We start from the raw sequence: 57,671 nt of genomic DNA, 5'->3' as shown, positions 1-57,671 counted from the left end.
TGAATCCAAGGGGGAAGACAATGAGCGCGAAGAGACAAAAATGGCTGCCGCTCCTGGGAATGAGCGTGCTGCTGGCTGGCAGTATCGCAGGCTGCTCGGGCAACAATAACACAGCGAAGGACAACAAGGCTTCCGGCAAAGCCGCGAATGCATCGGAAGAAACTGTAAACGCCTACAAGGATAAATATGATCCCGAAGTGACTATCACAACCGTATGGGGCGTGGACCCTGAGCTAAAATTCAAGAACGGCGAATCTATCGAAAATAACGTAGCCACGAAGTGGGCCAAGGAACAATTTGGCATCAATATCAAGTCACTGTGGTCGATCACAGATACGAACGGCGCTTTCGGTACGAAGCTGCGTCTCGCAATGTCCTCCGGCCAGGAAATGCCGGATGTGGTGACTATCGGTACAGGAGATGCTACCGTTGCCCAGGATTTGATTGATTCCGGCATGTATGCCGAAGTGGGCCCGCTGTTCGACAAATACGCTTCTGACACTTGGAAGGAAGCGATGGCGCAGGACCCTAACGTCTGGAACCAATACAGCCGTGACGGCAAAAAAATGGGTATCCCGGTACTTGATTACGCGTACAACCATGATTACATTCTGTGGATCCGCCAAGACTGGCTGGATAAACTGAAACTGAAAGCACCAACAACCATTGATGAGATGGAGAAGGTGATGGATGCCTTCAAGAATCAGAATCCGGACGGCTTGGCACCGGATAAAGTGACACCGCTCAGCATCGGCTTCAAGACTTCCATGAACACCTGGATGGGTGATCCTTCATGGATCTTCGGTGCCTATGGAACCCTTCCGCAGCAGTGGAACATGGGAGCAGACGGCAAGCTGGAATACGGCTCTGTAAATGAAGGCATGAAGCAAGGGCTGGCGAAGCTGAAAGACTGGCATGACAAAGGCTACATTCCGCAGGAGGCTGCGCTTTGGGATGAGAACAAGACTTCCGAGCCTGCTGTTGCGGGAACCGCCGGTATGATCCCAGGACCTTACTGGATGAGCGGCTGGCCGCTCTTGGATACCATTAAGAATGCGCCGCAAGCCGTTTGGACGCCAATCGCACTTCCGGCAGGTCCGGATGGAACGGTGATGCGCCACGGCACACAATTCACCAACGGGGTAACCCTGATCAGCACGAAGATGAAGAATCCGGAAGCCATATTTACTTATCAGAACTATCTGTACGACAATTACGCTAACCCTAAGCCGGGCAGTAAGCTGGACAACGGTTTGTTCGCAGGTTATGACTATGAACTGGATGCTAGCGGCAAGATGATCCCGAATGAACAGATCAACGGGGGTTATGTGAACAGTGTACGCTACCTGCTGGTGCGTGACGGAGCGCGGATTCCCAATGCCCAGATGAAGGCGCTGCAGAATCTGGCGGGCGGTGCTGAGCCGACAACCCGTCTGGAAAAGGATGTATCGGTCAACTACGGGAAGGATACTCCGGCAGCAGCTAAAGTATTGCTGACGCAAGAGGACAAATCCTTCAAAAATATGTTCACCGGACCGACTACAGAAACAATGAAATCGAAGATGGACTATTTGAACAAGATCGAAAACCAGGCCTTCAATGAAATCATCTACGGCAAACAGCCGCTGGATTCCTTCGATAGCTTTGTGGCGAACTGGAAATCAGGCGGCGGCGACAAAATTACTGCAGAAGTCAACGAGTGGTATGACAGTGTAAAATAACCGGCTGAAGCTCTTAAGCTGAAGTTTGGTGTGATGGGCAGGGCTGTTTCCCCGGCGGAAGATTCCGCCGGAGGAGACGGTCCTGTTTGTTTTTCATTGCTGAAAGCTTCCGCTCCCGGTATATCAGGATGTGGCTTTCGTCACGCATCAGCGAAGGCTGATTGGCTCCTGTGCCGCCTGTGGTAAAGACATTGCTTTTGTACCATTTATATTGCTTTTGCTCTCTACTTGGTCCATTTCTCCGTTGCTATAATTTAATTATGAATACAGAAGAACTTGACTATATGGGGGATCAAGGATGAGAACACTAAGAAAAAACTGGCAATTCCACGTCATGCTGGTACCTGCACTGATACTGCTGATTCTATTCAGTTTTCTGCCAATGGGCGGGATCGTCATGGCTTTTCAGGATTACAAGCCGTGGCTGCATATCTCCGGATCGGAGTGGGTGGGCCTCGATAATTTCCGCTATTTGTTCGAACGGGAAGACAGTATGCAGGTCATTTGGAACACACTCATTATTGCCGTGCTGAAAATGATCTTCAACCTGCTCGTTCCATTTATATTTGCAATCCTGCTGAATGAGGTCCGCAAGATCGCCGTACAGCGCACGATCCAGACACTGGTCTATCTGCCGCATTTCCTTTCTTGGGTCATTCTCGGCGGAATCCTGCTGGATCTGCTGGCAACAGACGGCTTCGTCAACCAGATTCTCGGCAGTCTCGGCATCAAACCCATCTTTTTCCTGGGCGATAACAACTGGTTCCGCTTCACGGTCATTCTGACCGATGTCTGGAAGGAATTCGGGTACAACACAATTGTCTTCCTGGCGGCGCTTGCGGGCATCAACCCTTCGCTCTACGAAGCTGCTGAAATCGACGGAGCGAACCGCTGGAAGCAGACACGCTTCATCACCATGCCTTCACTGATTCCAATGGTAGTGGTGGTAGGAACGCTGGCCTTGGGGAATGTGCTGAACGCAGGCTTTGACCAGATCTTCAACTTGTACAACCCTCTGGTTTATCAGAAGGGCGATATTATCGACACCTTTGTATACCGTACGGCGATTCAGAATGGCGAGATGGGCTTCGGCACGGCGATTGGATTGTTCAAGTCGGCCATCAGTATGGTTCTTATCCTGCTCTCGTATCAGCTGGCCAAAAAATGGGCGGGGTATCGCATTTTCTAAACCTATTCAAACCGGGAAAGAGGGAAACTTATGTATTACAAAACAAAAGGGTACCGCATCTTTAACATATTCAATACCTGTTTATTAATCTTTCTTGCCATTATGTGTATTGTGCCGCTTGTTCATGTCCTGGCCGTATCCTTCAGTGCTAAATCGGCAGCAGACGCCAATCTTGTTGGCTTATGGCCGAAGCAGTTTTCCCTGGAAGCCTACAAAAAAACGATCAACAATCCGGTATTCCTGCATTCCATTTGGATTTCTGTGCAGCGTACGGTGATCGGTACAGGGCTTACGCTGCTCATTACGTTCCTTGCAGCCTATCCGCTGTCCAAAGAAAATTCGGTCTTCAAGGGCCGCAGCATTTATTCCTGGCTGTTCGTGTTCACGATGGTATTTAACGGCGGCATGATCCCCTTTTATATTGTGGTCCAAAAGCTCGGCCTGATGAATTCCTTCTGGGTGCTGGTGCTACCGGGAGCAGTCAATACCTTCCTGATTATTCTAATGCTCAATTTCTTCCGCGGCGTTCCCAAGGAGCTGGAGGAAGCAGCGCTGATGGACGGGGCGAATCATTTCCGCACCCTATTCAGCATCTACTTGCCAATCTCACTGCCTTCCATAGCTACAATTGCTTTGTTCAGCATGGTATTCCACTGGAATTCCTGGTTTGATGGATTGCTCTACATGAACAATTCGAGCAAGTTTCCGCTGGCGACCTTCCTGCAGACCGTAATTATTCAGCGGGATATGAGCTCAATGAGCATGAATCCGAAGGAGATGGAGCTGATCTCGCAAACTACGGTCCGAGCGGCGCAAATCTTCATCGGGGCAGCACCGATCCTGCTTGTTTATCCTTTCCTGCAAAAGTATTTTGTCAAAGGGATGACACTTGGATCAGTGAAGGAGTAGGCAAATGGAAAATGTATATAGCACCGGAATGACATCTCGTTTCTGGAGCTCGCTGCTATTCTAGATCGAGCGGGAGAAATGAACACAGCTCCAATAAACAAAGGATAAGGCAGACAAGGGGAATCGCCCGGTCTGCTTTTTGTGCGTCTGTCCAGCTCGCTATCCAGTCAACAATGTAAAGGATTTGGTAGTTGATACGTTGCTTTTCCGATACCGATAAACAATCGGAACTTATGCACTTTTTGGATACTAATCCGCAGGAACAGATCAATGGAAAGTGTTTCTGGACGCTGAAGAGGCGATGTCTTACCTTGAATTCTGCTGGTCTGGAGTAAAAATAAGCCTTTTCTCCCATACTACCGTTATTCTTACGTCTCATCCTGCTTTTCACGACAACAATAGGAGGTGTACGGATGAACACTTATTCGGCTCCCGCCATTTACATACAGCTTAAGAATCGGGTAATGGTGCCCAAAGGGAAAGGGGTCACGCTGCGGGATATCGCTTATTTAATCACCGAGCCGGAGTGGAGGGAGCCGCTGTATTCAATTCTGCTGCTGAAGCCGGCACAAAGTGACGGGAACCTCATTCTGATCGACCTGTTGACGGTTATCCCGCATATTCACGAATTGATACCGGGTGCTGACATCCAACCGATTGGCGAGGGGCGGACGATAGTGCAGATCGAAGGGCCGGTCGAAGCACGCAAACCTTCGGTTGCGCTGTTTGTGCTGGTGTGGCTGCTGCTTTTCTTCGGATCGGCGCTGACGATTATGAATTTTCATGCCGATGTCAGCATGCAGGAAGTACATGTCCGTATCGTGGAGATGCTGACCGGACGGCGGGATGACCATCCCTATGTGTTCCAGATTGCCTATTCGCTGGGCATCGGGTTTGGCATGGTGATTTTTTTCAACCACCTCTTTAAGAAGAAATGGAATGAGGAGCCCACTCCGCTCGAAGTGGAAATGTTCCTCTATCAGAAAAATATCGACCATTATGTAGTCCACGAGGAGTATAGCAAAATGGACCTCAGCGGAAACGATCCATCAGGACCTAATGAGGATGGAGCATGACCGCGCCGATTACACTTGGACTGAATTTACTGCTCGGAATCGCCGGGGGGATTGCCGTAGGCGGAGGGGTGATCGCTCTGTTTATCGTGCTTGATATGGTGCCCCGGCTGGCTCAGCTGACTTCCTCCTACGACAAAGTTCATTGGTATGAAGGGGCGATGATCGGGGGTTCTCTGCTTGGCACTATGAGTGATTTCTGGAACTGGCGGATTAGCTCAGGTCCTGTGGTCGAACTGGGAGTTGGGCTGTTTGACGGGATATTTGTCGGCATGCTGGCCGCTGCTTTGACAGAGGTCTTGAATGTGCTGCCGATCTTGGCAAAACGTCTGCAAATGACGCATTATCTGTTTGGGCTGCTGATGGCCATGGTATGCGGCAAGGTTGCAGGCTCTTTGTTCGACTTCTTTGTATATCAACAGTAGAAGGGGGTTATGGAGTGGTAAGGTATATTCATAGCGGTGATCAGGTAGATGATAAAAAAGCAAAAAATCAGACAGCTGGCCCGGCTGCGCCGCAGGCTGGCAATGTTGGTGGCGGGACAACTGGATCGGCTCCGGCAGACGGAGCTGAGAGCTATGCAATCCAGTCAGCGGATAATCTTGGGGAAGCTCATACGGGGAATGCCGGGGAACAAGAGGCACCACAGTCAGGCACAGCCGGTAATATCGCCGCAGACGGAAGAGGTACCATTAGTGCAGCGATTGTTAGTGCAGCGGCAGCCGCACAAGCTCACAGCAAGCAGGTAAATGACACGAAGGCCGGCGCAGAGGCGGATAGCCGCGCGGAAACTGGCGGAGCGGAAGCTGGCGGTGCGGAACCGGCAGGGGGGACGGATGCGAATGCTGGAGGTGGTGCGGTAGACAGTAAGGATAATGGTGAGACGGCTGAAGGCAGCAACGCGGTTACTGGTGAGGCACAACCGCAAGACACAGAGAACTCTGGAAGCGGTGTGCGGGAGTTTTACAACACATTATTCAGTAAAGATACAGAGGCAGAAGTTACATCCGGCACCGATGCCGGCAATCAGGACGTTGAAGCTTCAACTGAGCTTGGCACGGGGAACCAGAGCAACGGAGATTCCGCTGCGCCGGGCGCAGGTGCCGATAAGGGAACAAACAACAGTGTGGACATTGGTGTGGACGCCGGAGCAACCGGGTATGGCGACCATGATCTGCAAGCCTCGGATGGAGCAGGAACACCGGATCAGGAGGGGAACGACCCGCAACAAGCAGCCGTGCCTTTGGCAGAGGGAAGTTCAGATACGGAAGCAAGCAGCGCAGCGGAAAGTGCAAAGGGAGCTGCAGGACAAGGGGCGGAGGCACAGGCTGGAAGCGGCCAGGCCTGTGCCTCCGATACCGGCAATGCAGCAGCAGGCTCAGCCTCTACACCCGAAGCCGATAATAGAGCAGCTGAAGCGGAATCGGAAAAACCGGAGGATGACAGTGCAGTGTCCCCCGGCACAGCTGATCCCGGGGATGAGACCGGCAGCCAGCCGCAGGATATGGAAGCATCAGATGAGCTGGGTGCAGAGGAGCCGGAGAGCGGCAAGAAGGGTTTTTTCGCCAGACTGTTTAGTGAAGAGCCGGATACTGAGGAAGATGCTGAGTCAGACGATGAATCAGGAATGGGGAGTCAGGCTGGAGCCGGAACTACGGCTGAGGCCGGGAGCGGGAAGCAGTCACAAGCGCAGACCCAGCAGCCGCAGAAGTCCAAAAAAGACAAGAAACAAGCTAAGCAGGAGGATGCTCCACCCCAGGGAAAAATAGACCCGCTGCAATTAAAACGGGACAACGAGCGCTCTGATTCGCTAGAGGAATCGGTTAAATACTGGCAGGGTAATGACAAGGTTTCACCGAACCTGGAGCATACCAAAAATACACTGACTGAGGTCATGGGACTGGGTTCATCTTTTGATATCGTGTTCAGGGAGATGTCCTTTGGCGGCCGGAGAGCGGCGCTCCTGTGCATCAGCGGATTTGCCAAGGATACGATTATTGACGAGATTCTGAAGCGGCTTACCTATCTGACACCGGAAAATGTCTCTACTGATGTGCTGGCCAGCTTCATGACTGAATACATCCCCCACGTGCAGGTAGAAAAAGGTGAGCTGCTGAGCGAAAGTATCAATAAGGTTTTGTCGGGAATGAGTGTGTTCTTCATTGAAGGCGAGACCCAGGTTATTATTATGGATACACGCTCGTATCCTTCACGGAATCCTGATGAGCCCTCTATTGAACGGGTGGTTCGCGGGTCACGGGACGGGTTCACGGAGACGCTGCTTAGCAACGTCGCACTGGTACGCAGACGAATCCGCGACCCCGGGCTGAAATACGAGATGCACCAGGTCGGCCGCCGGACGCGGACGGATGTCTGTGTAGCGTATATTGACGACATCGTCGACAAAACCCAGGTGAAGGCTGTCACCGACAAAATTAAAAGTGTGGATATCGACGGAATTCCACTGGCAGACAAGCAGCTGGAGGAGGCAATCGTCGGCAGAGGCTGGAATCCTTATCCGTTGGTCCGCTATTCAGAGCGCCCGGATATCGTAGCTTCTCATCTGCTGGAAGGCCGGGTGGTCATCTTTGTAGATACATCACCAAGTGTCATCGTCCTGCCGACCACGTTTTTTGATCTCTGCCAGCATGCCGAGGAGAACCGCCAGACTCCCTTTATGGGGACTTACCTGCGCTGGGTCCGGTTCATCGGGATCTTTGCTTCTATGTTTCTGCTGCCGCTGTGGATGCTGATGGTCATTCATCCTGAGCTTTTGCCGAAGATGTTGGACTTTATCGGACCGCAGAAGACAGCTAAAATCCCGCTCCTGGCCCAGTTCCTGATTGTCGAGCTTGGGGTCGACCTGCTGAGAATGGCGGCGGTGCATACACCGACACCCCTTGGCTCAGCCATGGGTCTGATTGCCGCTATTCTGGTGGGAGACATCGCCGTACAGACCGGACTGTTCGTGAATGAAGTGGTGCTGTATATGGCGGTAGCCTCCATCGGGATGTTCGCAACGCCGAGTTATGAGCTTGGACTGGCCAACCGGATTGTCAGGCTTGTGCTGCTGGTCGCCGTTGCTGCGTTCCAAGTACAGGGCTTTATGATCGGAACCACACTGATCATCGTACTGCTGACCCTGCACCGGTCCTACAATTCATCTTATTTGTGGCCGTTTATACCATTTAATGCAAAAGCAATGGGTGAGATCATCCTGCGCCAGCCTGTGCTCAGCTCCAAAACAAGGCCATCCTTCAACAAAACAAGGGATAATACACGAATGCCGACTGTCCAGGAGAACGAGAAACAATCGTAGGAAAATACAAATCAACTGCAAATTAGTCCATTCTATGGTGTTCCCTCTGTCTGCTATACTGAATACACTAAACAGCCCCTTAAAAAGCGGAGTTTCTGCTCAATAGCTATCTTTCAGGAACTCTGTAGGGCATAATAACATACAATAGACAGGGTGGAACAAGACATTCCACAGAAATTGGAGGACTGAGTAATGTTTTTACACGGGACGAGCCGAATTAATGATGCCGGACATTTGGAGATCGGCGGATGTGATGTGACGGAATTGAAAGCGGAATATGGAACCCCGCTATATATAATGGACGAGCAACTGGTCCGGCGCCGCTGCCGCGAGTACATGGATGCGTTTACGGCCTCCGGTCTTGAGTTTCAGGTGGCCTATGCCAGCAAAGCCTTCTCCGTGATGGCGATGTGCCGGTTGGTGGATGAAGAAGGGTTGTCACTTGATGTGGTGTCGGACGGGGAGCTGTACACAGCGCTGCAAGCGGGTTTTCCTGCAGAGCGTATCCACTTCCACGGCAACAACAAAACGCCTGATGAAATTGAGATGGCGATTGATGCCGGGATCGGCTGCTTCGTAGTGGATAATCTGGTTGAACTCACTCTGCTGCAGAGCATTGCCTCACGCAAGGAAGTGAAGGTGAACATCCTGCTTCGCGTTACGCCAGGGGTAGAAGCTCATGCCCATCATGCGTATGCTTCTACAGGCCAGACTGATTCGAAGTTCGGTTTTGACATTGGCAATGGTTCCGCTCAAGAAGCGGTAAGTCAGGCTTCAGATAAGGCCAATTTGCAGCTGTTGGGTGTGCATTCACATATCGGCTCGCAAATTTTTGAAACGGAAGGTTTCCAGCTTGCGGTGGAGCGGATCGCTGATTTCACCCGCAAGGTGAAGGAAGAGCTTGCCATTGATTTCCCTGTCGTCAATCTCGGCGGCGGCTTCGGCATCCGTTATGTGGAAGGTGATACACCACTGTTGGTATCCGAATATGTAGCGGCAATTACAGATGCGGTGAAGACGCATTTCGCAGGAATTGGCGGCAAACTGCCGCAAATCTGGGTAGAGCCGGGCCGCAGCATTGTTGGGGATGCAGGTACGACGTTGTACACGGTAGGAACCAACAAGGAAATTCCGGGGGTCCGCAAATATGTCGCCGTTGACGGCGGGATGACCGATAACCCGCGTCCTGCACTGTATGAATCCAAATACGAGGCGTTGCTTGCCAACCGTGCCACGGAATCCAATGAAGAAACAGTCTCGATCGCGGGCAAATGCTGCGAGAGCGGCGATATGCTGATCTGGGACGTGGAGCTTCCGAAGGTAGAGAGCGGTGATCTGCTTGCCGTAGCCTGCACCGGTGCGTATAACTATTCCATGGCCAGCAACTATAACCGGATTCGCCGTCCGGCCGTCGTTTTTGTACAGAACGGACAGAGCGATCTAGTGGTACGCCGCGAGAGTCATCAGGACATTACCGCCAATGATATTGTGCCGGAGCGCATCGCCAAGCAGGCTGTTGCGAAGTAGGACCTCATCACCGCAAGGCTTAGTGTCTGAAATAATTGGAGCAAGCGGGAGTGACTCCCGCTTGCTTTGCTTTGTGCGTGGTTTCATAGTAAACTAAGAAAAGTGTTCTACATCTGTTATTTCGAAAGGGGTCATTTACATATGGCAAAGCAAGCGAAAATTACACTTGAAAACGGCGGCGTAGTGCTGATCGACTTGTTCGATCAGGATGCTCCAAACACTGTAGCCAACTTTGAGAAGCTGGCAAAAGACGGTTTCTACAACGGTCTGGTCTTCCACCGCGTTATCCCTGGTTTCGTAGCACAAGGCGGCTGTCCTAACGGTTCAGGCTCCGGTGGTCCAGGCTATACGATCAACTGCGAAATCAACCCGAACAAGCATGAGCGCGGAACGCTGGCTATGGCGCATGCCGGCAAGAACACTGGCGGAAGCCAGTTCTACATCTGCTATGCACCGCAGCCTCACCTCGACGGAGTACACACTGTATTCGGTAAAGTCATCGAAGGCATGGACTATGTTGACTCTTTCCAGGGCCGCGACAAAATGACTTCGGTGGAAATTATCGAAGCTTAATTCAAATGAACTAAGGCGCGTCATACGCCCTTTACGGCTATTCATAAAGCACCCGGCTGGGATCCCAGCCGGGTGCTTTTGTGCAAATATAACAATTTATAAGCTTCACGCGATGAATTATCCTTCTATTTCTCGCGGAAACGGATACCGTCCTTATGAGGATGGTATCCGTTTCCACTTGGTGCACCGCTTCAAAGGGTCCGGCTTCTGCGGCGGTCCCGGAGAGCGGAACGCTGCGGCAGTCTGAAAAAGATCAGATACATCAGCAGAAAAAGAATAAAGGCAAACCCTTCTTCCACCAGCAGGTAGTAAGGGTAAGGGCCGAAATAATCCAGTATGGAAAAGGTGCCGGGTTTATGCGCCAGGAACATATAGTTCGATCCCAGCAATGAATTTGCGGCATAGACACAGGCAGCGACCACATTCAGGCAGAGCATGGTGAAGAAAAGCGAGCGCCAGGTTGGCCTATACCCTTCGACCCAGGTCATGTAGAGAGAGGCCAGGATAATCGCGCCATGGGCCGTAAAAAACAGCAGAAAGCGGAAATGGGGATAAGGATACACCAGATTAGGCGTCAGCAGGGCGATGAAAGCTCCGCCAATGCCGGCAAAGTAGAGAAAGGAATAGAGCCTCCGGCTGCGGGTAAGCAGCATAATGACGGACAAGAGCAATGTAATCCCGCATAACTCCAGCGGCAGCGAGGACTCCTTCTTCCAGATCCCCTGCGAAAAGTACCATACATGCAGTCCGGCTTCAGAAAAAAGCAGGATAAATACTAGCAGCAGTTTCACAAACCGGCGGAGTGATGGACGGGTACGGAGCGCAAAACGCGACCAGAACAGCAGCAGGCAAGCTAAGGTCACAACAGCCAGTGCAACCCAGTGTGACGGTGAAAACATACTGAAATCAGTCTCATGCTGCCGTGTAAAAAATGAGCCGAAGTTCACAGAATTCTCTCCTTGGAACCCGCGGGTTATTTTAACAAAAATAAATATTCGGAATTTTAACATTTTCTGATTCTAGAGATCTATACTTAGGTGATATAAGTATATAATGCTCAAGCCGCACAGAAAAGGAAGAGATTTCTGCGATGTCACATAAGATGGATGCAGGAAAACCGGAATACATAACTGGCTTGAGGCTTTTGAGTGTCATGGTGTAGGTCGGCTGCCATTTTTTTGTACCGGGTTTTAGAGGCTGTTCCGAAAATCAAGCATGAATAGACAGAGAAGGAATATGCTGCAAGAGGGATAATTATCCCAATATCAAATCAGAAACGGGGGCTTCCAGGGAATGTTGAAGAAGAAATTTAGTTTGTCCATTATGATCATTATGCTTTTTGTGCAGTATGCCTATGGTATTGGATTCACCTCGCAGGCTACGGCAGCTGGGATTGAGACTGAAAGGAATATTATTACCAGCGTCTCTATGGCTGTGTATGGACCTGACGGCCAGACCGTTACGGACAATGTGTATGATGTCAATTCCACGGTCAGTCTGGATTACACCTGGGCGCTTCCGAACGGACATGGGTACGCAGCAGGTGACACCTTTACGTTCCTGCTTCCTGAGCAATTCCAGCTGTTTAACGACATCAGCGGCGCATTGGTCTCGGATGACGGGGAAGTAGGCAGCTTCACGGTCAGAAAGTCCACGCATCAGGTAGTGATGACCTTTAACAGCTATATTGAGAGTCATGACAATGTGCAGGGAACACTCCGGGTCAATACGAAGTTTGATAAACAGAAAATTCCCGGCACTGGGATAGAGGAAATCCTATTCCCTATAAATGGCGGGACGCAGAAGGTTATCGTGAACTTCAAGCCTGAGATCGGCTCGACCATCGACAAGCACGGCAGCTCCAGCGGCTACAATGCGACCAGCATTCAGTGGACAGTTGATGTGAACAAGAAGCTGGAAAAGGTAGCAAACGCTACAGTAACCGACCCTATTCCGGCAGGGTTGTCCTTGGACAGCACGGCCACACTTGCAGTTTACGGGCTGGCGGTCCAGCTTGACGGCACAGTGTCACAAGGGGCACTGCTTGACAGCAGCAAATATTCTGCGGAAATACTGGACGGCAAGCTTATCGTTCACTTCACCGATCCTGTAATCGGCAGTGCCTACCGCATTGCATACACCACACCTATAGCTGTGGAGAATAAAAGAATTTTCACCAATACAGCGACGTTTACTGGGGATGGGCGCGATCCGGTCAGCTCCTCGGCAACGGTAACTGTTGAGCGCGGTGGAACACTTAAAAAATTCTCAACCGGCTATGAATGGGGAAATCAGGTGATTTCCTGGGCAATAGAATATAACTACAATGGCAAAAATATCCCGCAGGCCAATGCTGTCTTATCGGATTTATTCGATGCTTCGCATGAGCTTGTATCCGGTTCGGTTAAGGTTTATCCGGTAACCCTGGATTCTGCGGCTGTAGCGACAAAAGGCCCAGCCCTGAATGAGAATGTGGACTTTACTGTTTCTCCTATTACTGCTGCCGGTAAAAAGGGCTTTAAGCTGCAGTTCACAAACGACGTATCCGCACCGCACCGTATTGAATATAAAATCAAGGCCAAAGACCGTGTGATCAAAGAAACGACGGTGATCAATTCAGTTACGGACAGCACGTATACTTATGATGCAAAACAGCTTGTCCGGCCAGCCGTTATCTATAAGACGTTATCGGGTGTAGATTACAAGAATAAAACGACAGATTGGAAAATTACGCTTAACGGCGATAATTACCCGATGAGCCATGTCGTTGTGAAAGACAGCTTTCCGGATGGCGGTCAGAAATTGGTTCCCGGTTCGCTGCTTGTAAGGGATGAAAACTGGCTGGTCGTGAGCCCTTCCAAGTACACGTTAATCTATGATTCACCAGTACAGCCGAACGCCGGATTCACAGTGAAGTTTCATTCACCGATATCCGGGTTTCATACCATCAATTACACCACCTTGTTCAGCAATGACTGGCTGACTGGAAGCACTAATGATTTTATTAATAAAGCACAGATTGATTGGATGGACAGTGCTGAACAGAATCAGTCAACTGCAGCATTTGGAAAGTTCATTCCACGTTCTGAGGTGAAGAACAACGGGTTCAAATCCGGTGTTTACAATGCAACCGCCAAAGAAATTACCTGGACTGTGGGTGCGAACTACAATGGCAAAGCGATTGCCGATCCTGTGGTAACCGATGTGCTGACTGCAGGCCAAACGTTAGTTCCAGGTTCGCTTAAGGTTTACAACATGAGCCTCGACACAAAAGGTGACTATACAAAAGGTTCCGAGCTTAGTGCATCGGCGTATACCTATGCTGTCAGCGGCAGCAATGAGCTGAAAGTAGAATTTGCCGGCAACATCAGCGAGCCATACATTATCGAATTTAAAACATCTCTTGAAGGACAGCTTATCGACGCTACCGTGGCCAATACGGCTAAACTTCTGGATGGAACCAAGCAGGTATCGAAAGACTTGACTGCTTCCCTGAAAATCCCGCACGGTGGTGAATATATCTACAAAGACGGCCTGCAAAGCGGCGATAAAGTAGATTGGAGCATCGCGATCAACAGGACACAGTCGTTCATGAAGAATGCAAAAATCATTGACGAACCCAGCTCTAATCAAATACTGCTGCAGGATTCCTTCCATTTGTATCCAACCGTTGTATCATTGAACGGTGAAGTGACCAAAGGCGGACCTGAACTGGTGAAGGATGTTGATTATTCACTTAACATTAATCAGAATGCCAGTGGAAAGCAGAGCTTTGAACTCAGCTTCTTGAAGGATATCAAGACAGCTTATATGCTGGAATACAAGTCGCTGATCGTAGCGAATACAGGCGATAAGCTGCTTAATACCGTGAAGTTCAACGGCAACAATGTTGTAGTGGTCGAGAAGGATACATCCAAAGAGGTCATTGTGGGAGTATCCAGCGGCTCGGGCACAGGAAGTGGTGTCAGAGGAGCTTTGGTCGTCACCAAGCTCGATGCCGTAAACAAGGAGAAGGCGCTGGAAGGGGCGACTTTTGAGCTTTACCGGCTGAACGGAACAGAACGCGTGCTGATCAATACCCTGACTACCAACACTTCAGGCAAAGCGGCATTCAACAATATTTGGCTCGGAAGCTATGTATTGATTGAGACGGCGGCTCCGAAAGGATATGTGCTGGATTCCAAAGAGTATCCGGTCACAATTGGTTCGTCGGTGAGCGTGGGGCTGACTGTATACAATACAGAGGAGGTGCCGGTACCAACGTCGACACCAACAACAGTACCAACAACAGTGCCGACAACAGTGCCAACAACAGTACCAACAATAGGCCCGACAACGGAACCAACAACGGGTCCAACGACAGAACCAACACCAGTACCTACAGTAGCGCCTGGCGGCAGTCCAACACCAGTACCGACGACTGTAGCAACACCATCACCAACACCATCACCAACACCAATACCGACAGTAGCACCTGGCGGCAGTCCAACTCCTGTTGTGATTATCGAAGAACCACAGATTCCTGCGGGACCGGGGGCGACGGCACAGGCTACACCTGCTCCGTCAGCGACACCTTCACCAACTCCGGGACAAGTGACAACGATAGATGATGACATCCCGCTTGGCGAAGTGGAAGTTGAGGATGATGAAATTCCGGCGGGGACAGTAACCGGCTCGGGCGGCCAGCTGCCACAGACGGGTGAGAATAGTCCATTGCCAATCTATTTGGCAGGAGTAGGATTGATTCTTACAGGGTTCATTCTGAGCCGGGTATTTAGACGCAGAAAGCAGGAATAGCACCAGAGGCAGCTGGATATTCATCTTTCCTGCCATAGCAGCACTAACAAAGAGCACACGGCGATCAACTGCCGTGTGCTCTTTGTTTATTGGAATTACACAATCCACTGTAGTTATGGAGTAAGGCTGTAGCGTATCCAGGTCCCCTTCTTATCGGTGGTGACCTCCCAGCCTAATTGTTCGGCGGTGAAGGCGAGCGGGATCAAGGCTTTGCCTCCGACGAGCAGCGGAGCGGCTTCCAGGACTGTGCTATTTCCGTCCACAAGCGCTTCACTGCTGCCGACAGTCATTGCAATACTGTGCCCGCCGGACGTTAGCTTTACTGTTTTGCTGGCTCCATCCCATTCCACTTTAGCCCCCAGGGCAGGTCCAAGGTCTTTGGCAGTCAGCCACAGCTCCTTGTCCCCCTGGATCAGCCGGGTGGTATATCCCAGCTGCACTCCACCGAACTGAACGCTGCTCTGATACAGGTTCCCGCTGAGGTTGGTAACGGCACTTTCCGCCTGAGACTGCAGCCTATTGTTGAACTCGCCGATGTTATCATCCGTTACAAGATAATCCGGATTCTTCTCTCCGATGGCATCGGCAATCCAGCTGTTCACTTCTTCGCTGTGATGGCTAAGATCCTTGTACAGATCAAGGTTGAACGTCCACTTCGATTCCGCCTGAAAATCATAAAGCGACACATTATCGAACTGCCGGAATTGCTCGTACATCCATTTGCGCATCACCAGTTGATTGCTAAAGCGGAGGGGATTATCAGAATACCAGGCAACCTGCCGCATCACGCTATAGGGAGGATAATAGAAGTAGAACTTCACGTCAGGATATTCCTTCAGCAGCGGCAGAATATACGTATTGAAATGTGCCTTCAGCTGATCTATATTTTCCTCGTTATGCCCGAAGTATATTTCGTTGTCACTGGCTTTCAGGTAGGCTTTGGTTACATATTGTCGGCCGAACTTAACTACATGGTTCCAATTGTTCAGATATTCCAGATTTTTTCCGGACTCACCCGAAATCGAGCTTTTGAGGCTGCGCCAGAACTGTTTGTATACCGAGGAATTGAACCAATATTTGTAATCGGTCCATAGCTTGCCGTCGTACAGATAATCGGGGAATTCTTTTGCTGCTTTTGTGGTTTCCAGCTTCAGGGAGAAATAATCCAGCCCCCAGAGGACCTGCTTCACTTTGCCGGTTTCCAGAGCAAGCTTGGCGATTTTATAGTGCTCATCGACAGTCGATCCCTCCATCGACAGCTTCATTGTGGTTCCGCCTAAGTTTTTGTCTACTTGAGAAGGCAGAAAGTTCTCGGTCATGGAGGTCCCGATAATAATATTGTCGTAATCATAATTTTTGGCCAGCCCGGGATTCTGGTAACGTTCCTCCTGTGAGAAAACAGGGGTATACCATGAGGATTTATGATAGAACTGCAGCGGATCCAGGAATAGGGTAAGAAGAGCGGCGAGAGCTGCGAACGAGAACAGAAACAGCAGGAATAAAGTCATCATTTTTTTGGATCGGGCATGCAAGCCGCGTGGCTGTGCCGGGGTTTTGGTGATTTGAATATGGGGTACTGGCATCATTCGAACCTCCTAAGCAAATAGTGTGAGTGTGTTTGACGGTATCGTTTACTGGATTAGAAGTTAAAATACAGGAATGGAGTGATTCGGTTGAAGAAGAACAAGGAAATGACGAAGATCAGAGCCATGGCCATAACCGTCTTCCAGCTTCGCACCTGAATTTCTGTCTTGCGCCGCAGCAGGATCACACCAAGCAGGATAACAATTAGGACGATAGCCCACTTTAAGCCGCTGGCTGCAAAGGTTCCCAAACCGTTTATTCCGCTCATTCCTTTTAATAGTCTAAGGGCTATAGTAAGATTCTCCGCGCGGAAGAATACCCAGGTTACATTAATGAAGGCAAAGGTGAGTACCCATGCGATACCCTTGGGCAATGGCGTACCCCGGCGTGACCACAGCTTCTCTACCGCTTGCCCGACTCCGTGCAGCAGACCCCAGAGTACGAACATCCAGCCTGCCCCATGCCATAATCCGCCAAGCAGAAAGGTAATGATCACATTGCGGATGGAGATCCAGAAGCCCTTGCGGTTGCCTCCAAGCGGAATATAGATATAATCCCTAAGGAAGCGGCTGAGCGTCATATGCCAGCGTCTCCAGAAGTCACGGATACTCAGGGCGCGATATGGAGCATTGAAATTTTGCGGCAGCACAATATTGAAGAGCAGAGCAATGCCGATCGCCATATCCGTGTACCCGCTGAAATCAAAGTAAAGCTGGAGGGTATAGGACAGCACAGCCACCCAGGAGTCCACAAAGTGAGCAGCGGAGGCAAAGCCGCTATTGGCAAAGCCGGCCAGGGTATCCGCGATGATCACTTTTTTTCCGAGGCCGATGCTGAACAGCAGGGTACCCTTCAGTACATTGTTCCAGTTCCAGAGCTTGCCCCGCAGTCTGTCGAACTGAGGCATCATCTCCTTGTGGTGAAGGATCGGACCGGCAATCAGATGGGGGAAGAAGGTAACGAATAGTATGTAATTGACGAGACCGTATTCACGTGCCTGATGCCGGTAGGCGTCGACGAGATAGGCAATTTGGGTAAAGGTGAAAAAGCTGATCCCGAGCGGCAGCAGCAGGTGAAGGGGAGCCGCATTCCAACCCGTCAGCCCATTCCAGTTTGTGATGAAAAAATCGGCATATTTGTAGTAACCCAGCAGCAGGAGATTGGCGCTTAAGCCAAAGATAAGCAGTGTGGGGGGGCGGAATTTTCCGCTGTGTAAATACCGGCCAAGCGTGTAGTTGAACAGAATGGATAAGAGGATTAGCGGGATGTAGCGGATATTCCACCAGCCATAGAAGACCAGAGAGGACAGCGCCAACCACAACTTGGCGTACTTAAACAGGCGGATGCGGTTTAGTGCAAAGTAGCCGGCCAGCACAATAGGCAGGAAGCCGAACATAAAGATGTACGAATTAAATAACATTTTGACCCCTCGTTTACAACAGATTTGGTATAACAATCACTTTAAGACTCAGTTCTAAAGACTTACCGGCACTAAATCTAATGATTTTCTTAAGAAAATTCTCCTGACCGTGAGAACAAGGCCGGAGATTTATTGTCATCCGCAGGGGAAATGCTATAATAGTTTAAATTCGAAGTTTTGGAGGGAATCGGCAATGTGGAAGGAATTCAAAAGTTTTGCCATGAAAGGAAATGTGCTTGATCTAGCCGTTGCTGTCGTCATCGGGGCAGCTTTCGGTAAAATCGTTACCTCCCTGGTCGCCGACATTATTATGCCACTGGTGGGGATGCTTAGCGGAGGGATTGACCCTTTGAAGAAGCTTAGCTTCACTTTCCGGGAGGCAACTGTGAACTACGGCTTGTTCCTGCAGGCAGTGGTAGATTTCTTTATTATTTCTTTCTCCATCTTTTTGGTGATTAAGCTGGTAGGCAAATTTAAACGCAAGGAAGTCGTAAAAGTCGAAGTGGTCGAGACCCCGGCACCAGATCCGGAAATTACCCTGCTGACAGAGATCCGCGATTTGCTGCGGGCGGAAAAACAGAGTGAAATCTAGAAGTAAGTTACATAAATAAAGTAAATATATTAAATGCACTTGCTTTTCCTGCCGCTAAGTGATAATTTTGTTGTAGGCAAAAATTAATTTAATTGAATATATCAATCCTTCAGGGCAGGGTGTAATTCCCTACCGGCGGTGATGCCGCTGTATATGGCCGAAATGCCAGTATCAGCGCTTAGTCCGCTACCCGCTTCGTATGTTGCATACGGACGGTGGACCCGGTGCAATTCCGGGACCGACAGTATAGTCTGGATGGAAGAAGGAGAGATTGACGTTCTGTGCTTTGTATAGGCAGGCGTACTGCAGTGTTTTCGAATATTATGTGCGAACTTTCACAATGCCATGTTTGTGGCGTTTATTTACGCACCATTTTATTGGACTGCCGGTAAACTCTCGTATAACCCGTCTTGAACTCCACCTGGAGATTGAGACGGGTTTTTCTGTTTTGGACTGGAAGCATGAATACAAGGCGATGGGATTGGAGGCAAGGCATGGATACAATGAACGACCAGTTTTATATGGCCCTGGCGCTGGATATGGCGGAAAGAGCACAGGGACAGACAGGCGTCAACCCGGTGGTGGGCTGTGTTGTAGTGAAGGACGGCGCGGTGATCGGCCTCGGCACTCATTTGCAGCGCGGAACAGGGCATGCGGAGGTGCATGCGCTGAATATGGCGGCCGGCAAGGCGCAGGGAAGTACTGCGTATGTGACCCTTGAGCCGTGCAGCCATTACGGCAAGACGCCGCCCTGCAGCCAAAGGCTGATTGATGAAGGTGTAGCTCGTGTAGTGGTGGCGTGTGAAGATCCCAATCCGCAGGTAGCAGGCCGGGGCATAGCCATGCTGCGCGAACAAGGGATCGAAGTTGAAGTGGGGCTGCTGCGCAGCCGTGCTCTGCGGCTGAACGAGAAGTTCATCAAGTACATTCTGACGAAGCAGCCTTTTGTCACGCTAAAGAGCGCCAGTACGCTTGATGGCAAAATCTCTACCCGGACCGGGGACAGCAAGTGGATATCTAACGGGCAGGCACGGGAGATAGTACATACCCTGCGTCACCGTCATCAGGGAATTATGGTCGGCGTCAATACGGTTATTGCCGATAATCCTTCGCTGACCACAAGAATGGTGGTACCCGGACTCAACCCGGTCCGGATCGTGATCGATTCTTCGCTGCGTATCCCGCTGGACTCCGCCGTTGTTACCGACGGGCAGGCACCTATAGTTGTCGTGACTACAGAAGCTGCCGATCCGGTCAAGCGTGAGGCGCTTGTGGCGGCAGGGGTTCAAGTCATCGTCTGCGGCGCAGGGCCGCGCGTGGATCTGCAAGGTGCCATGACTAAGCTGGGCGAGATGGAGATCGGCTCCATACTGCTGGAAGGTGGAGGCACCCTAAACGGCTCCATGCTGGAGAGCGGACTGGTTGACCGCGTGGTGCTGTTCTTCGCTCCCAAGATCGTTGGCGGCGGGGCCGGAGCGGCCGGAACTTTCGAATTCCCGGGTGTCGGGCTGATGAAGGACGCCATCACGCTTGAGGGATTGGAAGTGGAAGTGCTCGGGGATAATGTGTGTATCAGCGGCACTCCAATCCGCTAAGTAATAGCAGTTGCTAACAAAGCTTAAGCATATGCTTGCAGTGATCCTAACCAAACTTGTAGGAGGGGTTCTATGTTCACCGGCTTAATTGAGGAGATCGGTGTGCTGCGCAGTGTCTCCAGCGGAGGCGAGATGATGGTGCTGAATATCGGTGCCTCCCTCATTATGGATGACCTGAAGATTGGCGACAGTGTATCCGTCAACGGGGTCTGCCTGACCGCAACGTCTTTAGGCGACCATTATTTTACCGTCGATGTGATGCCCCAGACCTACCGCAACAGCAACCTGAAGGAGCTGCGGACCGGCGGCAAAATGAATCTGGAACGGGCGATGGCCGCCGGAGGGCGTTTCGGCGGGCATATCGTTCAGGGGCATGTCGACGGTACCGGTGAAATCCGGAGCGTGAAGCGTGACCAGAATGCGGTTGTGTTCGAAATTGCACCGGACCGCAAAGCGCTGTTCAAATACATTATTCCTAAAGGCTCCATCACGATAGACGGCATCAGCCTGACGGTCGTAAATACGACGGCTGCAGCGTTTACCGTGTCGATTATTCCGCACACGCTTGGAGAAACTGTACTTACGCACAAACGCTCAGGCGACAGTATCAACATTGAATGTGACGTGCTTGGCAAGTATGTGGATCATCTCCTGCATTACAGTGCGGGCGCAGGACATGAGGAAGATGAGAACAGCTCCCGGATCAGCCGCGATTTCCTGGCGGCCAACGGGTTTGTATAAATAAGACTAGGCTTACGGATAGCCTGTGAGGGCACGTAAAGTGATCAGGAGGACAGAAACATGAGCCAAGAACCCAAGCAAGACAGCGTCCTGGACCCGATTGAAGACGCTATTTATGATTTGATGCGCGGCAAAGTGATCATCGTAGTCGATGATGAGGACCGCGAGAATGAAGGAGACTTCATTGCTCTTGCCGAACGTGCTACACCGGAAGTAATCAATTTCATGATTAAGGAAGGCCGGGGGCTGGTCTGCCTGCCGATTACGGCGGAACGTGCGGAGGAGCTGGATCTGCAGCCGATGGTCAGCCAGAATACTGACAATCATGGCACTGCTTTTACCGTGTCCATCGACCATAAAGATACCACAACCGGTATTTCCGCAGGTGAAAGATCCATGACCATCAAAGCGATTATGGACCCCGACGCCAAACCGTCCGATTTCCGCAGACCGGGGCATATGTTCCCGCTGATTGCCAAAAAAGGCGGCGTACTGCGCCGTTCCGGCCACACTGAGGCTGCTGTTGACCTAGCCCGCATGTGCGGCGCATATCCGGCAAGCGTCATCTGTGAAGTGGTCAAAGAAGACGGAGAGATGGCCCGGCTGCCGGATCTGATCGAGATCGCCAAGAAACATGATCTGAAGCTGATCAGCATCAAGGACCTGATCCATTACCGCAACGAGAAGGAGCATTTAGTCACCCGTGAAGTTTCAGTGAATCTGCCTACGGATTTCGGTCTTTTCCAGACGATTGCCTACACGAACGAAGTGGATGACAAAGAGCATGTCGCGCTGGTCAAAGGCGACATTTCCGGCGAGGAGCCGGTGCTGGTCCGTGTGCATTCCGAATGTCTGACCGGTGACGTGTTCCACTCGCACCGCTGCGACTGCGGGCCGCAATTTGAAGCAGCGCTGCGCCAGATCGAAGGTGCTGGCAGAGGAGTACTGCTCTACATGCGCCAGGAAGGCAGAGGCATCGGCCTCATTAATAAACTGCGTGCCTACAAGCTGCAGGAGGAAGGCTTGGATACAGTGGATGCCAACCTGAAGCTCGGCTTCCCGGCAGACCTGCGAGACTACGGTATCGGGGCACAGATTCTTAAGGATCTTGGCGTACGCCAGATCAAACTGCTGACCAACAACCCGCGTAAGATCAAGGGACTGGAAGGCTACGGCCTTGAGGTTGTGGAGCGTGTGCCGATTCAAATGCCGGAGAACAAGGACAACACGAATTATCTTCATACGAAGCAGGCTAAGCTGGGACATTTGCTGACGTTTGACAATATTGAACAAAATGAGGATTCCAAAATTTAACCATAAAACTAACTTGAAGGGTTGATGAGCACAATGCCGAATTATTTTGAAGGACATTTAGTATCCGAGGGTTTAAAATACGGGGTAGTCGTAGGACGTTTCAATGAATTCATTACAAGCAAGCTGCTGTCCGGCGCACTGGATGCGTTCAAACGCCACGGTGTTGCCGATGATGAGGTGGATGTGGCATGGGTTCCGGGCGTTTTCGAAATTCCGCTGATTTGCCAAAAGATGGCCGAAAGCGGCAAATATGATGCCGTCATCGCGCTGGGCACCGTCATCCGCGGTTCCACTACGCATTATGATTATGTTTGCAATGAAGTGGCTAAAGGGGTGGCAGCCATTAATCTCAAGACGGGTGTTCCTACTATTTTCGGTGTTGTCACGACCGAGAATATTGAGCAGGCCATCGAGCGTTCCGGAACCAAAGCAGGCAACAAAGGCTGGGATGCTGCGACGTCAGCAATCGAAATGGCAAACCTTAACAAGCTCTTTAAGTAAGACAGCCTCTTGACGAATTGGCTATAATCGTGCTTATTTATAAGTATAAGAAGAAAGCATGGACTATAAAAACCCTTTCTACTTGTGTAGCGTCCCTATAGCGGCGCTGCACTTTACTTTTTTTTGGCGGGAGGAAACCGCGTGACTGTATTGTACAAGCTGGAGACGTTCGAAGGTCCGCTCGATCTGCTCTTGCATCTAATTGACAAAGCGGAAATCGACATCCAGGACATTCCGGTCAGCGTGATCACCGAACAGTACATGGATTACCTGCAAACGATGCAGGAGCTTGAACTGGATATCACCAGCGAATTTCTCGTTATGGCTGCAACCCTGTTGTCCATCAAGAGCAAGCTGCTGCTGCCGAAGCCGCCGGTTATTGAGATCGAGGATTTCGACTATTACGAGGATGATGGCTATGATCCGCGTGCAGAACTGGTTCAGCGGCTGATTGAATACCGTAAATTCAAGAACATTGCTGTGCAGCTGCTGGATATGGAGAGCGAACGCAGTCTGATCTTTACGAAGGAGCCGGAGGATCTGGGTCCTTTCGTGCCGACGCAGATTGATAACACACTGAAAGGGCTACATACGTCTGACCTCATCGCTGCATTCCGCAAGGCGCTGAGCAAGGCGGCTCGAAGATCCTCTTATCAGCGGATTACCCGAGATGAAATTTCAGTCAAGGACCGGATTCGTGATGTCTCAGAGGCGCTGCAGCGTAAAGGGGTGGGCGGCAGGTTGCGCTTCTCGGCGCTGCTGCATGATGAGATGGCCAGACATGAGATCGTGACTACCTTTCTGGCGATCCTGGAGCTGATGAAGATGAAGGCCATTTACTGTTATCAGGAGAAATTGTTTGAGGATATTGTGATGGAGTGGAGAGGAGGAGAGGAATTCAGTGGATTACAAAACGCTGAAATCGATTATTGAAGGATTGCTGTTTCTGTCTGGCGACGAAGGGTTGTCGGCGCGTCAAATTGCCGAGATCACCGAGCAGCGTCCGGATCTGGCGACAAGTGCACTGGAGGAGCTGAAAGACGACTACATCAACCAGGGCCGCGGCCTGCAGGTCGTGCAGATCGCCGGGAATTACCGGCTGGCTACACTGCCTGAGCATGCAGCATATTTTGAACGGCTGGCCTATTCGCCTTCAAGATCTTCTTTATCCCAGGCGGCGCTGGAGACGTTGGCCATTGTGGCCTACCGCCAGCCGATTACCCGGGTGGAGATTGAGGAGATCCGCGGAGTAAAGTCTGAACGGGCGATTCATACGCTGAACAATAAGGATCTCATTCATGAGGTCGGGCGTGCCGAGGCTGTAGGCCGTCCAATCCTTTACGGAACGACGAAATCGTTCCTTGACAGCTTTGGACTGGCCAGCCTGAAGGAGCTGCCGGAGCCGTCTAACTTCGATAACTCCGACGGGCTGGAAGAGGAGACACAGCTCCTTTTCAGCAAGCTGGATAGCCAAATGACGTTCGATGATGTTGAGCAGCCGCAGGGTATGGAGGAGTAAAGTATCCTCATACGGATTAACTGAGAGCTGTAAATTTATGTTGAAATGCCGTTGTCTCCTAGGAGAGTAACGGTTTTTTTGCGTCCATCCGAATTTTTTCCAGCCAAGTATGCCATACTAAACCAAAGGTTCCTATTATAAGGATGCTTGGAGGGTAATCCGTGACGTTATGGCTTGTAATACCTTTGGCTCTTCTGCTGGTTGTCATTGTGTTGGTCCTGTCTTCTTCCATTCATTTTCACTTCCGATTGTGTAGACTTGGCAAGGATGACCGGGTGGAATTTGATATTAAGGCTGTATTTGGGTTAATTAAGTTACATTATGAGCTGCCAGCACTCGTATATGAGGGTGTGGAGCGGGGAGTGAGGGTGAAGCTGGAAGAAAGCGGGATCGCACCCGTGAAGAAGGATTCCGATAAAGAGGAGCAAATTGACAAGGAGGCAGTGTCAGGCTGGATCGATAATATTAAGGCAGCGCTGCGGGCAACACGGGGGCTGAATACATGGCTGAAAGGGCTGATGGCCCATGTCAAAATATCAAAGCTCGACTGGTCGACAGATTTCTCGCTTGGCGATGCAGCCTATACAGCAACAGCAGCGGGGGCACTATGGGGAATGAAATGGAGTCTTATTGGCTGGGTTTCGCAATTCGTCCGGCTGCAGCACGCTCCGCGTCTGTTTGTGGCACCGGTGTTCCGCGATGAGCTGTGCTTCTCCACAGAGGCAGTTTGTGCGGGGAAACTGTCCTTGGCCTACACCCTTTACGCGGGAATTCTGCTGCTGCGCCGAATCACCAAAGTGGAGGGGGGACTGGCCCGGTGGAAACAGCTATTGAGCCACAAACATTAAGGGAAGCTCCAACTGTCCGGAAGAAAGAAATGACTTACATACAAATGTAGTGATATGGGAATGATATACGCTGTGGAAGAAAGAGTATTTCCCTAGAAGTTAAAGGAGGATAATAATATGAGTGACCATCCGATTCAAGGTCTGATGCAGACAGCGATGGAAAATATCAAAGGCATGGTGGATGTTAATACAATTGTCGGAGATCCTGTGGAGACACCGGATGGCAGCGTCATTCTGCCGATCAGCAAAGTGGCATTTGGTTTTGCCGCAGGGGGCAGCGACTTCCGGGTGGAGGATGATGCACCCGGTGTGAACGGCAGCGGATCCAACGTTAAAATGCTTCCATTCGGAGGCGGTAGCGGGGGTGGCGTATCCATTCGCCCGATCGCTTTTCTCGTAGTGGGCAGGGAAGGTGTGCATATTGTACCGCTTGATAATCAAACCCATCTGTTCGAGAAAATCATTGATGCAACTCCAGGGCTGATCGACAAAATCCAGAATATGTTCCAAAATGGAAATGGTGCTCCTGTCGGGGCGGAAGTAGTGGGTGTCCCTGTTGCAAAGCCAGCAGTTAAAACAGATCCTGCAGCCAGTAATTCATCGACACACTAGCGGAGAAATCAGGGATATCGCCTTAACCGGGCGGTATCCCTTTTTTTTTGAAATTTACCTAGTCGGTGTCCGCTCCTCATACATAGAGAGGACTTAAGAGAAGGACATACCTGTCAGCCTTGCTGCATACACTTGTACAACAAGTATGATCCGAGCCATAACCTGTCTTAAGAACTGAGAAGAAAGAAGCCGGAGGATGAACATGAAGAGATTAACTTTTAAATCTTCTTTGATCCTGATATTGTGCCTGCTGCTAGTTGGCTTGCTTCCACTGCCTGTACTCCGGGCCGAAAATAGTTCTATTTCCACTCATGCCAGGGCGGCGGCGCTGATTGACGTGGAATCCGGAAGGCTTCTGTACAGCAGCAGGGGAGATGAACCTATGCTGATCGCCAGTCTGACCAAAATTATGACCGCCATAGTGGCAATAGAAAATGGGGATTTGACCTCCAAGGTCAAAGTAAGCAAAACCGCTTTTGCGAAGGAAGGATCTTCACTGTTTTTGAAGCAAGGGGAAGAAATGAAATTGGAGGATATGCTGTACGGGATGATGCTGCGTTCGGGAAATGATGCAGCAACAGCAATAGCCGAACATGTCGGCGGTTCTGAGCAGGGTTTTGTCTATCTGATGAATCAGAAGGCGGAGGAGCTCGGTTTAACCCACAGTCATTTTGCCAATCCGCATGGCCTGGATGCCGAAGGCCATTATTCCAGTGCCAATGATCTGGCGGTGTTGACCGCCTATGCGCTCCACAATCCTGTATTCAAGGAAATCGTGAAGACGCAGGAGAAGACGGCGGACAATCCTTATGAGAAATGGGACTACAAATGGAGCAATAAAAATAAAATGCTGCGGCTCTATGAAGGGGCAGACGGCGTAAAGACAGGCTACACCAAAAAAGCGCTGCGCTGCCTTGTCAGCTCTGCCACAAGAAACGGACAGCAGCTGGTTGCGGTCACAATCAATGACGGAAACGACTGGAATGACCATGCATCCCTGCTGAATTTCGGTTTCAATCATTATCCCCTCAAAACATTAATCGAACGCGGTGAAGGGATCAGCGGATACAGCTACGTGACCAGCAAAGCCTTTGCCTACCCGCTTGGACAGGGAGAAGAGGCGAGGCTGTTTACCAAGCTTGAGCTGAAACGGGAAGCAGCTGCGCCGAAGCAGGCGCGCAGCAGCGATTTTGGCTTAAAAGGCGTGCTAGTCCTGCAGCTGGGCGGCCGGGAAATCGGCCGGATACCCGTTTATGAGCCGGAGCAGCTCCCTCCGGAACAGTCGGCTTATACCAAGAAGTACAGCGCGGCCCTAGCCCCTGCTTATCCGGCGGGAAACTGGCTGCAGGCGCTTGGCAGCGCGCTCCGGGCACTTTTTCAGCGGGGGGACAGCTGAACATATGTCGTTCCTAACATGTAGATAGAACCGGGATGGGGGAGGAGGGATACACATGATTAATGGAATCTGGCTCGGAATGATCCTGATCGGCTTCGTATTTGCCGCTGTGAACGGGCGGATGGACGAGTTTACAGCAGCCGTGTTTGACGGCGCCAAAAGCGGGGTTACGGTAAGCTTCGGCCTAATCAGCGTGCTGGTTTTCTGGCTCGGAATTATGCGGGTGGCCGAGGATGCCGGATTGCTCAGTAAAATCGCCAAGGTACTCGGACCCGTAGTCTCCTTTCTATTTCCCGATGTTCCGAAAGGCCATCCTGCGATCGGCTATATCCTTTCCAATATGAGCGCCAATCTGCTCGGCCTTGGCAATGCCGCAACGCCTATGGGCATCAAGGCGATGCAAGAGCTGCAAACGCTGAATCCGGACAAGGAGACCGCCACCCCGGCGATGTGCACCCTGCTGGCGCTAAATACGGCAAGTATTACGCTGATCCCGGCTACGCTGATAGCGATCCGGCTCAACTACGGCTCAGCCGATCCTGCCGGCATCGTCGGTACAACCCTGGCGGCGACTGCAGTCGCGACGATTGCAGCCATCGCCGCCGACAGGCTGTTCCGCAGGCTTACTCTTATGCGCAGGCCGCCGAAACCGCCGGCGGTAAAGTCCGGCGATTCAGCCGGAGGAAGCACAGCGCTTCCGCATTCTTCAATGAAAGGGTGAGCTTCCGTGTTCCAGCTAATCAGCCTTATCTCGGCCTGGGCGATTCCGGTCCTGATCACCTTTATTCCGCTATACGCCTATTCGCGCAAGATTCCAGTCTATGAGTCCTTTGTGGAAGGGGCCAAAGACGGCTTCGGCACGGCGATTGCCATTATCCCGCATCTCGTCGGCATGCTTGTCGCCATCAGCGTGTTCCGCGCCTCCGGTGCGCTGGATTTCTTCATGGGTTTCATCGCCCCGGCCCTCAAAGGCTTGGGTGTGCCGCCGGAAGTGCTGCCGCTCGGCCTGCTGCGTCCGCTGACAGGGACAGGCTCCCTCGCTTACACCACTGACCTGATCCGTGTCCATGGCCCGGACTCCTTGATCGGGATGATCGCTTCCACGATCCAGGGCAGTACAGATACGACACTGTATGTTCTGACCGTCTACTTCGGTGCTGTGGGTGTCCGCAACGGCCGCTATGCCCTTAAAGTCGGTTTGTTCTCAGACGTCATTGGTTTTATCGCTGCCATCGCCGTATGCCTGCTGGTGTTTGGGTAGCGGGCAACCGGGTGCCGCCGGAGTCTGCTTAATAGTCACGTGTTGGCGGGGATACTTTATCAATGAGAATCAGGCCGTCGAACTGCTCCTTCGGAACGAATTTCATCACCATCGGAGCAATGACCACCCTGGTGAGCCCGTCCTCAGCAGCATATTGAGGCTGAAATATCCATTTGTTGCTTGTGTTTGCTTTGCTGTGCTTGCTGAGGTCAACGAAGGTACTGGAGTATCCGCTTTGCATGATTCTTCCTTCTAAGGTTCCCTTTGGCATCGGCCCGATAGAGAATTCCTTCAATGTTGTAAGGTTTGCTGCTTTGCCCTTATTCATATAAAAGCCGACCACATACATCTTATCCTTCAGCTTCTGATGCAGCAGCTCGCCCATGCTGGTAAAGCTATTCTGCCATTTTCCTTGCTCGAAGATGCGCATGTCCGAAGTGTTTTTAGCCAAATGGTCGTTGTGGGCCCACAGTATGATCTTTTTTCCGGGGTATCTGACCTTCATCAGCCATTCCACATGCTCAGCCATTATTCTGTCCCGTGCCTCGTAAACTTCCCGCACATTGGCTACCTGCCCTTGCGTTAAAAAATGCACCCTGTCTTCCAGTCCTTTCAGAATTGTATCTGCTGTGTGGGGGGCACTGGGATAAATAGCGTCGAACTGTTGCCGGCGTTCCTGGATGTACCTGATGAATTCTTTATATTTAGGAACATACTTTTGAATGACTTTTGCTATTTGCTGCTGGTAAATTGGATTGCTCTTGTTCTCCAGAGCGTATTGTTCGATCAGCCCATAATAGGTTTTAATGGCTTCATTATCAAAGTCCATAAAGGCTTTGCCATAGTCCTTATTCACCTTAGAAATGAAACTGCGCGTAGCTACTGCAAACAATGGGGAGGTATACTGCATATCATATCCGGCCAGCTGTAAAGGCTTGTCCGTCTGGCGCGATTGTTTGATGTAGTTGAACAGCTCCAGGGTTTCTGCGGATTTCCAGACGTCAAATATTGAATTGTCCATCATCTCTGCGGCGGTTAATTCATCAGCAACATCGTTGACGACGGAAGCTTCAGCCAGACCTGATTCAAAAGCGATGACCTCAAATCCCAATTCCTCATGCAAATATTTTACCAGCCTCGTCTTCATGCTGGCGTATTCTCCTACCCGGTGAAAGTTCTCGCCAAGGCTAACGACCGTTTTGTCCTTCAGCAGCGGCTTCAGGAAAGAAAGATCACTGTAATCCTCGCTTGTCAGCGATTTAATCTCATGCGCGTATGGCAGCGGATTCGGAGCCGGCTGTGCGGCAGACACTAGGGACCCTCCAAGCAGCAGCCCAAGTACAGATGCAACTGTGAGCGTTCGAGTTTTCCATGATCCTTTAAACAACATACGTATTCCTCCATTGCTAGATATAGTGTAATTGCAGTCTCTTTAAGCCTAAGGTGCCCAAGCCTTCGTAACAATCGATTTACATGACTAATTCCTTACATGCAAATCATGTTATGTTCGCATGTGCTGTTCGCTATGAGGGGACGGTTTCTATGCGGCGCGAAAATTAGCACCAATTCCTCACCCTGCTCGCCTCCCCTTCATATGCTATTGCAGCAATACGGAGGGAGGCCGACATGGGATGGAATATAAAGGTTTTATTCTGCATCATTCCCGCTGTCCGTCTATTAACGGCAAGGGCTTTGACTTTTGGGTCGGGGCAGACGGCGGGATTTATGCCGCCCCGCTGCTGACAGATCCGGATTATATCCACGTTTGTCTGGAAGGGGATTTCGGAGCGGAAGACAATGTCCCTCCACTTGCGGGGCGCAAAGAGCAGTTGTTTACGGCAGGTAAATTGATTCTGGAGCTGGCTGCCCGTTACCACATTTCCCCTTTGCTGGTGGAACCACACAGCAATTCTTGTCCCGGAGCATTTTTTCCATGGAATGAACTTGTGATTTATGCCTCTGATGGTTATCATTAACCTGAGGTGAGTAGTCGAAAATGGAAAGATTACAGAAAATATTGGCGCAAGCAGGTGTTGCGTCCAGACGCAAGTGTGAAGAAATGATTTTGGCCGGTAAAGTGGAAGTCAACGGGGAACTCGTAACTACGCTTGGCACGAAGGTGGACCCCGAACAAGATATTATTAAAGTTTCCGGGCGTTTGATCCGGGGAGAGAACAAGATTTACATTATGTTTAACAAGCCCAAGGGTGTCATTACAAGCGCATCTGATCCCAAGGGCCGCAAGGTGGTTACGGATTACCTGAAGGGCATTAACGAGCGCGTATACCCTGTAGGCCGCTTGGACTATGATACGGAAGGATTACTGCTGCTGACGAATGACGGTGAGTTTGCCAACTTGCTCACGCATCCGAAGCACCATGTACCGAAGACGTATTTGGCCACGGTCAAGGGTGTGCCGCATGGCACTGCACTGGACAAGCTGAAGGCAGGCATTAAGCTGGAGGACGGTATGACCGCTCCGGCGGAAGTCGAATACAAAGATGTGGATGAAGTCAACAAAGAAACTGTAATCAGCATTACGATTCATGAAGGGCGCAACCGTCAGGTCCGGCGGATGTTTGAAGCGATTTCCCATCCTGTAATCCGTCTGAAGCGAATTTCCTTCGGAGATATTTTGCTGCAAAATCTCAAACGCGGCTCTTACCGCCACCTGACCAAAGATGAAATCAATCATTTGCAGCAAATGGCCAAGGCTGGAGCGCTTAAAGCAAATACGACACGCAAGGACACATAAAGTTCACATTTCCCCCTCCTAAAACTGTGACAATATTCGGTATAATGTTCATAGGATGTTCACACCTAACAAACAAAGTATGAGTTGCGTCACAGAAGGGGGCTTCGCGTGTGGGCAAAGCGAGAAAGCCGATTCAAATCGTAATTCTGTTTTTGATACTTTTGCTTGGAGGTTATGCAATCGGTTCCTCCGTATTCGGAGGAGACGGAAAACCCCGGGAGGGCGGAAGGGCGCCGTCCTTTGAACTGTTGGGACTAGACGGTTTGACCCATACGCTCGAAGAGTACAAGGGCAAATCGGTTGTGCTTAATTTTTGGGGCTCATGGTGCGGCCCTTGTGTGAAGGAAATGCCTGCTCTGCAGGCGCAGTGGGAGAAATGGAAAGATCAAGGTGTAGTGGTCGTGGGGGTTAACGTCGGCGAGGATCAGATGACAGTGGAGAATTTTGTTAAGCTTGTCGAAATTGATTTCCCGATTGTCATGGACACCGGACGGGATGCCGTCCGCAGCTATGGCGTATCCCCATTGCCCACCACCTTCTTTATTGATAAGAAGGGCAAAGTGGACAGCATTCATATAGGCCAGCTGGATCTGAACTCACTGGAGTCCCAGATCGGAAAGCTGGTGAACGAATGAAGAATCGGACGCCGCTGATCAGCAATACCAAATGCGAATGCGGGCATCAGAATCCGGTAGGTACCGTTCTGTGCGAAGCCTGCGGCAAACCGCTGGAGGAGAAGGAAAGTTCCTCGGGAGAGAATCTTGAAATGCGCTACGATGGAGTTGCCCGCCGTTCACAGCGTGTGAATCCCGGAGTGATCGACCGCGTGTGGAACTTTTTTTCCTCTGTCAAAATAGCGATTTACCTGATTGTGCTGACGCTGCTGGGCTCCATGCTGGGTACGATTTTCCCGCAGGAGAGTACTTTTCTGAACATTGATGCCTCAACGTATTACAAAGAAACGTACGGAACAGCCGGGAATATCTATTATAGACTTGGACTTTCGCACACCTATGAATCCTGGTGGTTTGTAACCCTGCTGGTAATGATCGGAGCTTCACTGGTGATCTGCAGCCTGGACCGCGTACTTCCGCTGTACAAGGCGCTCACCCGACAGAAGATCCGCAAGCACCGGCAGTTTCTGACCCGCCAAAAGGCTGTTCTGGTCACTGGTGTACAGGAAGATCCGGAGACTTGGGTGGCCGGAATTGTAGAGCCGCTTAAGAAAAAAGGCTACCGTGTAAGGACAGAGGGGGGCGCTCTGCTGGCTGAGAAGCACCGTTTCAGCCGCTGGGGACCCTATGTCATACATATCGGCCTGATTATTTTTTTGCTCGCCGTACTGGCGAGAGGACTTCCGGGACTGAATATGGATCAGCATCTCGCTTTTCCGCAAGGGGAAATGACTAGGATTCCGGATACCACTTATTATTTACTCAATGAGAAGTTTACAGTGGAATTTTACTCGGAAGCAGAGATGCCTGAGGAATTCCGCGGCAGGAAAGTGCTGCCGAAGCTGTATGAGACAAAGGCCAAGCTTTATGAATGCACCGCCGATTGTGCCGATCCTTCGAAGGAGCCGCAGCTCGCGGAGGTGATCTCCCATGATATTCGTGTGAATTCACCGCTCAGCTACAAAGGTTTGAAAGCGTATCAGTTTGATTATGATCTGACCCCTGTACTGCGCTCAGTACAGCCTGAGCTGGTGAATTCAGCTACGGGTGAGGCATTCGGCAAGTTCAAGCTGGAGATGAAGAACTCTCAGCGCATCTTTCAGGTCGGTCCCTACACCCTGAAGCTGAAAGAGAAATATATGGATTTCGGTCTGAACGAGGAGGGGCAGCCGGTATCCAAGTCACCTTATCCGAATGCGCCTGCATTCCTTTTTCTGATTACGGGGCCGGACCTGCCGGGGGAAGGGCAGCAATATTTCTATTTTCCGAAGGCGATTGACAAGGATCAGTTCCAGCAGCAGACGATCAACGATAAGCTGGGAGGCGGCAGCCGGTTTCTGGAGCTTGAAGTGAAGAGCATGAGCGATGTTGATTTTGCAGAGTCCACCTCCTTCCTCAATGTGCGTGTGGACCGTGCAATGCCCTTTGTCTGGATTGGTGCCGGGATCGTAATGCTTGGGCTCGTGCTCGGCTTCTACTGGCAGCATAGACGCATCTGGCTGACGCTGGAGAACGGAGAACTTGTACTGGGTGGCCATACGAACAAGAATTGGTTCGGCTTCCGCCGTGAGATCGTTTCTATTCTGAAGAAGATAGACATGACAGTCGATGAAAAATCATTGGACAACGGAGGAGGCATGGCATGAGCTTGCTCGATTTCAGCAGTGATGTCTTTATCATCGCATTTTTCTTATACAGCGGTGCGTTTATGTTGTTCACAATCGCTATTATGGGGCGCAGGTGGTCTGGCAGAAAACCGGAAGAGCATACCGCGCGCTGGGGCAGAATCGCGTTTATAGTTTCCTCTTTGGGCCTCATTTGCCACATGGCTTATTTCATCACCCGCTGGATGGGATCGGGTCATATTCCGGTCAGCAATATGTATGAGTTCATGACCTTTTTATCCATGATGGTGATGGTTGCCTTCACAGTAATCTTCGCCATCTACCGCAAGATCATTCTCGGCGTCTTTGCGGTACCGATTTCCATCATCGTTATGGCTTATGCGGCAGTATTTCCGCAGGAGGTTCAGCCGCTGATACCTTCTTTGAAATCCATCTACCTGAACATTCATGTTACCCTGGCCGCCTTGGGCGAATCTTTCTTCGCAGTCGGCTTCGCAGCCGGTCTGATGTATCTGCTGCGCACAGTGAATTTCGACAGCGCGGAGCGGAGCGACCGCAAGCAGCAGCGGCTGGTCGAATTTACTCTCTTTTCGATCATTGTTATAATAGGGTTTCTTGGGAGCGTCTTTGCTTTTCGCGGCGCCGGATACGAAACTGTTTTCGTTCGTTCTAACGTTACGATTGACAGCCCCGGGCAGGAAGATAGTACAATAGAAAGAGTGAGCTATAAAATGCCGCCGATTGTGGCGCCGTATCATAGCGAAATTGAGCAATTCCAGTCGTTTCTCGGCATGAAGGAGCCTCTCTTCGAAGCGCCTTCATGGATGAATGGTGTCAATGCGGGACGGAAATTCAACACGGTTATCTGGTCGCTGATCTCCGGCACGCTTATCTATGGACTCCTGCGCCTCATTGCCCGCAAGCCGTTAGGCAAGGCCATACACCCGGTACTGGACGGAATCGATGAGAATGACCTCGACGAAATTACGTACAGGGCTATAGCCATTGGATTCCCGATCTTTACACTGGGTGCACTGATATTTGCCATGATCTGGGCTCAAGTAGCCTGGGGCAGATTCTGGGGCTGGGATCCCAAAGAAGTGTGGGCTCTCGTCACCTGGCTGTTCTACAGCGCCTATCTCCATTTGCGGCTGGCCCGCGGATGGCAAGGGCGCAAATCCGCGTGGCTTGCCGTACTCGGCTTTCTGGTCGTAATGTTCACCTTGGTGGGCGTTAATCTGGTCATCGCCGGGCTTCATTCTTATGCGGGGACGGACTGAGCAACTTTGTTTACTATCGCAGCACTTGGTTTTAAGATAACGTTCTACTGTATTTGATGAAGGGGTTGTTGTGAAATGGCAGAGCATTTGAATAGAATTCTGGTGGTGGATGATGAAGAGCGCATTCGCCGCCTGCTAAAGATGTACCTTGAAAAAGAAGGCTACGAAATCGACGAAGCGGAAGACGGCGAAATTGCTCTGCGCAAAGCAACGGCCAATGATTATGGCCTTATTTTGCTGGATGTCATGCTGCCGGGCATCGATGGGATTGAAGTGCTGACGAGACTCCGAGGGGTCAAATCTACTCCTGTTCTGATGCTGACCGCCAAGGGCGAGGAAATCAACCGGGTCCAGGGCTTTGAAATGGGTGCAGACGACTATGTGGTTAAACCGTTCAGCCCGCGGGAAGTGATCTATCGGGTCAAGGCCATTATGCGCCGTTCTTCGGCAACGGCCTTTTTATCCAAAGAGAGCAATTCCAGCAACAATATCGTTTTCCCGCATCTTATTATTGAGCATGATGCACACCGTGTAACTGCAGGCGGCCAGGAAGTAAGCCTGACCCCGAAGGAATACGAGCTGCTGCATTATTTGGCTATCTCGCCGGACAAGGTATTCTCGCGCGAAGAGCTGCTTAAGGATGTGTGGAATTACGAGTTTTTCGGAGATTTACGTACAGTGGATACCCATGTCAAACGGCTTCGCGAGAAACTGAATAAAGTTTCACCGGAATCAGCAGCGATGATCACCACAGTATGGGGCGTAGGCTACAAGCTCGAGGTACCTAAATAAGTGAATTTCTGGAGAAGTCTTGTCGGCAAGCTGTGGATCACGATCATCTGTCTGGTTGCTGTCGTGCTCATTACGGTGGGGCTGTCTCTGCTGCCTTATATCGACAGCAACTTCGCCAATTCCGGGGCGATTAAACGTTTGTTCATGTATGCCTGTATGATCGGGTTCTCGTTGACGACATTTTTTGCCTTGTTTTTATTTACTAAGATTACCCAGCCGATGCAGCAGGTCATTGAAGCGGCCAACAATATCCGCAAGGGTGAATACGGGACAAGGCTGACACTTGTGACGAGCGACGAAATTGGTCAATTGGCCACTTCATTCAACCATATGGCTGAAGAGCTGGAGGAGAATATCCGCAGTTTGAACCACGAGAAGGGTCATCTGTCGAGTGTTCTGCGCAGCATGAGCGATGCCGTCATCACGTTTGACATCGAAGGCCGGATTATATTGACCAACCCGCACGGCCAAAAACTGCTTCAAGCCTGGAAGGATTTAGACCACGAGCAGGAAAGCGATTCTGAGCTTGATCCTGATGCGGTTGCTTCAGGCGATGTGCCGCCGCCGCTACGGCCGCTGTTCTTCAGCACGCTGAGACAGGGAAGCGACGAGCGTTCTAATGTGCATGTCCGCCAGGGAGTCTGGTCGGTTCATATGGCTCCGCTTTATTCGGAAGGGAATATCCGCGGCGCTGTAGCGGTTCTGCGTGATGTGACTGAAGAGGTGCGCCTGGAGAAAATGCGCACGGACTTTGTGGCCAACGTATCGCATGAAATCCGCACACCACTCTCGATGATGCAGGGCTACAGCGAGGCGCTGCTGGATGGAATGGCCTCCTCGCCGGAGGAGAGCAGCGAGCTGGTGCAGGTTATCCATGATGAATCGCTGCGTATGGGACGGCTGGTTAAGGATTTGCTGGATCTTGCCCGCATGGAGGCAGGACATACGGATATGGCCAAGTCGCAGGTGGATATGGATGAGCTGCTGGAACGCATATACCGAAAGTTTTCCGTACGGGCCAAGGAACGGGAGATTCATTTGGAGCTGACCAAGTCTGGCGATATACCGCTCCTTAAGGCTGCTGACGAAGATAAGCTGGAGCAGGTTCTGACAAATCTGCTGGATAATGCATTCCGCCATACACCCGCAGGCAAGCACATTACCATTGTCACCAGCACGGTGATTCTGGAAGGCCGGCGTTACCTGGGGATTGAAGTCCGGGATGAAGGAGTCGGCATTGCACCGGAGGATCTTCCTTATATTTTCGAACGTTTCTACAAGGCAGATAAAGCTCGTGTCCGTGGGGAATCCGGGGGAACGGGATTGGGACTGGCGATCGTTAAAAATATCGTCGAGTCGCATCAAGGGCAAATTACCGCGTACAGCAAGCTTGGCGAGGGGACAACCTTTACGCTGCGGCTTCCTGTCGAAAAACAGTAAACGCTTGACTCAGCATGACAGCGCCTCTGACAGCAGAGGTGCTTTTTGTTGAAACTAGCACTTTAATCTTGTTCACCGTGGAACATCTTGCAGCAAATCAAGGAGGCATCTATCATGATTTTATCGTTGGACCAAGGCACGACCAGCTCACGGGCGATTATGTTTGATCTGGAAGCGGGCATGCTCTCCCAGGGTCAGTATGATATTAAACAATCTTTCCCCCGTCCAGGCTGGGTTGAGCATGACCCGGAGCAAATCTGGGAAAGCCAGCTTGCCGCAGCCAGAGATGCTATCAGCGGAAGTCGGGTCCCGGCTGCGGAGATTTTGGCCATCGGCATCACCAATCAGCGGGAAACTGCGCTCATTTGGGACAGGGTTACAGGTGTGCCGATTTATCCGGCCATTGTCTGGCAGGACCGGCGCACGGCGGAGCAGTGTGAGGACATTAAGCGGCAAGGTCTTGCCGCTGAAATTGCCGAGAAGACTGGACTTGTCGTCGATGCCTATTTCTCGGCAACAAAGCTGGCCTGGATTCTGGACCATGTGCCGGGCTCAAGGGAACGTGCCGAGCGGGGAGAGCTGCTTGCCGGAACCATTGACAGCTGGCTGATCTGGAAGCTCACCGGAGGCGCTGTGCACGCCACGGACGTGACCAATGCTTCACGTACGATGCTGTTTAATCTGCATGAGCGCAAATGGGATGAGCGGCTTATCAAAGTTCTGCGCATCCCCCGCGCCATTCTCCCGGAGGTGCGGATGTCCGGTGGAGAATTCGGCGTAGCCCAGGCACAGTGGTTCGGTGCGGAAATTCCTATCCGCTCCGTCCTTGGCGATCAGCAGGCCGCATTGTTCGGCCATACCTGTCTGGATGCCGGCAGCGCCAAAAATACATACGGCACAGGCTGCTTTATTCTGATGAATACAGGTACAGAAGCAGTCGTCTCCACTCATGGGCTGCTGACCACCGTAGCCTGGGGCATGGGCGATGAATTGTATTATGCGCTCGAAGGCAGTGTCTTTGTGGCTGGTGCAGCCGTCCAGTGGCTGGAGGAAGGACTGGGGCTGATTACCGGCCCCTCGGACTCGGAGGACAAAGCAAGGGAAGTGGAGGACAGCGAAGGTGTCGTGGTCGTACCGGCCTTCACCGGCCTAGGGGCGCCTTATTGGGATATGTACGCCCGCGGCGCGGTGTTCGGACTGACCCGGGGGACTACGGCAGGTCACCTGGTGCGGGCCACGCTGGAGTCGCTGGCTTTTCAGTCCCGGGATGTGATTGGGGCGATGGAAAAAGACGCCGGGATGCCGCTGACCGGACTGCGCGTGGATGGCGGCGCTGTCCGCAATGATCTGCTGATGCAGTTTCAATCAGATATTCTAGGCAGTGAGGTGACCCGCACCACCTATGCGGAGACGACGGCTCTGGGGGCAGCGCTGCTGGCCGGACTCACCTCAGGGATTTGGTCAAGAGAAGAGCTTGAGAGCTTCAACAAGGCCGAGAAGGTGTTCTCGCCGCAGATGGAGCAGGAGGAACGGGAACGCCGCTATGGCGCCTGGAAGGATGCTGTAGCGCGTACCATGGGCTGGGAGAAGCATGAGGGGCGTCAGTAAGCAGGAATGTATTCATGTACCGATTTGGAAACGAGTTTTACCAACACCCCATCACGCAAGCGGCGCTCAAGAAGAGTAGGTTCTTCTTGAGCGCCGTATTTGTTCTGGCGGGCTTTAGCCGGAAGGACGCAGAAATCGTGGATAACCGCTGTCCGGGAGTCAACTTTATTAACTCTTATCAGTCCAACCAGCATCAGCTCAGAAAACCGGTTAACTGTTCCCCGGCATGGCAGAGGAAAGCAGCATCACCGTTCTCCGGTCCCAGACTCTCAACGCCAACTCTCAGATTGCTCCCATCGGAATTTTTACAGAGCAGCTCCAGCGACTTCACAGCCGCAATAGATTCTTCCGAGAAATCAGTCATTTTGTTAATTACATATTCTCCCATAACGGCTGCTACACTTCAACCGCGGAAATGATCTCTAAATTCTCAAGACCAGCCTTGCGGCCCAGCCGCGCCAGCTGCATTTTAAGGATCGGATTGTTTTCCAGCGTCAGCTTAACCTTCACAAATCCGTCGCTCTTGAACATCACGAAGCAGCTTTCCAGCAGAGGCACCACATCTGGAGCGGTTACATTTAACCTTATACAATCAATTTTTAGTTCATAGTCGGCTGGGTTAATAGGATTGATCGTTTGCTGATAAGTTTGGATAGACCGGAGACCGTCCTCTTCAGAGAAGGTGCCTTCCAATTCGATTTCGATGACTTTCTGTTCCACATCTGTCTTTAAAATAAATTTCCCCATCTGTACATCACTCCCGTTAGTGGATTGCTGAACATGAGGGGGCAGCTAAACTTGCCTTTGCGGTCCTCATGTATATCTGTTCATATAGATAACCATGAATTTCATGTATATGCAATAATAAAGTCGAAACTTGTATTAATTTGTCACAAAATATCAAAAAAAAACCTCTTCAGGATACAGCTGATAATCAGCCATAATCCATAAAGAGGTCTCTGAGCAGGATACGCTTAATCTAGAACTTGAAGATGTGAATGGTCTTTTGCAGCTGGAATACAGCTTGCGTCATTTTATCTGTCTCTTCGGCTACGGATTGCAGGGCATTGATTTGCTCATTCATGGCTGCAGATACCTCTTCGGTTCCGGCTGCCGTCTGCTGGGTAATCGCGGAAATATTCTCAATGGCGCTGGAGATTTTGAGTGCACTTTCCAGCATGAGATCACTTTCAGCAGAGAAGGAGGCGATTTGCTCGGTTATGTACTGAACACTTTGCACAATTTGCGCGAAAATATGAGCGGTCTCAGTGATCATCTCGTTCTGAACCTGCACGACCTCTTCGTTGATGGCAATATTGTCGATTGCCTGCTTGATGTCGGCTTCGATACTGCGTACCAGCCCGAATACTTCCTTAGTAGAAGCGGTGGACTCCTCGGCAAGCTTGCGGACCTCCTGGGCTACCACGGCGAACCCCCGGCCATGCTCGCCTGCGCGTGCGGCTTCAATGGATGCGTTCAGCGACAGCAGGTTGGTCTGCTCGGCAATTTCGGTGATGGTCTTCGTAATCATGGTAATTCCCCGGGCATTTTGTGAAAGGGCATCAATCGTATCGGCCACCTTTTGCGTAGCCTGAATATTTTTACGCATGCCTTCTGCCTGAGTGTCAACGGACACACGTCCTTTTTCGACCAGCTCCAGCGTATGTATAGAACGTTTATTCATTTCTTTAGTTGAGCTTGTGTAGTTAGAAACTTTGGTTTCTATGTCTTTGATGGATTCCGTCATATCTGCAATATCCACGGATATCTCATTGGCGCCCAGGGCCAGCTCGTTGGAAGAAGAGGCAACCTGTGCCATGACAATCTTGAGATTCTGGTTCTTGTCTTCAATACCCCGGCTCGCGTCCATTACCTGGCGGGTAATTCCCGAAGCTTCCGTCAGAATCTTCTTCAGCTTCTCGATCATCGTGTTGAACGAGCGGCTGATGTCGCCCATGGCCCCGCTTTCGTCCGCACGGCTTGTGAAATCTCCTTTGGCAATCGTGTGCGTCACATTGGAAATGTCGTCAAACGAAGATGTAAGCGTTCTCTCAATAAATCGTGAAAGAGGATAAGTCAGCGCTGAAAGCACCACAACAAGAATAATTCCGATCAGGATCTTGCCCATGATCAATAAAGTAATCAGAACAGGAACTGCGAATAATGCGGCAATCAGATAACAACCGGCAACTATTCTCTGTTTTAACGGAAGCTTGTTCATCCAGTCCATAATAACTATTTCCCCCTAATAAAAGTGTTGTGTATTGTAATATTATAGGCGATTTTAGGAGGTTTGGTCTATTGTAAGAACTGACATAAATTTAAGATAGGAATAATCTAAAAAATGCTGCAGGTTATCTGAAAAATGACTCCTATATTTTTGTGAATGCTGAAATTATGATTATATATGATTACGCTTTCAATCGTTATATAACAATTGCCTAAGGAGGTTCTGTTAGAAAGGGGAATTTGTAATCGAATTTCAATGCTCACTACTTTTGAAGGAGGCAATATGAAATGTTGAAACGCGCAATTTCCTCGGCCACCGCTTTACTCCTTTTGTGGTCAACACTTGCAGGAGCAGCACCTGCAACTTCCTATGCAGCAGCGTCAACTACGGAAGCCCTGGTTCCCTATTATAAAGCCTCACTGCCTGTGGATACCCGAGTGGCGGACTTGCTGGGACGGATGTCTCTGGATGAGAAAATCGGGCAAATGGTGCAGGCGGAGCGTGCATCCGTCACACCGGAAGATGTCAAGAAGTATCACTTAGGTTCGGTTCTCAGTGGCGGAGGTTCTTTCCCGAACGGGAAGCAATTAGACAGTACTCGTGAGAAGTGGGAGGCACTGGTGGATTCCTATCAAGCAGGTGCTTTATCAACACCACTGGGTATTCCGCTTCTCTATGGGGTTGATGCGGTACATGGTCAGAACAATATCATGGGTGCGACCTTATTCCCACATAATATAGGTTTAGGAGCCACACGAAATACAGAACTTGTCGAACAAATTGGGATCGCAACCGCACAGGAGGCTAAAGCATCTGGAACGAATTGGATCTTTGGTCCTACCATTGCTGATCCGCAACATATAAATTGGGGCCGGACGTATGAAGGCTTCAGTGACAACCAGTCCCTTGTAGCTGAAATGGCCTCTGCGTACATAAAGGGACTGCAGGGAAAAAACATTGGCGAGTTGAAGAATAGTGATCGGGTGATCGCCTCCGCAAAACACTTTCTTGGAGAAGGGTTAACGGATAATGGAGTGAATCAGGGCGATATCACCGGGATGACTGAGCAGGAAGTGCTCGACCTGAATCTGCCTATGTACAAAAAGGCTATAGAAGCTGGGGCAAGGACGGTAATGGCTTCCTATAACAGTATCCAAGGATTGAAGATGCACGCGAACAAACGTATTCTCACCGATGCGCTGAAGGGTACAGGCGAGGGCCAGCTTGGCTTCACGGGCTTTGTTATTACGGACTATAATGCCGTGCAGCAAATCAACAAGGATTGGGAGGGTAATGCAGTCAGTGGATTGAAGAACCAGATTAAAGTAGCTGTGAATGCCGGCGTTGACATGTTGATGATGCCAGCCGATTGGAAAGTAACCATCACTCACCTGAAGGCACTTGTAGAGGATGGATCAATTAGTCAAAGCCGTATAGATGACGCAGTAACGCGTATTTTGCGCGTTAAGTTTGAGTCAGGTGCATTTGAGCATCCGATGACGGATCAGAGTCTTGTGACTACCTTCGGCTCTAAATCACACCGTGCGCTTGCCCAGAAGGCAGTACGTGAATCCCTCGTTCTCCTGAAAAACGATAAGGTAAATGGTCAGCCGATCCTTTCCCGGCTTAAGAATATGAACAAGATTTTTGTCGCAGGCAAAAGTGCAGATGATATCGGCATACAGTCGGGTGGCTGGTCCATCAGCTGGCAGGGTCTATCCGGGAAAATTACGGAAGGAACCACGATCCTTCAGGGGATTAAGAACACAGCTGGTGAATCAAAGAAGGTAACCTACAACAAACATGGCCGTGGCGCAGCAGGCAACGATGTCGCGATTGCTGTTATCGGTGAAAAGCCGTACGCCGAATCAAACGGTGATGGCCTGAACAGTCTCAAGTTGGATAAGGAAGATATTGCTACGTTAAATAATATCCGCAAATCTGGGGTTCCGACGATTGTTGTCCTCGTATCCGGAAGACCTTTGATCATAAATGATCAATTGGAGGATATTGCAGGGCTGGTTGAAGCTTGGCTGCCGGGAACGGAGGGGCAGGGAGTAGCTGATGTCCTTTTCGGTGATTACGAATTCACAGGTAAATTACCGATTCGTTGGCCTTTCTACACAGAGGCATACTCAGCTTTGAAGGCAGGCACCTCGAATTTAGAACAGCAATATATTCTGTTTGATTATGGGTATGGATTGACTAAAAACGAATCCACACCTGTTTTACCCGCTCTTCCGCAAAAGCCGGGCAAAGCTCTCTACGCGAAAGTAGAGGCGGAGAGCTTCATACAACAGCAAGGGATACAGTTAGAGGGCACTGCTGATGTGGGTGGAGGCCAAAATATTAGCTATGCAGATGCAGGGGACTGGATGGAATATCTGATCGACGTTCCAGCAGATGGAGTGTTTGATATAGATTTCCGCCATGCCGGTGAAGGTGATACTACCGGATTTAACATTCTAAATGAGTCAGGTGTGAAACTCGGAGAGTTATCCGTAAACCGCACAGGAGCCTGGCAGAACTGGAAGACGACTACAGTTCATGACATTGCCCTTACAGCAGGTGTTCAGAAAATTAAGTTAGTGCTTAAGGCGGGCGGACTAAACTTAAACTGGTTTGGTTCCAAAGGCTTCTCACCCGCAGCGCCAGAAATTGATAGTGGGGGAATTGTAACCCCGGCACCGGTCATACAGGCGAACGCAGTAGAGAACTGGGTAACCACTGAACGGGATTCCGGGGATATGGGATGGTATTACGATCCTCGTTGGCAGGATGGTGACAAGAAGCTTGAACAGCAAGCTAATATCGACTTGACTGAGGTTGGAACGGCCATTGACCCTAAAGTTACAACGATTACTATTGATCCTAACAAAGAATATCAGTCGATGATGGGGATTGGAACATCGATGGAAGAATCGACTGTTTACAATCTGCTCAAGATGTCACCAGCGAAACAGGACGAATTACTGAAGAAGCTAGTGAGCAAGACTGAAGGCATTGGCATGAGTATGATGCGCGTGACGATTGGTTCGGCTGACTTTACAGCACAGAAGTTTTATTCCTATGATGATATGCCAAAGGGGGAAACGGACACAAGCTTAAGTCATTTCTCAATTCAGAAGGATATCGACTTCGGTATTATTCCGGCATTGCAGAAAATGGTGGCGATCAATCCGGAACTCAAATTTTTCGCTTCACCATGGAGTCCTCCAGGCTGGATGAAGACCACTGACAGCATGGTTAAAGGGCAGGTCAAGGATGAATACCTGCCTGTACTCGCGGACTATTATGTCAAATTCATTCAAGAGTATAAGAAGCAAGGGATTGTTATCGAAGCGATGACCTTACAGAACGAGCCTCTTCTTGAAATCGAATATCCCAGTACGAAAATGCCTTGGCAACAAGAAGCGGAGCTTGCCAAGCTGCTGAAGCAGAAGCTTACAGCAGCAGGACTGGACGTCAAGTTATGGATATTCGACCACAACCCGGGCGACACGATGTCTTATCCGGCTCCAATGCTGGCTGATTCTGAGAACTACGCAGCGATTGACGGAACGGCTTTCCATGATTACGGCGGCGATCTTGGGCTTATGTCTCAGCTGCATGATATGTACCCCGAGAAGAACGTTTACTTAACGGAACGTGCAGTATGGGGAACATTAGGTACGGATCGGATTGCACAGTATTTCAGAAATTGGGCAAGAAGCTATAATTCATGGGTCCTTATGCTGGATAGCGATATCAACACCCACCAGTGGGTTGGAACACCGGACCCGACGATGTTAATTCAGGATTCGTCGAACACCGATAATTATTGGCTGACGCCGGAGTATTACTTCGTGGGCCACTTCACAAAGTTCGTGAAACCAGGCTACACTCGAATCGACAGCAATTACGGTAATAAGGATAGTGTAACGAATGTATCCTTCATGAGTCCGGATAAGAAAACGATCGTTACGGTCGTTATTAACCAGACGGCATCAACACAAACGTTTAAGCTGGTGAGTGACGGAACACAAATTGCGGCAACATTAGCACCCAAGTCAGTAGCCACTTACCGTTGGAACCGTGACGTTCAAACGGTACCTGGGGAGGAGAAAGTGCTAAGTCTTACTCCGGATGTTTTGGATTATGATGTAAACGGCAAAGAAGTAACGTTGAATCTTAGCGGAGGCACCTTTAATAGTTTAAATGTAAATGACATTTCATTATCTGGTGAGGCAACGGATAAGGGTGTGACAGTAACCTCTGTTACCTACGCTACTTACAACCCGGATAAGGTTAAAGTAAAACTCGCATGGGATGGAACGCCTTATTATAATGATGTGAACCTGACCCTAAATGTACCGGCTACCGCCTATTCTGATTCTACTGATGGTAAGCCGCTTTCAGCGCTTATGAAGCTGAAAGGGACTGCAAGGCAGACACCGGCTACACCTATACCAGGTACCGTCAGCGCGGATGTTTACTATCAGTTCTCAGGAGTGGATTTTACGGAGGGATGGAAATTTACAGACATAGGAGCAGGGGACTGGGTAGACTTTAAGATTAATGTTCCGAGAGCCGGCAAATATGCATTTACGTTAAATGCTGTAGTTCCAAGTGGTGGAGGCAGTGCTTTCCAGATGAAATCTGATCATACAACGCTCGCCACATTTAACATTCCTTCCGGACCTAATACTTGGAATCTCATACGTACTTCGGCGGATTTGGAAGCAGGGGAGCAGATCATTAGAATTCTCGGCAGTGTGGGCACCTTTGAAATGCAGCATATTATAGTCGAAGAAGTGAGCCCTCATTCCGTGGACGGGGACGGCATCTTGAAAGTGGAAGCGGAGAGTTTCGTAAAAGCTGGTCAGAACGTGATCCAAGTAGGAGATCCAATTACAAACCTAGGTTATACAGCTGCGGGAACCTATATGGATTACTTAGTTACAGTACCGAAGTCCAGCAACTACAAAGTTAAATATAATTATGCGACTCCACAAGGCGGAGTTTCCGTATCGCTGCAGACGAAGGGTCAAACAACCGGTACCACAAGCTTGCCAAGTACTGGTGGCTGGGTTGTCTATTCTGAAGCGGCTTCGATCCTTCCTTTAACAGCTGGCACGCAGACCATTCGGCTTGTCATTAATGGCGACGGAGTAAACTTGGACCGGTTTCAGCTTGAGCCAACGGATTCCGCTCCGGCGCCGGTTTTTGAAATGGCTGCAGCACCTCATGTCTTGTATGAAGATAGTCAAAGGGATGACGAGCAAATCGTAAAGCTCAATACGAATATCGTTGACGGGAAAATCTACTACACAACAGACGGTACACTTCCAACAAAGAACAGCACATTATATACGGGTCCTGTCTCAGTGTCACCTGCGAAAGTCCTTCGGGCTATTGTCGTAAAAGCGGGGATGGATGACAGTTATGTCTCCTTCTATGCAGCAGCAGCGGCATCACCGCAAGCAAGTCCAGGTGCGGGAAGTTATAACAGCCTGGTCAATGTGAATCTAACAAGTAGAACCAAAGGAGCAACTATTTATTATACTACCGATGGTACCGTACCGACGACGACAAGCCTCTTATATCAGGGACCGCTTACGGTTACTTCTGATACGACGATCAAAGCAGTTTCTATTAAAGACAGCTTGAATCATAGTGCTGTCGGTGAATTCACTTTCAATATTACTAATAATCCAAATCCGAATCCCAGTACGAACCCAGTAACAAATCCCGTAACAACCCCAGGGACTACCCCGGTTGATAATGGGCAAAAGGCGATGATCAAAGCTCCGAAGCCTGTAGTAAATCCTAACACAGGACGCGCAACAACAACGATAGCAAGTGCAGATTTGAAAGCAGCGCTACAAGCTGCGAAACCAGTCAAAGGAGTCCCAACGGTCTTTATAGAAGTTGAGGAATTAGCAGGACAAAAGGGATACGAAATACTTCTTCCTGTTGAGAATCTGACGACGGGGACTTTAACCTCGAAGCTGGAAATTGTTACGGCCATTGGGAAGATAATCGTGCCAAGTAACATGCTAAGCAGAACTGTTGCGAGTGGTGTAGACAACATTGGATTAACGATTGCAGTAGCGGATATTACTGAGGATGGGGTGAAAGCAAAGATTGGGCAACATCCCGTCATCGGGCTGACCTTACGAGCCGGTAATCAGGTCATTGAATGGAATAATCCGAAAGCACCGGTAACGGTGTCTATTCCTTACACGCCTTCGGCAACGGAATTGGCCCATAAGGAGCAAATCACTATCTGGTATATCGATGGACAAGGAAATCTAATATCGGTTCCAAGCGGCCGTTACGATGAAAAAACCGGAATGGTTAGTTTCACCACGACACATTTCGGCACATTTGCTGTAGCGTATGTTAATAAATCTTTTACAGATATCAGTAAGCACGGGTGGGCAAGGCAGGCAATCGAGGTTCTGGCGTCCAAGGGAGTGATACAGGGCACATCAGATACGACATTTGCCCCTAATGCAAAGATTAAAAGAGCGGACTTTATCGTATTATTAGTCAAAGCACTTGGACTTACAGAAGTAGCAGGTGATAACTTTGCCGATGTCAAATCCACGGCTTATTATGCAGAGGCTATTGGCATAACTAAGAAGCTCGGGATTGTCCAAGGAAAAGGCGGCAATGTCTTCGAACCGGAAGCAAACATCACGAGACAAGAAATGATGGCTTTGGCCAACCGGGCATTGAGTGCTGCGCAGATTCATTTGGAACAGGGATCTGCAGCGGACTTGGCAGGGTTTGATGATATTAAGAAGATCGGACCCTTCGCGGTTGAAGACATAGCAACGCTGGTCAAGAATGGAATCGTGTCTGGTAACGGGACCCTTGTGAATCCGCTTGGGACTGCAACCCGTGCTGAAGCTTCGGTTATGATTTATAAGATGTATAATTTGCAATAACTAAGTGCTGTTGTAGTTGAATGAAGATAAGGCCAATCGGAAGGTTCCGGTTGGCCCTTTTCTGGTTTTTAAATACCCTTTTAAACTTTCAGTTTGTAGGTTCAAGGTAACCGATCATTTTCTGGTACTGTGTTGGGGTCAGACCCGTCCATTTTTTGAAAGTAGTTCTAAAATGCCGCTCCTCCTGATACCCCACTTGCTTGGCAATTGTATATATTTTGTAGTTTTGCTTCAATAGTTCCTTCGCTTTTTCCACACGGAATTGATGCAAATAATCCAAAAAGTTAATCCCTAGTTCTTGTTTGAATAAAGAGCTTAAGTAGGTATTGGATACATAAGTTTCCTTTGCGACAGATTCCAGCGAGATACTGGTGTTGTACTTCTGAATAATCCAATCAAGTGCAGCTTGAACGGTTCGGTGAAGAGGCTTCTGCCGGGAGTCAATTTCAACGATGCTTTGAATGATTTTTTGCATAATGGTAGCCAGCTCTTCTAATGTCTCGATCAAGGGAACTTTCTCCACCCAATTAATGAGATCATCCTTCCATTCGAAGGCGGTATGATTACGTTCCTGTGAGAATTTTTGCAGCTCTAGAATGAAGATCGTGGCCCGCAGATTGACTTCCGTTTTATCATATTGAGAGGTGTTGCGGATATAATTCAGCCAATGGTCCAGATGATCTAATGCTTGTTCATAATTATGATTTTCCAAGTTGAGCTTTATTTCTTTCTCCAGTTGCTGTAGTTCTTCATTCTCCAAGATGGAGGTTTGAACCAGACCGCGCTGATTATATTCGGAAAAAAGAAATACCCCGCCTTTTCCTTTGTAAAACCGGCCTGCCATGGCTTCCAAGGCTTCCGTGTACGCGCTATGTACTTCATCCAGAGATGGTTTTACGGAAGAGATGGCTATACTGATGGAAATTTTCAAGAAGGTCTCCATATTCTTCTGGAGTTCTTCCATCTTTTTCTTCAAAGAGGTACCGGTCTCATGATCAGGGATGTTGGCCAGCCATAATATTTCCTCTCCGTAGCTAATCGGTTCTATAAACCCATGGAATAGAGGCAGCAATGTCTCGGTCAGAATATTACTGGCTGCGTATCGGATCAATGCCATATCCCGTTTATATAGTTTGGAGTCATTCCGGTGGTCCGGGGTGTCAATCCGCAGCAATCCAATATGAATCTTTAAAGGCTTAAGTGAGATTCCCATCTCTTCTATGATTTTCTGCCTGTCTTCGAGAAGGAGCGGGGGATTCGCAAGCCACTGATTTAAAATTTGATTTTTAAGCAGCGGAATATTTTTTGTCCAATTCTGATTGAGCTGCTGCAGCGTGGAGCCTTCCCTTTGTTCCTTATCGATCTTTTCCTTCACCGTAAGTATGGCTTGGAGAATATCTTCAGGTAAGCAGGGCTTTAACAAATACTCGCTTGCCCCATAACGGACTGCATCCCTCGCGTAATTAAAATCACTGTACCCTGTAAGCAGGATGGAATAGAAGGACAGCCCCTCCTCCTGCGCAGTCTGGATCAGTTCCAGTCCATTTATATAAGGCATGCGAATATCTGTTAATAATACATCCGGCTTCCTTTCTCTCATTAATGTTATAGCTTCTCGTCCATCCCCCGCTGCGCCCACAATCTCAATATCGTAAAAGGACCAATCGATCATCTGAATAATTCCTTGCCGGAATGATAATTCATCTTCGGCAATCAGCAACCTGAGCATCGTTTAGTTACCCCCTCTATGGATTCGGATTTGGATACGCGTACCTAGACCTAAGGTGCTTTCAATGTGAAATTCCGTAAGCTCAAAGTACAGATTCAACCTTTCGCGAATATTACTTAAGGCGAGGCCTGAGTGTCCAATGGAAGGAGCAACCGGTTTAGGATGACATGAAATTTGCTTTACCCGTTCTGGAGTCATACCCTTCCCATTATCAACAACCTCCAGTACGATCCACGATTCCTCAGCATAACAGGCTACCGCAATCATTCCGTTTCCCTCTAAAGGTTCTATGGCATGAATGATGGCGTTTTCAACAAGGGGCTGCAATAATAATTTGGGGACTTGGAAATGACTGATCTCTTCATCCAGGGTGACGGAGAAATGAAATCTGGTAGTAAAGCGTTTCTTTTGCAAAAATAAATAATTCTCGATGAATTCAACCTCCTGATGAAGAGTAGCATTGTCTTGGCCGTTATTTAGACTTAACCTAAACACCTGGGACAAAGATTGAACCATTTCTGCGATATCCCGCTCATTCTTCTGCATCGCCGTCCAGCTTATCATATTTAAAGTGTTGTACAGGAAGTGAGGATTGATTTGCGATTGCAGCGTTTTAAGCTCTGCTTCTTTCTGCTTTAGGTGTGAAGTATATACATCATCGATTAGGGTTTTGACACGCTTGACCATCGTATCATACCAGTAACCCAGTTGGCCGATCTCATCATTCCCCGAAAAATTAACCTGCTGACTGAAGTCTCCAAGCTGCAGCTGCTTCATCGAGAGAATTAATGTTTTGACAGGGTTCGTAATGATTTTGGCGATTAACCAAGTGCACAGTATCATTACCAGCGTAAACACTGCCATAATAAGAACAGTTATGGATTTGATATAATCGAGCTCTTTCAATAAATCCTTTTTATTCTGTATCACCAAAGAGTGCCAGCCTGTCAGCGGGGAAGTGGTCTGAGAGACAACCAAATCATCTCTATCCAGCAGGTAGCTGAGCGCATCATCTTTTGAGAGTGCAGGTTCAGCAGATTGGAAATAAGGCAGATCACCGATATGTTCACCCAAATTATCCAACTCCGTAGAGGCCAGAATCACACCATCGTCATTGATAACCAGTTGATAAGCATTATTTTCTTTGCGGAAAAGATTATTGCTGAGTTGATCGGCATCGATCCCAATCATTAGCACACCGATTCGTTTATAGGTATTGAAATCCTTAAAGGGCTTGATCATCACGAGCTTATAATGTCTGTCTCCATGCAGCAGGTGATCCTCAGGGGACAACATATCCCATATTGGCTCACCGGCAGATTTCATAATGTTCTTGAAAAACCGGGTTTCCTGAAACTCGGCGAAGGAGGCAGCACTGGCAATGCCGGTTTGTGTAATGGCGAATGGCCCATTATCTTCTTGACCCGCAGACAAGCGATAAATAAGCAAGGATTGAAAGGATTCGCTCGAGACCATCAATGGGAGGAGGGATTTGTAGATTTGCTCTCTTACCTCGAGTGTATCACTGGTGGTCACCAAATGTTGTAAGGATGGATTGAGAAACAGGAAGTTACCTGTGCTAATAGTACCGCTGGTGATAAAATCAAGCTGGTTCGTCGTTTTGGCTGCCATGTGACTTTGCGCTTGACGGATTTTATCGACGATCTCATTGGCGGCAATATAATAGGAATAAAGGCCAGTTAAACCTACAGTAAAGATCAGTAGAGGGATAACCCAGATCAGTAGTTTATACTGCAGTGAAATGTCTCGATACCGCGTCACGATAGGTTTAATATTGTCTCACCCTGCTTTACATAGAATATCATCAGTATAACTATAATTAAGGTAATAATATATGTGCTGTCCCCTGAATTTTAGTAATAATAACTTCTCAAGAGGTGGGGAAGAGGATGAAAAAGAAATACCGCGCACTATCCATACTGATCATAACCGGTTTGACAGCTTGCGCAATATTTAGTATTACGAATATGAATTCCAAGACACCTGCAATAAAAGATCCGAATAATACAGAGACACCGGGAATTGTCACGTTGAAATTGTTCACAGCCCTTGCTGACCGCAAGAACGGACAGGGGAAAATCGAACAGCAAATCATAGACGCTTATATGAAAGAACATAGAAATGTAAAAATAGAAGTCGAGGCATTGCAGGATGAGCCTTATAAATCCAAAGTTAAAATATACGCTACATCGAATGCTCTTCCGGATATTATTCAATCCTGGGGACAGACCTCGTTTATCAAACCCTTAATTGATGCAGGTTTGTTGGCTGAGCTGAACGAGTCAGATTATATCTCCTACCATTTCGTATCCGGCTCACTCGATGGATTCAAGCAGCATGGTGAATTATACGGGTTACCTAGAAATACCGACTTCTTTGTGATGTACTACAATCAAAAAATATTGGCCGACACCGGTATCCCGGTTCCTGGAACAACACAAGAATGGTTTAAGGCAAGCAAGATGCTAAGAGAGAAAGGCATTAATCCTATCACAACCAATGCTGTTGAAGGCTGGTCACTACCGATCTGGTTCGAGTACATCGCTCAGCGGCATACGGGCGATTTTAGCAAAATGGACGAGGTTCTCGCGGGCAAAGCTACCTTTACAGGCAATGAACAATTTCTTGCAGCAGCTAAAGAATTACAGAGGTTCCAGAAAGAGAAGACACTTGCGGACGGCTTCCTGACTGCCGATTACGGCGCAGCCCGCAACTTGTTTGGACAAGGTAAAGCGGCTTTCTTTTTGATGGGGAGCTGGGAATCCAGTCTTGCTACGGATGAGAATTTCTCGGATGAATTCCGGAGTAATGTTGCAGCTGCACCGTATCCCGCTTCTGATAGAGGCAAGCTGACGGATGTCGCAGCCTGGTTCGGCGGTGGATATTCAATCTCCGCACATTCTAAGAATAAAGGGGAGGCTGTACAATTTTTGAAATACTTCTACGATCCAGAGAATTGGGCGAAGCTTATTTGGCAAAGTGGAGCAGGGATACCCGCTCAAAAATTCGATCAATACCTGACTGGGGCAGAAAATAAGCTGCAAAAAGGACTGGTAGACATCTTTAGCTCCATTTCAACTTCCAGCGGGACCCCGCTCCAGGATCAAGGAAGTAATGAATTTAAAAATAAAGTAATGGAGGCCCATCAATCTTTAATGGATGGAAGATGCACTCCGGCAGAGTTTTTAAAGAAACTTGATGAAGCCGCTAAAATGAATCAGTAGCTGGGAGACGACTCACCCGACGACCCAATAGCACGGTCTCCAGTGCAGCCTTATATACTTTTATACGCAGCTCCTCTGGTGACCTGACGATCACATGGGGACCCAAGGACAACATGATTCGGCAAGCTGCTTCTATGACGTTGAACTCAGCTTCGACCTCCAGCCATGCAGAATCAGGAGATTCATCTATGGACAGCAATGTAACAAAGCGTTCCTGCCTTAACGCTTGAAGGGAGGAAGACTTTAGCGTGAATTTGGCTTGATAACTGGGAAGGGCGGATTTGAACGATACTTTAGACAACTCCCAGTAACTCGTCAGCTCAAAATCGTCAGGTCGTGAATAAGCTTCCTCTAATATTTGGGCAGCAACGATTCTCGAAACCCGGTAGGTTCTGAACTGCTCCTCATGCTGCCCGATAACATACCATACCCCCCGTTTCGCCACCAAGCCCAGCAGTCCAATGATTCTGTTCTTTATTTCCCCATTTCGCAGATAAGAAATACTTACCTTCCGGTCTTCCCAAAGAGCTGCCTGTAAGGTTGAAAGAAAAGGGAAGCTTTCCTCGGATGAAAGCCATCCTTCACTGTCTATATGAATACGCTGGTTAAAATAGTTGGCGGAAGGGGATTTATTCCCTGAGGCAGCAGCCTCCAGCTTGCGCGATGCAATCGTGAAATCCTCATGAATACCAAGATCCTTCAAGATTGCCGAATCGGCAGAGAGCAGGAGAGCGCCTATTTCGTTGGGCTTCATTCCAGTTAAGGAAGTGCGGTAGCCTTCGGTGAGCATCCAGCCGCCTTCCCGGCCTCGTTCAGCCAGCACAGGTATTCCAGAGGCACTGAGCGCCTCCATATCACGAAATATTGTCCGCTCGGACACCTCCAAGGTGCTGGCCAGCTCACGGGAGGTGACTTTGCCGCGGTTCTGCAGCAGAAGCAATATAGATAATAAACGGTCTGCTCTCATACGTCCTCCTCATAGGGGGTATCCCCCTAATTTAACTCTTTTTTCATTTTATCATATATATATGTCAGTTGATGTCATATATAGAGTTTATGATGAGTATAGCAAGCAGAAGAACCAATGATACTAAGATCAACAATGAAGAGAGGAGCGGTAGTATGACAAATTTGCAAGGGAAAGTGGCACTGGTTACCGGAGGAAGCAGGGGGGCCGGCAGGGGAATAGCTTTGGAACTGGCAAAAGCAGGTGCGTATGTGTATATCACAGGCAGAAGCACAGGGCTTTCGCACGAAGAAAGGCGTAAAGGGACGATCGACAGTGTTCTCGATGAAATCAAGGCGGTTGGAGGGCAGGGTGAAGCGATCCGCTGTGACCATACCCGGGATAGCGAAACGGAAGAAGCCATCCGGCGGATAGCGTCGGAGCAGGGCAGGCTGGATATCCTGGTCAACAATGTATGGGGCGGTAATGAGCTGTCCATCGAGAGCAAACCCTTCTGGGAGCTGCCTCTGGAACATTGGAGCCATATGTTCGATGCGGGAGTCAGAGCGCAGCTGATGACCAACTATTACGCGATTCCGCTAATGCGCAGCAACCGGCAGAGCGGTGGTATTATTATTCATACAACGTATTGGGACCACTACAAATACATTGACAACTTCTATTATGATCTGGCTAAAAATGCGCTGGTGCGCATGGCCTATGGATTGTCGGTAGAACTTGCGGCAGACGGTATAGCCGTGATCCCGTTGTCGCCCGGCTGGATGCGGACTGAACTGGTGCTGGAGAGCCTCAATACAGATGAAGAGCATTGGCAGGAGGTGCCTGAACTGCAAACCAGTGAGTCCACAGCCTATATCGGGCGGGCCGTGGTTCAGCTGGCTGCAGATCCAGAGGTAATGACCATAACGGGAATCCCGCAGCAGGTAGGCAGCCTTGCGGTACAATACGGATTCACTGATGCTGACGGGCGGGTCGTCCCGGTATTCAAAGTTCCGGAATAAACCGGAATAAACAAAAATCGCTCTTTTGAAATGGCTGCAGGATGCCTCCATTTTCGAAAGAGCGATTTTTTTTGCTAATACTCAGAACTTTAATGATACGAAATGGCTTCTATAGCAGAACGACTTCTTCGGCAGTGTTGATTTCCGGCAAGCCAGCCAGCTTCACAAGCACATGCTGCGGCACCTCTTTATCCACTGTCAGAAGCATGATAGCTGCACCACCGACAATTTTACGTCCCACCTGCATCGAAGCGATGTTGACATCGTTTTGTCCGAGCAGAGTGCCGACGAGACCGATAATCCCCGGCTTGTCGTTGTGGGAGATTACAATTTGATGGCCTTCCGGAGCGATATCAACCGGGAATTTATTGACCTGGACAATGCGTTCGCCGTAGCCCTGGAGCAATGTTCCGGCTACCAGGCGTTCTTCATCCGGTTCGGCCTTCAGCGTAACGGTGATAAGATTAGTGAAGCCCTTAGTCTTGGAAGCCTTTGTCACGACAACATTCACATCACGCGTTTTGGCCAGATGCATGGAGTTGACGATGTTGACATCACTGCCGAAGTGGCGGGTGAACACGCCTTTTACAATATATCGGGTAAGCGGCTGTGTATCCACATCCGAGAGATCCCCGGCATATTCAACATGAATTTCACGAATAGCGCCGTCCGTCAGCTGTGTTGCAAAGCTGCCAAGCTTCTCACCCAGTGTGAAGTAAGGCTGAAGCTTATTCATTACGCTTGGCGCAACCGGAGGAATGTTTACAGCGTTAATGAACGGCTCGTTGCGCAGAATATGCAGCACCTGCTCCGATACATCGATGGCTACATTCTCCTGGGCTTCTACGGTCGAAGCACCCAGATGCGGAGTCACGATGATTTTTGGATGGGAAAGGAACGGGTGATCCGCTTGTGGCGGCTCTTGTTCGAATACGTCAAATGCTGCTCCGGCGACGATGCCGCTGTCGATGGCTTCAACCAATGCCATTTCGTCGATTACGCCGCCGCGGGCACAGTTGATGATGCGCATGCCTTTTTTCATCACTTCGAACTGCGGGCGGGAAATCATATGGCGGGTTTCGGGTGTCAGTGGTGTGTGCACGGTCATGAAATCAGCGCCGCGGACAATCTCATCAACGGAGGCCAGTTTCACTTCGAGCTTCTCCGCACGGTCCGGAGTCAGGAACGGATCAAAGGCGAGAATGTTCATGCCGAAGGCTTTGGCCCGTTTGGCCACCTCGCTGCCGATCCGTCCCATGCCGAGAACACCCAGTGTTTTGCCGCGTAGTTCTACGCCAAGGAATGTCTTTCTATCCCATACGCCGGAAATCGTTTTGGCATAGGCTTGGGGAATATGCCGGGCGAGTGCCATCATCATGGCAAAAGCATGCTCACAGGTCGTAATCGTGTTTCCGTCCGGCGCATTGATGACCACAACGCCATGCTGCGTTGCCGCCTCCAGTTTAATATTGTCAACACCTACACCTGCGCGGCCAATGACCTTCAGGTTTGTGCCTGCGGCAATAATTTTCTCGGTAACAGTGGTTTGGCTGCGTACGAGCAGGCCGTCATATTCGCCGATGATTGCAATAAGCTCTTCTTCACTAAGTCCAGTCTTCTTGTCTACAGTCACGTCGTTTGCGTCCATCAATTGCTGAATGCCCAAATCACTGATTGGATCCGATACTAATACTTTAAACATGGTTTCTTGTCCCCCTTAAAGTGATAAAGCTTAATATGCCAAGGATGCCCTGATAAGGCAATCCACAGTACCTGAAGCATCAAAACGGGTGAAAAGCATGTCAGAATAACAAAGTAACGCGCTGTCGCATAAAAGAAAGAGAGTGTAGGAGGACAGTCTCCTGCCAATTTTGGGCCTTTTAGGCCAAAAGACGGATTCCGGGTAACAAAAAAACTCCCAACCCCATACTACTGCCGTAGTAAGGGACGAGAGTTGTCGTGGTACCACCCTAATTCACTGCAACATTGAAGAAGCAGCCTCATTGGCCTGCAAAGGCCACACTGGTAACGGAGATGATCCGATTGCATCTACTTATAGTTCGATACAATATCTCAGGAGCGCTAAAGATATCTGTATGCCACCGGTTTGCACCACCCACCGGCTCTCTGAAGGCTTCCAGCATCCTTGTTCCATCATCGGTTTTACTTGATTAATTTTTTCATAATGTAACATGGTGGCACCAAAAGTGTCAATAGGCTTATTACAACCTGCCTGCCTTGAAGTAGGCTTCATTTTTCGTTATGATGCAATATACTAGACTTATTCATAGAAAAACGGAAGCTGCGGCATCGTTTCTTTGCCATAATATTGTTCCCGCCACTTCATGAAGTCCTGCTCCTGTATGGCTCCGGTAGAAATAAGCAGTGTAACTGAGGATTGGACATCCTGTAGCTTCAGGGAGCTGGCCATGCCGGAGTAGATCATGTCGTCTATTTTGGCCGTAATATCCTGTGGATCATAGCCGGCGTAAATTCCCCGGTTCAGCATCATTTCGGCGATAGAAGCATTTTTAAGCAGGAGCGGCATCTTCTTCCATTGGATGAAGGACAGCGTCTTCAGTTCACTGGGTACCGCCGGGATTTTGCTGTTGGTTTTGGAACCCCACTTCAGCATGGAATCATAGAAATCCTTCTGGGCAAGCAGCCCGAATTGCATGGCATTTGCCGTGAAGTTATCGTTCTTCAGCGCTTTGGCTGTTTCTGTACCTGATGATCCAGCAGACACCTTGTTGGAGGCCTGGGAGAAGAGCGTCAGGCTCTTAAGTATGTTAAGCTGGGATTGATACAGGAGTGGCGAACCATTGAAGATGGAATCCTGGTTAACCTTCTCATATTGCTTGTCCGCCAGAATACTGAGATTTTTCAGTGTAGCCGCGTT

The 57,671-nt window shown here is 49.7% G+C and carries 44 protein-coding genes, 1 riboswitch and 1 other annotated feature (1 of these 46 running past the window's edge); of the genes, 32 read left to right on the top strand and 12 right to left on the bottom strand.

Going from position 1 to position 57,671, the window contains the following annotated elements; translation table 11 throughout:
• The first annotated feature begins 20 nt into the window (after positions 1-20).
• The 8 genes from NST99_RS22885 to NST99_RS22850 all read left to right on the top strand — a co-directional run bounded on the left by NST99_RS22885 (position 21) and on the right by NST99_RS22850 (position 10,311).
• Positions 21-1,721: a sugar ABC transporter gene (locus tag NST99_RS22885; RefSeq protein WP_341094619.1), complete on the top strand. Its 1,701-nt coding sequence runs from the start codon at positions 21-23 to the stop codon at positions 1,719-1,721.
• 298 nt (positions 1,722-2,019) lie between these two features.
• Entirely contained in the window at positions 2,020-2,910 is an 891-nt protein-coding gene (locus NST99_RS22880; RefSeq protein WP_341094618.1) for an ABC transporter permease, read from the top strand.
• Between the two features lie 30 nt (positions 2,911-2,940).
• Positions 2,941-3,819 carry a carbohydrate ABC transporter permease gene (locus NST99_RS22875; RefSeq protein ID WP_341094617.1) on the top strand — a complete coding sequence of 293 codons (879 nt, stop codon included), beginning with the start codon at positions 2,941-2,943 and terminating at the stop codon, positions 3,817-3,819.
• Positions 3,820-4,232: 413 nt separating this feature from the next.
• A complete protein-coding gene (locus tag NST99_RS22870; RefSeq protein WP_341094615.1) occupies positions 4,233-4,895 on the top strand; it encodes a stage V sporulation protein AA in 663 nt (220 codons plus the stop codon).
• Positions 4,892-5,317: a stage V sporulation protein AB gene (locus tag NST99_RS22865; RefSeq protein WP_038594622.1), complete on the top strand. Its 426-nt coding sequence runs from the start codon at positions 4,892-4,894 to the stop codon at positions 5,315-5,317. The genes NST99_RS22870 and NST99_RS22865 overlap by 4 nt, the downstream gene beginning before the upstream one ends.
• Before the next feature lie 1,202 nt (positions 5,318-6,519).
• Positions 6,520-8,211: a spore germination protein gene (locus tag NST99_RS22860; protein WP_341097726.1), complete on the top strand. Its 1,692-nt coding sequence runs from the start codon at positions 6,520-6,522 to the stop codon at positions 8,209-8,211.
• A 192-nt stretch (positions 8,212-8,403) separates the two neighbouring features.
• Entirely contained in the window at positions 8,404-9,738 is a 1,335-nt protein-coding gene (lysA, locus tag NST99_RS22855) for a diaminopimelate decarboxylase (protein WP_341094614.1), read from the top strand.
• A gap of 141 nt (positions 9,739-9,879) precedes the next feature.
• Positions 9,880-10,311 (top strand): peptidylprolyl isomerase, encoded by a 432-nt coding sequence (locus NST99_RS22850; RefSeq protein WP_341094612.1) that lies wholly within the window; start codon positions 9,880-9,882, stop codon positions 10,309-10,311.
• 191 nt (positions 10,312-10,502) lie between these two features.
• Here NST99_RS22850 and NST99_RS22845 read toward each other — a convergent pair whose 3' ends face one another.
• On the bottom strand, positions 10,503-11,210 hold the full coding sequence (locus NST99_RS22845) for a YwaF family protein (protein ID WP_341094610.1): 708 nt from the start codon (positions 11,208-11,210) through the stop codon (positions 10,503-10,505).
• Positions 11,211-11,604: 394 nt separating this feature from the next.
• On the opposite strand from NST99_RS22845, the gene NST99_RS22840 reads away from it, so the two are divergent.
• On the top strand, positions 11,605-15,108 hold the full coding sequence (locus tag NST99_RS22840) for a collagen binding domain-containing protein (protein WP_341094609.1): 3,504 nt from the start codon (positions 11,605-11,607) through the stop codon (positions 15,106-15,108).
• 113 nt (positions 15,109-15,221) lie between these two features.
• On the opposite strand, the gene NST99_RS22835 is transcribed toward NST99_RS22840, so the two are convergent.
• Together NST99_RS22835 and NST99_RS22830 are read right to left on the bottom strand one after the other, a co-directional pair.
• The gene (locus NST99_RS22835; RefSeq protein ID WP_341094607.1) at positions 15,222-16,691 is read right to left on the bottom strand and encodes a copper amine oxidase N-terminal domain-containing protein; all 1,470 of its coding nucleotides are present in this window, start codon (positions 16,689-16,691) and stop codon (positions 15,222-15,224) included.
• A gap of 56 nt (positions 16,692-16,747) precedes the next feature.
• Complete coding sequence (locus tag NST99_RS22830; protein WP_341094605.1) at positions 16,748-18,112, bottom strand: MBOAT family O-acyltransferase; 1,365 nt, start codon at positions 18,110-18,112, stop codon at positions 16,748-16,750.
• 193 nt (positions 18,113-18,305) lie between these two features.
• Between NST99_RS22830 and mscL the strand changes: the two genes are divergently transcribed.
• From mscL to NST99_RS22770, 12 genes are all read left to right on the top strand, one after another.
• Entirely contained in the window at positions 18,306-18,704 is a 399-nt protein-coding gene (mscL, locus tag NST99_RS22825) for a large conductance mechanosensitive channel protein MscL (protein WP_341094602.1), read from the top strand.
• 101 nt (positions 18,705-18,805) lie between these two features.
• Positions 18,806-18,975: riboswitch (FMN riboswitch) on the top strand.
• Positions 18,976-19,198: 223 nt separating this feature from the next.
• Positions 19,199-20,299 carry a bifunctional diaminohydroxyphosphoribosylaminopyrimidine deaminase/5-amino-6-(5-phosphoribosylamino)uracil reductase RibD gene (ribD, locus tag NST99_RS22820; RefSeq protein ID WP_341094601.1) on the top strand — a complete coding sequence of 367 codons (1,101 nt, stop codon included), beginning with the start codon at positions 19,199-19,201 and terminating at the stop codon, positions 20,297-20,299.
• A 72-nt stretch (positions 20,300-20,371) separates the two neighbouring features.
• Positions 20,372-21,040: a riboflavin synthase gene (locus tag NST99_RS22815; RefSeq protein WP_341094598.1), complete on the top strand. Its 669-nt coding sequence runs from the start codon at positions 20,372-20,374 to the stop codon at positions 21,038-21,040.
• 60 nt (positions 21,041-21,100) lie between these two features.
• Positions 21,101-22,354 carry a bifunctional 3,4-dihydroxy-2-butanone-4-phosphate synthase/GTP cyclohydrolase II gene (locus NST99_RS22810; protein ID WP_341094597.1) on the top strand — a complete coding sequence of 418 codons (1,254 nt, stop codon included), beginning with the start codon at positions 21,101-21,103 and terminating at the stop codon, positions 22,352-22,354.
• A 33-nt stretch (positions 22,355-22,387) separates the two neighbouring features.
• Positions 22,388-22,855: a 6,7-dimethyl-8-ribityllumazine synthase gene (ribH, locus tag NST99_RS22805; RefSeq protein ID WP_054941407.1), complete on the top strand. Its 468-nt coding sequence runs from the start codon at positions 22,388-22,390 to the stop codon at positions 22,853-22,855.
• Between the two features lie 141 nt (positions 22,856-22,996).
• Positions 22,997-23,788 carry a segregation and condensation protein A gene (locus NST99_RS22800; protein ID WP_038594609.1) on the top strand — a complete coding sequence of 264 codons (792 nt, stop codon included), beginning with the start codon at positions 22,997-22,999 and terminating at the stop codon, positions 23,786-23,788.
• A complete protein-coding gene (gene scpB / locus NST99_RS22795) occupies positions 23,757-24,374 on the top strand; it encodes an SMC-Scp complex subunit ScpB (protein WP_076108985.1) in 618 nt (205 codons plus the stop codon). The genes NST99_RS22800 and scpB overlap by 32 nt, the downstream gene beginning before the upstream one ends.
• Positions 24,375-24,535: 161 nt before the next feature.
• Complete coding sequence (locus NST99_RS22790; protein ID WP_341094593.1) at positions 24,536-25,222, top strand: DUF2953 domain-containing protein; 687 nt, start codon at positions 24,536-24,538, stop codon at positions 25,220-25,222.
• Positions 25,223-25,339: 117 nt separating this feature from the next.
• Positions 25,340-25,834 (top strand): GerW family sporulation protein, encoded by a 495-nt coding sequence (gene ytfJ / locus NST99_RS22785; RefSeq protein WP_341094591.1) that lies wholly within the window; start codon positions 25,340-25,342, stop codon positions 25,832-25,834.
• A 196-nt stretch (positions 25,835-26,030) separates the two neighbouring features.
• Positions 26,031-27,230, top strand: a complete 1,200-nt coding sequence (locus NST99_RS22780; RefSeq protein WP_341094590.1) for a D-alanyl-D-alanine carboxypeptidase family protein — start codon at positions 26,031-26,033, stop codon at positions 27,228-27,230.
• A gap of 55 nt (positions 27,231-27,285) precedes the next feature.
• Positions 27,286-27,951, top strand: coding sequence for a nucleoside recognition domain-containing protein (locus NST99_RS22775; protein WP_341094589.1), 666 nt, complete (start codon positions 27,286-27,288; stop codon positions 27,949-27,951).
• Positions 27,952-27,957: 6 nt separating this feature from the next.
• A complete protein-coding gene (locus tag NST99_RS22770; protein WP_340897403.1) occupies positions 27,958-28,491 on the top strand; it encodes a spore maturation protein in 534 nt (177 codons plus the stop codon).
• A gap of 28 nt (positions 28,492-28,519) precedes the next feature.
• Here NST99_RS22770 and NST99_RS22765 read toward each other — a convergent pair whose 3' ends face one another.
• Positions 28,520-29,881: an erythromycin esterase family protein gene (locus tag NST99_RS22765; RefSeq protein ID WP_341094588.1), complete on the bottom strand. Its 1,362-nt coding sequence runs from the start codon at positions 29,879-29,881 to the stop codon at positions 28,520-28,522.
• A gap of 241 nt (positions 29,882-30,122) precedes the next feature.
• On the opposite strand from NST99_RS22765, the gene NST99_RS22760 reads away from it, so the two are divergent.
• The 8 genes from NST99_RS22760 to glpK all read left to right on the top strand — a co-directional run bounded on the left by NST99_RS22760 (position 30,123) and on the right by glpK (position 38,665).
• Positions 30,123-30,467 carry an N-acetylmuramoyl-L-alanine amidase gene (locus tag NST99_RS22760; RefSeq protein WP_341094586.1) on the top strand — a complete coding sequence of 115 codons (345 nt, stop codon included), beginning with the start codon at positions 30,123-30,125 and terminating at the stop codon, positions 30,465-30,467.
• 20 nt (positions 30,468-30,487) lie between these two features.
• Positions 30,488-31,246 (top strand): pseudouridine synthase, encoded by a 759-nt coding sequence (locus tag NST99_RS22755; protein ID WP_038594591.1) that lies wholly within the window; start codon positions 30,488-30,490, stop codon positions 31,244-31,246.
• A 110-nt stretch (positions 31,247-31,356) separates the two neighbouring features.
• Positions 31,357-31,881 (top strand): thiol-disulfide oxidoreductase ResA, encoded by a 525-nt coding sequence (gene resA, locus NST99_RS22750; protein ID WP_038594589.1) that lies wholly within the window; start codon positions 31,357-31,359, stop codon positions 31,879-31,881.
• The gene (resB, locus tag NST99_RS22745) at positions 31,878-33,566 is read left to right on the top strand and encodes a cytochrome c biogenesis protein ResB (protein WP_341094583.1); all 1,689 of its coding nucleotides are present in this window, start codon (positions 31,878-31,880) and stop codon (positions 33,564-33,566) included. Before resA ends, resB begins: the two co-directional genes overlap by 4 nt.
• Positions 33,563-34,825, top strand: coding sequence for a cytochrome c biogenesis protein CcsA (gene ccsA / locus NST99_RS22740; protein ID WP_341094582.1), 1,263 nt, complete (start codon positions 33,563-33,565; stop codon positions 34,823-34,825). The genes resB and ccsA overlap by 4 nt, the downstream gene beginning before the upstream one ends.
• 75 nt (positions 34,826-34,900) lie before the next feature.
• Positions 34,901-35,617: a response regulator transcription factor gene (locus NST99_RS22735; RefSeq protein ID WP_020427515.1), complete on the top strand. Its 717-nt coding sequence runs from the start codon at positions 34,901-34,903 to the stop codon at positions 35,615-35,617.
• The gene (locus tag NST99_RS22730) at positions 35,618-37,057 is read left to right on the top strand and encodes an ATP-binding protein (RefSeq protein WP_341094580.1); all 1,440 of its coding nucleotides are present in this window, start codon (positions 35,618-35,620) and stop codon (positions 37,055-37,057) included. It abuts the gene before it with no gap.
• A 114-nt stretch (positions 37,058-37,171) separates the two neighbouring features.
• Positions 37,172-38,665, top strand: coding sequence for a glycerol kinase GlpK (gene glpK / locus NST99_RS22725; protein WP_076108996.1), 1,494 nt, complete (start codon positions 37,172-37,174; stop codon positions 38,663-38,665).
• 193 nt (positions 38,666-38,858) lie between these two features.
• On the opposite strand, the gene NST99_RS22720 is transcribed toward glpK, so the two are convergent.
• The 3 genes from NST99_RS22720 to NST99_RS22710 all read right to left on the bottom strand — a co-directional run bounded on the left by NST99_RS22720 (position 38,859) and on the right by NST99_RS22710 (position 40,895).
• Positions 38,859-39,053 carry a hypothetical protein gene (locus NST99_RS22720; RefSeq protein ID WP_341094579.1) on the bottom strand — a complete coding sequence of 65 codons (195 nt, stop codon included), beginning with the start codon at positions 39,051-39,053 and terminating at the stop codon, positions 38,859-38,861.
• An 8-nt stretch (positions 39,054-39,061) separates the two neighbouring features.
• Positions 39,062-39,412 carry a hypothetical protein gene (locus tag NST99_RS22715; protein ID WP_341094577.1) on the bottom strand — a complete coding sequence of 117 codons (351 nt, stop codon included), beginning with the start codon at positions 39,410-39,412 and terminating at the stop codon, positions 39,062-39,064.
• A 232-nt stretch (positions 39,413-39,644) separates the two neighbouring features.
• Complete coding sequence (locus NST99_RS22710) at positions 39,645-40,895, bottom strand: methyl-accepting chemotaxis protein (protein WP_076108999.1); 1,251 nt, start codon at positions 40,893-40,895, stop codon at positions 39,645-39,647.
• Positions 40,896-41,182: 287 nt separating this feature from the next.
• On the opposite strand from NST99_RS22710, the gene NST99_RS22705 reads away from it, so the two are divergent.
• Positions 41,183-47,830 carry a glycoside hydrolase family 3 N-terminal domain-containing protein gene (locus tag NST99_RS22705; RefSeq protein WP_341094576.1) on the top strand — a complete coding sequence of 2,216 codons (6,648 nt, stop codon included), beginning with the start codon at positions 41,183-41,185 and terminating at the stop codon, positions 47,828-47,830.
• Between the two features lie 88 nt (positions 47,831-47,918).
• Here NST99_RS22705 and NST99_RS22700 read toward each other — a convergent pair whose 3' ends face one another.
• Together NST99_RS22700 and NST99_RS22695 are read right to left on the bottom strand one after the other, a co-directional pair.
• Positions 47,919-49,559 carry a response regulator transcription factor gene (locus NST99_RS22700; RefSeq protein WP_341094575.1) on the bottom strand — a complete coding sequence of 547 codons (1,641 nt, stop codon included), beginning with the start codon at positions 49,557-49,559 and terminating at the stop codon, positions 47,919-47,921.
• Between the two features lie 3 nt (positions 49,560-49,562).
• A complete protein-coding gene (locus NST99_RS22695; protein WP_341094573.1) occupies positions 49,563-51,341 on the bottom strand; it encodes a sensor histidine kinase in 1,779 nt (592 codons plus the stop codon).
• A 128-nt stretch (positions 51,342-51,469) separates the two neighbouring features.
• On the opposite strand from NST99_RS22695, the gene NST99_RS22690 reads away from it, so the two are divergent.
• Entirely contained in the window at positions 51,470-52,804 is a 1,335-nt protein-coding gene (locus NST99_RS22690) for an ABC transporter substrate-binding protein (RefSeq protein WP_341094571.1), read from the top strand.
• On the opposite strand, the gene NST99_RS22685 is transcribed toward NST99_RS22690, so the two are convergent.
• Entirely contained in the window at positions 52,788-53,771 is a 984-nt protein-coding gene (locus tag NST99_RS22685; protein WP_341094569.1) for a helix-turn-helix transcriptional regulator, read from the bottom strand. The genes NST99_RS22690 and NST99_RS22685 overlap by 17 nt on opposite strands.
• A 155-nt stretch (positions 53,772-53,926) precedes the next feature.
• Between NST99_RS22685 and NST99_RS22680 the strand changes: the two genes are divergently transcribed.
• Complete coding sequence (locus NST99_RS22680) at positions 53,927-54,772, top strand: SDR family NAD(P)-dependent oxidoreductase (protein ID WP_341094567.1); 846 nt, start codon at positions 53,927-53,929, stop codon at positions 54,770-54,772.
• Between the two features lie 109 nt (positions 54,773-54,881).
• Here NST99_RS22680 and serA read toward each other — a convergent pair whose 3' ends face one another.
• Together serA and NST99_RS22670 are read right to left on the bottom strand one after the other, a co-directional pair.
• On the bottom strand, positions 54,882-56,474 hold the full coding sequence (gene serA / locus NST99_RS22675; RefSeq protein ID WP_341094566.1) for a phosphoglycerate dehydrogenase: 1,593 nt from the start codon (positions 56,472-56,474) through the stop codon (positions 54,882-54,884).
• A 238-nt stretch (positions 56,475-56,712) separates the two neighbouring features.
• Positions 56,713-56,939, bottom strand: a binding site (T-box leader).
• A 114-nt stretch (positions 56,940-57,053) separates the two neighbouring features.
• Positions 57,054-57,671 carry the 3' portion of a hypothetical protein gene (locus tag NST99_RS22670; protein ID WP_341094563.1) on the bottom strand. Its footprint extends 291 nt past the window's final position, so the window shows 618 of its 909 coding nt (coding positions 292-909); the start codon falls outside the window, past its right edge — the gene reads right to left on this strand; the stop codon is at positions 57,054-57,056.

Origin of the sequence: Paenibacillus sp. FSL L8-0470, from assembly GCF_038008625.1 — a bacterium.
In the GTDB taxonomy this organism is placed as follows: Bacteria; Bacillota; Bacilli; order Paenibacillales; family Paenibacillaceae; genus Paenibacillus_AQ.
Note: the sequence above shows the minus strand (reverse complement) of the source record. Positions and strands in the feature narration are given on the sequence as shown.

Excerpts from the sequence above, each read along its gene's own strand:
- NST99_RS22885 (WP_341094619.1), top strand. The coding sequence starts at position 21 with ATGAGCGCGAAGAGACAAAAATGGCTGCCGCTCCTGGGAATGAGCGTG.
- NST99_RS22880 (WP_341094618.1), top strand. The coding sequence starts at position 2,020 with ATGAGAACACTAAGAAAAAACTGGCAATTCCACGTCATGCTGGTACCT.
- NST99_RS22875 (WP_341094617.1), top strand. The coding sequence starts at position 2,941 with ATGTATTACAAAACAAAAGGGTACCGCATCTTTAACATATTCAATACC.
- NST99_RS22870 (WP_341094615.1), top strand. The coding sequence starts at position 4,233 with ATGAACACTTATTCGGCTCCCGCCATTTACATACAGCTTAAGAATCGG.
- NST99_RS22865 (WP_038594622.1), top strand. The coding sequence starts at position 4,892 with ATGACCGCGCCGATTACACTTGGACTGAATTTACTGCTCGGAATCGCC.
- NST99_RS22860 (WP_341097726.1), top strand. The coding sequence starts at position 6,520 with ATGGGGAGTCAGGCTGGAGCCGGAACTACGGCTGAGGCCGGGAGCGGG.
- lysA (WP_341094614.1), top strand. The coding sequence starts at position 8,404 with ATGTTTTTACACGGGACGAGCCGAATTAATGATGCCGGACATTTGGAG.
- NST99_RS22850 (WP_341094612.1), top strand. The coding sequence starts at position 9,880 with ATGGCAAAGCAAGCGAAAATTACACTTGAAAACGGCGGCGTAGTGCTG.
- NST99_RS22845 (WP_341094610.1), bottom strand. The coding sequence starts at position 11,210 with ATGTTTTCACCGTCACACTGGGTTGCACTGGCTGTTGTGACCTTAGCT.
- NST99_RS22840 (WP_341094609.1), top strand. The coding sequence starts at position 11,605 with ATGTTGAAGAAGAAATTTAGTTTGTCCATTATGATCATTATGCTTTTT.
- NST99_RS22835 (WP_341094607.1), bottom strand. The coding sequence starts at position 16,691 with ATGCCAGTACCCCATATTCAAATCACCAAAACCCCGGCACAGCCACGC.
- NST99_RS22830 (WP_341094605.1), bottom strand. The coding sequence starts at position 18,112 with ATGTTATTTAATTCGTACATCTTTATGTTCGGCTTCCTGCCTATTGTG.
- mscL (WP_341094602.1), top strand. The coding sequence starts at position 18,306 with ATGTGGAAGGAATTCAAAAGTTTTGCCATGAAAGGAAATGTGCTTGAT.
- ribD (WP_341094601.1), top strand. The coding sequence starts at position 19,199 with ATGGATACAATGAACGACCAGTTTTATATGGCCCTGGCGCTGGATATG.
- NST99_RS22815 (WP_341094598.1), top strand. The coding sequence starts at position 20,372 with ATGTTCACCGGCTTAATTGAGGAGATCGGTGTGCTGCGCAGTGTCTCC.
- NST99_RS22810 (WP_341094597.1), top strand. The coding sequence starts at position 21,101 with ATGAGCCAAGAACCCAAGCAAGACAGCGTCCTGGACCCGATTGAAGAC.
- ribH (WP_054941407.1), top strand. The coding sequence starts at position 22,388 with ATGCCGAATTATTTTGAAGGACATTTAGTATCCGAGGGTTTAAAATAC.
- ytfJ (WP_341094591.1), top strand. The coding sequence starts at position 25,340 with ATGAGTGACCATCCGATTCAAGGTCTGATGCAGACAGCGATGGAAAAT.
- NST99_RS22780 (WP_341094590.1), top strand. The coding sequence starts at position 26,031 with ATGAACATGAAGAGATTAACTTTTAAATCTTCTTTGATCCTGATATTG.
- NST99_RS22775 (WP_341094589.1), top strand. The coding sequence starts at position 27,286 with ATGATTAATGGAATCTGGCTCGGAATGATCCTGATCGGCTTCGTATTT.
- NST99_RS22765 (WP_341094588.1), bottom strand. The coding sequence starts at position 29,881 with ATGTTGTTTAAAGGATCATGGAAAACTCGAACGCTCACAGTTGCATCT.
- NST99_RS22760 (WP_341094586.1), top strand. The coding sequence starts at position 30,123 with ATGGAATATAAAGGTTTTATTCTGCATCATTCCCGCTGTCCGTCTATT.
- NST99_RS22755 (WP_038594591.1), top strand. The coding sequence starts at position 30,488 with ATGGAAAGATTACAGAAAATATTGGCGCAAGCAGGTGTTGCGTCCAGA.
- resB (WP_341094583.1), top strand. The coding sequence starts at position 31,878 with ATGAAGAATCGGACGCCGCTGATCAGCAATACCAAATGCGAATGCGGG.
- ccsA (WP_341094582.1), top strand. The coding sequence starts at position 33,563 with ATGAGCTTGCTCGATTTCAGCAGTGATGTCTTTATCATCGCATTTTTC.
- NST99_RS22735 (WP_020427515.1), top strand. The coding sequence starts at position 34,901 with ATGGCAGAGCATTTGAATAGAATTCTGGTGGTGGATGATGAAGAGCGC.
- glpK (WP_076108996.1), top strand. The coding sequence starts at position 37,172 with ATGATTTTATCGTTGGACCAAGGCACGACCAGCTCACGGGCGATTATG.
- NST99_RS22720 (WP_341094579.1), bottom strand. The coding sequence starts at position 39,053 with ATGGGAGAATATGTAATTAACAAAATGACTGATTTCTCGGAAGAATCT.
- NST99_RS22715 (WP_341094577.1), bottom strand. The coding sequence starts at position 39,412 with ATGGGGAAATTTATTTTAAAGACAGATGTGGAACAGAAAGTCATCGAA.
- NST99_RS22710 (WP_076108999.1), bottom strand. The coding sequence starts at position 40,895 with ATGGACTGGATGAACAAGCTTCCGTTAAAACAGAGAATAGTTGCCGGT.
- NST99_RS22705 (WP_341094576.1), top strand. The coding sequence starts at position 41,183 with ATGTTGAAACGCGCAATTTCCTCGGCCACCGCTTTACTCCTTTTGTGG.
- NST99_RS22700 (WP_341094575.1), bottom strand. The coding sequence starts at position 49,559 with ATGCTCAGGTTGCTGATTGCCGAAGATGAATTATCATTCCGGCAAGGA.
- NST99_RS22690 (WP_341094571.1), top strand. The coding sequence starts at position 51,470 with ATGAAAAAGAAATACCGCGCACTATCCATACTGATCATAACCGGTTTG.
- NST99_RS22685 (WP_341094569.1), bottom strand. The coding sequence starts at position 53,771 with ATGAGAGCAGACCGTTTATTATCTATATTGCTTCTGCTGCAGAACCGC.
- NST99_RS22680 (WP_341094567.1), top strand. The coding sequence starts at position 53,927 with ATGACAAATTTGCAAGGGAAAGTGGCACTGGTTACCGGAGGAAGCAGG.
- serA (WP_341094566.1), bottom strand. The coding sequence starts at position 56,474 with ATGTTTAAAGTATTAGTATCGGATCCAATCAGTGATTTGGGCATTCAG.